55 protein-coding genes, 1 tRNA gene and 1 riboswitch (2 of these 57 cut by a window edge) are annotated in these 55,067 nt (G+C 66.9%); of the genes, 27 read left to right on the forward strand and 29 right to left on the reverse strand.

Annotation, left to right across the window (positions count from 1 at the left end; translation table 11 throughout):
* On the reverse strand, nt 1-103 hold the 5' end (the start) of the coding sequence (locus tag AC6HZP_RS03645) for a hypothetical protein (RefSeq protein WP_497525436.1). It extends 1,589 nt beyond the left edge of the window; 103 of the gene's 1,692 nt are visible here — the first part of the coding sequence; its start codon is at nt 101-103; the stop codon falls past the left edge of the window.
* A 156-nt stretch (nt 104-259) separates the two neighbouring features.
* On the reverse strand, nt 260-1,150 hold the full coding sequence (gene ppk2, locus AC6HZP_RS03650) for a polyphosphate kinase 2 (protein ID WP_497526726.1): 891 nt from the start codon (nt 1,148-1,150) through the stop codon (nt 260-262).
* A gap of 436 nt (nt 1,151-1,586) precedes the next feature.
* Here ppk2 and AC6HZP_RS03655 point away from each other — a divergent pair, with 436 nt between their 5' ends.
* From AC6HZP_RS03655 to phoB, 7 genes are all read left to right on the forward strand, one after another.
* Nucleotides 1,587-2,921, forward strand: coding sequence for an ATP-binding protein (locus AC6HZP_RS03655; protein ID WP_497525437.1), 1,335 nt, complete (start codon nt 1,587-1,589; stop codon nt 2,919-2,921).
* Nucleotides 2,922-3,065: 144 nt separating this feature from the next.
* Nucleotides 3,066-4,115: a phosphate ABC transporter substrate-binding protein PstS gene (pstS, locus tag AC6HZP_RS03660; RefSeq protein WP_497525438.1), complete on the forward strand. Its 1,050-nt coding sequence runs from the start codon at nt 3,066-3,068 to the stop codon at nt 4,113-4,115.
* A 125-nt stretch (nt 4,116-4,240) separates the two neighbouring features.
* Entirely contained in the window at nt 4,241-5,194 is a 954-nt protein-coding gene (pstC, locus tag AC6HZP_RS03665) for a phosphate ABC transporter permease subunit PstC (protein WP_497526727.1), read from the forward strand.
* A gap of 11 nt (nt 5,195-5,205) precedes the next feature.
* Nucleotides 5,206-6,099, forward strand: a complete 894-nt coding sequence (gene pstA / locus AC6HZP_RS03670) for a phosphate ABC transporter permease PstA (protein ID WP_497525439.1) — start codon at nt 5,206-5,208, stop codon at nt 6,097-6,099.
* Nucleotides 6,096-6,881, forward strand: coding sequence for a phosphate ABC transporter ATP-binding protein PstB (pstB, locus tag AC6HZP_RS03675; RefSeq protein WP_497525440.1), 786 nt, complete (start codon nt 6,096-6,098; stop codon nt 6,879-6,881). Before pstA ends, pstB begins: the two co-directional genes overlap by 4 nt.
* 25 nt (nt 6,882-6,906) lie before the next feature.
* Nucleotides 6,907-7,623 carry a phosphate signaling complex protein PhoU gene (gene phoU / locus AC6HZP_RS03680; protein WP_497525441.1) on the forward strand — a complete coding sequence of 239 codons (717 nt, stop codon included), beginning with the start codon at nt 6,907-6,909 and terminating at the stop codon, nt 7,621-7,623.
* 33 nt (nt 7,624-7,656) lie between these two features.
* Nucleotides 7,657-8,355 (forward strand): phosphate regulon transcriptional regulator PhoB, encoded by a 699-nt coding sequence (gene phoB / locus AC6HZP_RS03685; protein WP_201402288.1) that lies wholly within the window; start codon nt 7,657-7,659, stop codon nt 8,353-8,355.
* Nucleotides 8,356-8,800: 445 nt separating this feature from the next.
* Here phoB and AC6HZP_RS03690 read toward each other — a convergent pair whose 3' ends face one another.
* On the reverse strand, nt 8,801-9,334 hold the full coding sequence (locus AC6HZP_RS03690) for a GcrA family cell cycle regulator (RefSeq protein ID WP_497525442.1): 534 nt from the start codon (nt 9,332-9,334) through the stop codon (nt 8,801-8,803).
* Nucleotides 9,335-9,742: 408 nt separating this feature from the next.
* On the opposite strand from AC6HZP_RS03690, the gene AC6HZP_RS03695 reads away from it, so the two are divergent.
* The 3 genes from AC6HZP_RS03695 to AC6HZP_RS03705 are packed head-to-tail and all read left to right on the forward strand — an operon-like array spanning nt 9,743 to nt 12,897.
* A complete protein-coding gene (locus AC6HZP_RS03695) occupies nt 9,743-10,975 on the forward strand; it encodes an aspartate aminotransferase family protein (protein WP_497525443.1) in 1,233 nt (410 codons plus the stop codon).
* A 15-nt stretch (nt 10,976-10,990) separates the two neighbouring features.
* On the forward strand, nt 10,991-11,914 hold the full coding sequence (gene argF / locus AC6HZP_RS03700) for an ornithine carbamoyltransferase (protein ID WP_201402291.1): 924 nt from the start codon (nt 10,991-10,993) through the stop codon (nt 11,912-11,914).
* On the forward strand, nt 11,914-12,897 hold the full coding sequence (locus tag AC6HZP_RS03705) for an Hsp33 family molecular chaperone (protein ID WP_201402292.1): 984 nt from the start codon (nt 11,914-11,916) through the stop codon (nt 12,895-12,897). Before argF ends, AC6HZP_RS03705 begins: the two co-directional genes overlap by 1 nt.
* Nucleotides 12,898-13,102: 205 nt before the next feature.
* Here AC6HZP_RS03705 and apaG read toward each other — a convergent pair whose 3' ends face one another.
* The gene (gene apaG / locus AC6HZP_RS03710; RefSeq protein ID WP_201402293.1) at nt 13,103-13,495 is read right to left on the reverse strand and encodes a Co2+/Mg2+ efflux facilitator ApaG/CorD; all 393 of its coding nucleotides are present in this window, start codon (nt 13,493-13,495) and stop codon (nt 13,103-13,105) included.
* 222 nt (nt 13,496-13,717) lie between these two features.
* Here apaG and mscL point away from each other — a divergent pair, with 222 nt between their 5' ends.
* Together mscL and AC6HZP_RS03720 are read left to right on the forward strand one after the other, a co-directional pair.
* On the forward strand, nt 13,718-14,128 hold the full coding sequence (mscL, locus tag AC6HZP_RS03715) for a large conductance mechanosensitive channel protein MscL (RefSeq protein WP_201402294.1): 411 nt from the start codon (nt 13,718-13,720) through the stop codon (nt 14,126-14,128).
* A 155-nt stretch (nt 14,129-14,283) separates the two neighbouring features.
* A complete protein-coding gene (locus tag AC6HZP_RS03720) occupies nt 14,284-15,450 on the forward strand; it encodes a pyridoxal phosphate-dependent aminotransferase (RefSeq protein WP_497526728.1) in 1,167 nt (388 codons plus the stop codon).
* A 133-nt stretch (nt 15,451-15,583) separates the two neighbouring features.
* Here AC6HZP_RS03720 and hemA read toward each other — a convergent pair whose 3' ends face one another.
* The 3 genes from hemA to AC6HZP_RS03735 all read right to left on the reverse strand — a co-directional run bounded on the left by hemA (nt 15,584) and on the right by AC6HZP_RS03735 (nt 19,217).
* Nucleotides 15,584-16,873, reverse strand: coding sequence for a 5-aminolevulinate synthase (gene hemA / locus AC6HZP_RS03725; RefSeq protein WP_497525444.1), 1,290 nt, complete (start codon nt 16,871-16,873; stop codon nt 15,584-15,586).
* 264 nt (nt 16,874-17,137) lie between these two features.
* Nucleotides 17,138-17,827: a hypothetical protein gene (locus tag AC6HZP_RS03730; protein ID WP_497525445.1), complete on the reverse strand. Its 690-nt coding sequence runs from the start codon at nt 17,825-17,827 to the stop codon at nt 17,138-17,140.
* Nucleotides 17,828-18,020: 193 nt separating this feature from the next.
* Nucleotides 18,021-19,217 (reverse strand): O-succinylhomoserine sulfhydrylase, encoded by a 1,197-nt coding sequence (locus tag AC6HZP_RS03735; RefSeq protein ID WP_497525446.1) that lies wholly within the window; start codon nt 19,215-19,217, stop codon nt 18,021-18,023.
* Between the two features lie 59 nt (nt 19,218-19,276).
* Nucleotides 19,277-19,357, reverse strand: a riboswitch (SAM riboswitch).
* A gap of 109 nt (nt 19,358-19,466) precedes the next feature.
* On the opposite strand from AC6HZP_RS03735, the gene AC6HZP_RS03740 reads away from it, so the two are divergent.
* Nucleotides 19,467-20,552, forward strand: coding sequence for a 2'-deoxycytidine 5'-triphosphate deaminase (locus AC6HZP_RS03740; protein ID WP_497525447.1), 1,086 nt, complete (start codon nt 19,467-19,469; stop codon nt 20,550-20,552).
* 328 nt (nt 20,553-20,880) lie between these two features.
* Here AC6HZP_RS03740 and AC6HZP_RS03745 read toward each other — a convergent pair whose 3' ends face one another.
* Nucleotides 20,881-21,669 carry a 2-keto-4-pentenoate hydratase gene (locus tag AC6HZP_RS03745; RefSeq protein ID WP_497525448.1) on the reverse strand — a complete coding sequence of 263 codons (789 nt, stop codon included), beginning with the start codon at nt 21,667-21,669 and terminating at the stop codon, nt 20,881-20,883.
* Nucleotides 21,670-21,867: 198 nt separating this feature from the next.
* On the opposite strand from AC6HZP_RS03745, the gene AC6HZP_RS03750 reads away from it, so the two are divergent.
* The 4 genes from AC6HZP_RS03750 to AC6HZP_RS03765 all read left to right on the forward strand — a co-directional run bounded on the left by AC6HZP_RS03750 (nt 21,868) and on the right by AC6HZP_RS03765 (nt 25,526).
* A complete protein-coding gene (locus tag AC6HZP_RS03750; RefSeq protein WP_497525449.1) occupies nt 21,868-22,653 on the forward strand; it encodes an SDR family oxidoreductase in 786 nt (261 codons plus the stop codon).
* 21 nt (nt 22,654-22,674) lie between these two features.
* Nucleotides 22,675-23,283 carry a hypothetical protein gene (locus tag AC6HZP_RS03755; RefSeq protein WP_497525450.1) on the forward strand — a complete coding sequence of 203 codons (609 nt, stop codon included), beginning with the start codon at nt 22,675-22,677 and terminating at the stop codon, nt 23,281-23,283.
* Between the two features lie 33 nt (nt 23,284-23,316).
* On the forward strand, nt 23,317-24,582 hold the full coding sequence (locus AC6HZP_RS03760) for a glycerate kinase type-2 family protein (protein ID WP_497525451.1): 1,266 nt from the start codon (nt 23,317-23,319) through the stop codon (nt 24,580-24,582).
* Nucleotides 24,583-24,890: 308 nt separating this feature from the next.
* The gene (locus tag AC6HZP_RS03765) at nt 24,891-25,526 is read left to right on the forward strand and encodes an outer membrane protein (RefSeq protein WP_497525452.1); all 636 of its coding nucleotides are present in this window, start codon (nt 24,891-24,893) and stop codon (nt 25,524-25,526) included.
* 46 nt (nt 25,527-25,572) lie between these two features.
* On the opposite strand, the gene AC6HZP_RS03770 is transcribed toward AC6HZP_RS03765, so the two are convergent.
* From AC6HZP_RS03770 to AC6HZP_RS03780, 3 genes are all read right to left on the reverse strand, one after another.
* A complete protein-coding gene (locus tag AC6HZP_RS03770) occupies nt 25,573-25,965 on the reverse strand; it encodes a glyoxalase superfamily protein (protein ID WP_497525453.1) in 393 nt (130 codons plus the stop codon).
* 233 nt (nt 25,966-26,198) lie between these two features.
* Nucleotides 26,199-27,260 carry an aldo/keto reductase gene (locus AC6HZP_RS03775; RefSeq protein ID WP_497525454.1) on the reverse strand — a complete coding sequence of 354 codons (1,062 nt, stop codon included), beginning with the start codon at nt 27,258-27,260 and terminating at the stop codon, nt 26,199-26,201.
* A 113-nt stretch (nt 27,261-27,373) separates the two neighbouring features.
* On the reverse strand, nt 27,374-28,384 hold the full coding sequence (locus AC6HZP_RS03780; protein WP_497525455.1) for a zinc-binding alcohol dehydrogenase family protein: 1,011 nt from the start codon (nt 28,382-28,384) through the stop codon (nt 27,374-27,376).
* Between the two features lie 235 nt (nt 28,385-28,619).
* Here AC6HZP_RS03780 and dps point away from each other — a divergent pair, with 235 nt between their 5' ends.
* The gene (gene dps / locus AC6HZP_RS03785) at nt 28,620-29,099 is read left to right on the forward strand and encodes a DNA starvation/stationary phase protection protein Dps (protein ID WP_201402308.1); all 480 of its coding nucleotides are present in this window, start codon (nt 28,620-28,622) and stop codon (nt 29,097-29,099) included.
* A gap of 73 nt (nt 29,100-29,172) precedes the next feature.
* Here dps and AC6HZP_RS03790 read toward each other — a convergent pair whose 3' ends face one another.
* A complete protein-coding gene (locus tag AC6HZP_RS03790) occupies nt 29,173-29,688 on the reverse strand; it encodes a BA14K family protein (RefSeq protein ID WP_497525456.1) in 516 nt (171 codons plus the stop codon).
* Between the two features lie 244 nt (nt 29,689-29,932).
* On the opposite strand from AC6HZP_RS03790, the gene AC6HZP_RS03795 reads away from it, so the two are divergent.
* From AC6HZP_RS03795 to AC6HZP_RS03805, 3 genes are read left to right on the forward strand one after another with little or no spacing between them, the layout of a single operon-like run.
* Nucleotides 29,933-31,801: a methylmalonyl-CoA mutase family protein gene (locus tag AC6HZP_RS03795; protein ID WP_497525457.1), complete on the forward strand. Its 1,869-nt coding sequence runs from the start codon at nt 29,933-29,935 to the stop codon at nt 31,799-31,801.
* On the forward strand, nt 31,798-33,963 hold the full coding sequence (gene scpA / locus AC6HZP_RS03800; protein ID WP_497525458.1) for a methylmalonyl-CoA mutase: 2,166 nt from the start codon (nt 31,798-31,800) through the stop codon (nt 33,961-33,963). The genes AC6HZP_RS03795 and scpA overlap by 4 nt, the downstream gene beginning before the upstream one ends.
* A gap of 21 nt (nt 33,964-33,984) precedes the next feature.
* Nucleotides 33,985-34,938, forward strand: coding sequence for a lytic transglycosylase domain-containing protein (locus AC6HZP_RS03805; RefSeq protein WP_497525459.1), 954 nt, complete (start codon nt 33,985-33,987; stop codon nt 34,936-34,938).
* 68 nt (nt 34,939-35,006) lie between these two features.
* Here the strand turns inward: AC6HZP_RS03805 and AC6HZP_RS03810 are convergent, their stop codons facing one another.
* The 8 genes from AC6HZP_RS03810 to AC6HZP_RS03845 all read right to left on the reverse strand — a co-directional run bounded on the left by AC6HZP_RS03810 (nt 35,007) and on the right by AC6HZP_RS03845 (nt 41,448).
* The gene (locus AC6HZP_RS03810; RefSeq protein WP_497526729.1) at nt 35,007-35,630 is read right to left on the reverse strand and encodes a BA14K family protein; all 624 of its coding nucleotides are present in this window, start codon (nt 35,628-35,630) and stop codon (nt 35,007-35,009) included.
* A 428-nt stretch (nt 35,631-36,058) separates the two neighbouring features.
* A tRNA-Gly gene (locus AC6HZP_RS03815) sits at nt 36,059-36,133 on the reverse strand.
* Nucleotides 36,134-36,339: 206 nt separating this feature from the next.
* Entirely contained in the window at nt 36,340-37,545 is a 1,206-nt protein-coding gene (locus tag AC6HZP_RS03820) for a glycosyltransferase family 9 protein (protein WP_497525460.1), read from the reverse strand.
* A 214-nt stretch (nt 37,546-37,759) separates the two neighbouring features.
* Nucleotides 37,760-38,872 (reverse strand): calcium:cation antiporter, encoded by a 1,113-nt coding sequence (locus AC6HZP_RS03825; RefSeq protein WP_497525461.1) that lies wholly within the window; start codon nt 38,870-38,872, stop codon nt 37,760-37,762.
* A gap of 402 nt (nt 38,873-39,274) precedes the next feature.
* Nucleotides 39,275-39,721: a hypothetical protein gene (locus tag AC6HZP_RS03830; RefSeq protein WP_497525462.1), complete on the reverse strand. Its 447-nt coding sequence runs from the start codon at nt 39,719-39,721 to the stop codon at nt 39,275-39,277.
* A gap of 148 nt (nt 39,722-39,869) precedes the next feature.
* Nucleotides 39,870-40,172, reverse strand: coding sequence for a hypothetical protein (locus AC6HZP_RS03835; RefSeq protein ID WP_497525463.1), 303 nt, complete (start codon nt 40,170-40,172; stop codon nt 39,870-39,872).
* A 154-nt stretch (nt 40,173-40,326) separates the two neighbouring features.
* Nucleotides 40,327-40,545, reverse strand: a complete 219-nt coding sequence (locus AC6HZP_RS03840) for a hypothetical protein (RefSeq protein ID WP_201402316.1) — start codon at nt 40,543-40,545, stop codon at nt 40,327-40,329.
* A 234-nt stretch (nt 40,546-40,779) separates the two neighbouring features.
* The gene (locus tag AC6HZP_RS03845; protein WP_497525464.1) at nt 40,780-41,448 is read right to left on the reverse strand and encodes a transaldolase family protein; all 669 of its coding nucleotides are present in this window, start codon (nt 41,446-41,448) and stop codon (nt 40,780-40,782) included.
* A gap of 188 nt (nt 41,449-41,636) precedes the next feature.
* On the opposite strand from AC6HZP_RS03845, the gene AC6HZP_RS03850 reads away from it, so the two are divergent.
* A complete protein-coding gene (locus AC6HZP_RS03850; protein WP_497525465.1) occupies nt 41,637-41,897 on the forward strand; it encodes a hypothetical protein in 261 nt (86 codons plus the stop codon).
* 21 nt (nt 41,898-41,918) lie between these two features.
* On the opposite strand, the gene AC6HZP_RS03855 is transcribed toward AC6HZP_RS03850, so the two are convergent.
* On the reverse strand, nt 41,919-42,821 hold the full coding sequence (locus tag AC6HZP_RS03855; RefSeq protein WP_497525466.1) for a histone deacetylase family protein: 903 nt from the start codon (nt 42,819-42,821) through the stop codon (nt 41,919-41,921).
* An 89-nt stretch (nt 42,822-42,910) separates the two neighbouring features.
* On the opposite strand from AC6HZP_RS03855, the gene AC6HZP_RS03860 reads away from it, so the two are divergent.
* Nucleotides 42,911-44,236: an MATE family efflux transporter gene (locus AC6HZP_RS03860; protein WP_497525467.1), complete on the forward strand. Its 1,326-nt coding sequence runs from the start codon at nt 42,911-42,913 to the stop codon at nt 44,234-44,236.
* Between the two features lie 22 nt (nt 44,237-44,258).
* Here AC6HZP_RS03860 and AC6HZP_RS03865 read toward each other — a convergent pair whose 3' ends face one another.
* Nucleotides 44,259-45,335 (reverse strand): quinone-dependent dihydroorotate dehydrogenase, encoded by a 1,077-nt coding sequence (locus tag AC6HZP_RS03865; protein ID WP_497525468.1) that lies wholly within the window; start codon nt 45,333-45,335, stop codon nt 44,259-44,261.
* Nucleotides 45,332-45,676 (reverse strand): DUF952 domain-containing protein, encoded by a 345-nt coding sequence (locus AC6HZP_RS03870; RefSeq protein WP_201402322.1) that lies wholly within the window; start codon nt 45,674-45,676, stop codon nt 45,332-45,334. The genes AC6HZP_RS03865 and AC6HZP_RS03870 overlap by 4 nt, the downstream gene beginning before the upstream one ends.
* A 207-nt stretch (nt 45,677-45,883) precedes the next feature.
* On the opposite strand from AC6HZP_RS03870, the gene AC6HZP_RS03875 reads away from it, so the two are divergent.
* Nucleotides 45,884-46,534: a S24 family peptidase gene (locus tag AC6HZP_RS03875; protein WP_497525469.1), complete on the forward strand. Its 651-nt coding sequence runs from the start codon at nt 45,884-45,886 to the stop codon at nt 46,532-46,534.
* A 35-nt stretch (nt 46,535-46,569) separates the two neighbouring features.
* Nucleotides 46,570-47,331, forward strand: a complete 762-nt coding sequence (locus AC6HZP_RS03880) for a thermonuclease family protein (protein WP_497525470.1) — start codon at nt 46,570-46,572, stop codon at nt 47,329-47,331.
* Here AC6HZP_RS03880 and AC6HZP_RS03885 read toward each other — a convergent pair.
* The 3 genes from AC6HZP_RS03885 to AC6HZP_RS03895 all read right to left on the reverse strand — a co-directional run bounded on the left by AC6HZP_RS03885 (nt 47,328) and on the right by AC6HZP_RS03895 (nt 50,364).
* Nucleotides 47,328-47,954, reverse strand: a complete 627-nt coding sequence (locus AC6HZP_RS03885; RefSeq protein WP_497525471.1) for a LysE family translocator — start codon at nt 47,952-47,954, stop codon at nt 47,328-47,330. The two genes, AC6HZP_RS03880 and AC6HZP_RS03885, sit on opposite strands and share 4 nt — an antisense overlap.
* Before the next feature lie 88 nt (nt 47,955-48,042).
* The gene (locus tag AC6HZP_RS03890; protein WP_497525472.1) at nt 48,043-48,570 is read right to left on the reverse strand and encodes a hypothetical protein; all 528 of its coding nucleotides are present in this window, start codon (nt 48,568-48,570) and stop codon (nt 48,043-48,045) included.
* A gap of 126 nt (nt 48,571-48,696) precedes the next feature.
* Nucleotides 48,697-50,364, reverse strand: coding sequence for a lysine--tRNA ligase (locus AC6HZP_RS03895; protein ID WP_497525473.1), 1,668 nt, complete (start codon nt 50,362-50,364; stop codon nt 48,697-48,699).
* Between the two features lie 217 nt (nt 50,365-50,581).
* On the opposite strand from AC6HZP_RS03895, the gene AC6HZP_RS03900 reads away from it, so the two are divergent.
* Nucleotides 50,582-51,007 (forward strand): tellurite resistance TerB family protein, encoded by a 426-nt coding sequence (locus tag AC6HZP_RS03900; RefSeq protein WP_201402328.1) that lies wholly within the window; start codon nt 50,582-50,584, stop codon nt 51,005-51,007.
* A gap of 3 nt (nt 51,008-51,010) precedes the next feature.
* Here the strand turns inward: AC6HZP_RS03900 and AC6HZP_RS03905 are convergent, their stop codons facing one another.
* The gene (locus AC6HZP_RS03905) at nt 51,011-51,934 is read right to left on the reverse strand and encodes a transporter substrate-binding domain-containing protein (RefSeq protein ID WP_497525474.1); all 924 of its coding nucleotides are present in this window, start codon (nt 51,932-51,934) and stop codon (nt 51,011-51,013) included.
* A gap of 130 nt (nt 51,935-52,064) precedes the next feature.
* Between AC6HZP_RS03905 and AC6HZP_RS03910 the strand changes: the two genes are divergently transcribed.
* Complete coding sequence (locus AC6HZP_RS03910; protein ID WP_497525475.1) at nt 52,065-53,876, forward strand: glycosyltransferase family 2 protein; 1,812 nt, start codon at nt 52,065-52,067, stop codon at nt 53,874-53,876.
* Here AC6HZP_RS03910 and AC6HZP_RS03915 read toward each other — a convergent pair whose 3' ends face one another.
* Both AC6HZP_RS03915 and pdeM read right to left on the reverse strand, forming a co-directional pair.
* Nucleotides 53,877-54,557 (reverse strand): spermidine synthase, encoded by a 681-nt coding sequence (locus AC6HZP_RS03915; protein ID WP_497525476.1) that lies wholly within the window; start codon nt 54,555-54,557, stop codon nt 53,877-53,879.
* A gap of 102 nt (nt 54,558-54,659) precedes the next feature.
* Nucleotides 54,660-55,067, reverse strand: partial view of a ligase-associated DNA damage response endonuclease PdeM gene (gene pdeM, locus AC6HZP_RS03920; protein ID WP_497525477.1) — the 3' portion only. Its footprint extends 309 nt past the window's final position; the window shows 408 of its 717 coding nt (coding positions 310-717); its start codon lies off the right edge, out of view; the stop codon is at nt 54,660-54,662.

Here is a 55,067-nt window from a genome sequence, read left to right on the forward strand (position 1 = left end):
TATCGTCGAACTCGTCGATCTTGCTGTCGATCTCGCTGGGCGAGAGGGGCGGGTCATAGGACCACAGCAGGCGGATCATCGCTTCGCGCGCATTCGCGAACATGCGTTCCCGACCGTCCTGATCGGACGGGTCGAGATGCGCTACGGAGCGACGCAGGACCGATTGGAGCTGACTCATATTCCCCGGGATGACCGAAAAAGGGTGAACGAACGGTTGATAAAGCGAACCGAAGGCAAAACTTCGGCAGCCTTCCCTCCGTCAGGAGCCCTTTTTCAGGAACTTCAGACCCTGTCCGAGGATGAGCGGATCGGGCTCGCGCACCACCGATTTGTCGCGGCCGGGATAGTCGATCTGGCCCAGCACGTGGCGGATGATGTTGAGCCGGGCGCGCCGCTTGTCGTTGGCAAGCACCACGGTCCAGGGCGTCGCCTCGTTGTGGCAGGCCTCGAGCATCGTGTCGCGCGCCTTGGAATAGTCCTTCCACTTGCCGAGTGCTGCATAGTCCATCGGCGACAGCTTCCAGATCTTGAGCGGATTGTGCCGCCGCTCGTGGAACCGCTTCAGCTGCATCTCCTGGCCGATATCGAGCCAGAACTTGAACAGGATCGTGCCGGACTGGACGAGCGCCTGCTCGAAATAGGGAACCTGCTTCAGGAAGATCTTGTGCTCTTCCGGCGTGCAGAAGCCCATGACGATCTCGACGCCGGCGCGGTTGTACCAGGAGCGGTCGAAGGTGACGATCTCGCCCGCCGTCGGCAGCTCCGCGACATAGCGCTGGAAATACCACTGGCCGCGCTCGGTCTCGGTCGGCTTCGGCAGGGCGACGTCGCGCGCGGTGCGCGGGTTGAGATATTGCCGCAGCGCGAAGATGGCGCCGCCCTTGCCGGCGGCGTCGCGGCCCTCGAACACCATGACGACCTTGAGGCCCTTCTCGATGACGTGGTGCTGTAGCTTGACCAGCTCGATCTGCAGCGCCGTCAGGTCCTCGTCGTATTTCTCCGACTTCAGCGTCTTGTCATAGGGATAGCCGCCCGACTTGAGGGCGGTGTCGGCGACCCATTCGGGCAGGACGGGATTGTCGAGATCGAAGGAGCCGAGCTTGGTCTCGATCGGCGCGGCGTCGAAGGTCGGCTCGAGCTGCTTGGGCAGCGGCGGAGCGGCCTCCGGCTTGCCGTTGTTGTCGCTCTTCTCGCCCTTGTCGTCCTTGGTTCCCTTGTCTTTCTTATCGTTCTTGTCGTCCTTCTTGCTCTCCTTGGCGTCTTTGGCGTCCTTGCCATTCTTGCCGTTCTTGCGCTTGTCGCCCTTGTCCGGCTTGTCCTGCTTGCCGGACGCCTCGTCGGCGGAGACGATGACTTCCGCCGTCGTGCCGTTTTCGGTCTTCGGATCCTCGGAAGTGCTGTCGCCGGCCCCGGACGCCGCGGATCTGGACTTTGTCTTCCCTGCATTGGCCATGTCGGCTCCGATCTCCTAAGTATGCCCTGCGCGGGACACTGCCACGATGTCATCTGCTTGTCCTGTTCGACATGCGATGATGAGCCGGCATTGCTGTCGCGGGACGGCGGATTGGGATGAAACGGAATTGTTGATGGCCGATAACGAAGGGTTGGCGGAAGAGCGGGAGATTGACGGCGACAGGGGAGGGCTCGCGGCTCGCCTGCTCGACGCGCGCGCCTTTTTCATGATGCTGGCGGCGCTCCTGCTGCTGCTCGTGCTGATCGGCCAGATCCGCGCCGTCGTCGCCGGCATCCTGCTCGCCTGCACCCTCGGCTTCTTCGCCGTCTTCGTGCGCGGCCGCGAGGCGCGCCCCGTTCGGCTGAAGAGCCGCCAGCCGCCCTCGATCTGGCCCGAGACCGGCGTCAAGCGCATGGCGGACGCGTTGCCGGAACCCTGCATCATCCTCGATCGGCGCGGCGTCGTGCGCTATGCCAACAGCCGCGCCGAGGGCGCGTTTCCGATCCGGCCGGGCGATCCGCTGACTTTCCGGCTGCGCGCGCCCGATTTCGTCGGCGCCTTCGACCGCGTCGCCGCCGGCGGCCCGGCCGAGAAGGTCGAGTTCCTCGAGCGCGGCCCGACCGAGCGCTGGTACGAGGCCTGGTTCTCGCCGCTCGAGCCGGCAGCCCATGCCGACAACGACCGCAGCGGCTTCATCGTGCTGATCTTCTCCGACCTGACCGAGCAGCGCGTCAGCGAGAAGATCCGCGTCGATTTCGTCGCCAATGCCAGCCACGAGCTGCGCACGCCGCTGGCCTCGCTCTCCGGCTTCATCGAGACGATGCAGGGCCCGGCCCGCGACGACGCCGTGGCGCGCGAGCGCTTCCTCGGCATCATGCACGACCAGGCGACCCGGATGAGCCGGCTCATCGACGACCTGCTGTCGCTGTCGCGCATCGAGATGAAGGCGCATATGCGGCCGGAGACGCCCGTCGACGTTTCCCGCGTCATTCGCGGTGTCGTCGACGCGCTGGAGCCGCTGGCGCGCGATCTCGGCGTGACGATCGAAACCAACCTGCCGGAAACGCCGCTGGTGGTGCCGGCCGATCGCGACGAGCTGGTGCAGGTCTTCCAGAACCTGATCGAGAACGGCTGCAAATACGGCCGCTCCGGCAAGCGCGTGCTGGTGACGGCGATCCCGGCGGTCGGCGGGCGCGGCGGCCCGGTCGTCTCGGTGCGCGATTTCGGCGCCGGAATCCCGGCCGAACACCTGCCGCGGCTGACCGAGCGCTTCTATCGCGCCGACATCCAGGCGAGCCACGCCCAGCGCGGCACCGGGCTCGGCCTCGCCATCGCCAAGCATATCCTCAACCGGCACCGCGCCAGGCTTCTGATCGAAAGCCGGGCAGGAGAGGGGTCGACCTTCACTGTCGCATTCACCACGCAACTTGCGGTGCCGGATTCGATGGCTCTTGAGAAAGTGAAGTGATTACAGGGGCTTGCACTGTCACAAAACAGTAATGGGACTGTCATAGAACCATAACGTGTGACCTCTACGGTCCCCTCGCGTCCCGGTCGTCTGCGGCGGGGACAAGCAACCGCAAGTCCCGAACCTTCGTCAGGGAGACGTCAGGTGAAACTCAAGAACTTCGCTCTCGCCGCCGGCCTTTTCGCCGCCGCCATCGGCCTCGGTTCGGCCCAGGCCGCCGACATCTCCGGCGCCGGCGCGACCTTCCCGTATCCGGTCTACGCCAAGTGGGCGGATGCCTATAAGAAGGAAACCGGCATCGGCATGAACTACCAGTCGATCGGTTCCGGCGGCGGCATCAAGCAGATCAAGGCCAAGACGGTCACCTTCGGCGCCTCCGACGCTCCGCTGAAGCCGGAAGAGCTCGAGAAGGCCGGCCTGGTCCAGTTCCCGACCGTCATCGGCGGCGTGGTTCCGATCATCAACGTCCCCGGCCTGAAGCCCGGCGAGCTCGTCCTCGACGGCCAGACGCTGGCCGACATCTTCCAGGGCAAGATCGCCAAGTGGAACGACGAGGCGATCAAGAAGCTCAACCCGTCGCTGACGCTGCCGGACATCGCGATCGCCGTCGTGCGCCGCTCGGACGGTTCGGGCACCAGCTTCGTCTTCACGACCTACCTGTCGCAGGTCTCGAAGGCCTGGGCTGACGAGATCGGCGCTGCTTCGGCCGTCGAATGGCCGGTCGGCCTCGGCGCCAAGGGCAATGAGGGCGTCGCCGCCAATGTCGGCCAGACCCAGGGTTCGATCGGCTACGTCGAGTATGCCTTCGCCGCCCAGAACGGCATGTCCTACGCCAAGCTCGTCAACAAGGACGGCCAGACGGTTGCTCCGGACGCGGCCAACTTCGCCGCCGCCGCCGCCAACGTCGATTGGGCCAATGCTCCCGGCTACTACGTCCTGCTGACGAACGAGCCCGGCGCGACCTCCTGGCCGATCACCGCCGCCACCTTCATCCTCGTCTACGCCAAGCCGGACAACGCGGCCGACGTCGCCGAAGCCCTCAAGTTCTTCAACTGGGCCTACGACAAGGGCGACAAGATGGCTGAAGAGCTGCACTACATCCCGCTGCCGGACGCGGTCGTCGCCAACATCAAGGCGACCTGGGCCAAGGACATCCTTGGCGCCGACGGCAAGCCGGTCTTCGCGGCCAACTAAGCCGAGCTGATCAGGAAGAGGGGCGCGCTGCCCCTCTTCTTCCTCGTGACAAATATTGGCTCCGTATGCGGAACCGGGAAAACAACATGGTCGATGCAGCGATGACGGGCGTGACCAGCGCCGGCATGGATGATGCCAAGCTGAAACGCATGCGCCGGTTCAGGGCCGGAGACGCCACCTTCAGGGGACTGACCTTCGGCGCCGCGACGCTGGTCCTGCTGCTTCTCGGCGGCGTGATCCTGTCGCTGATCCACGGCTCGATCCCGGCGCTCTCGACCTTCGGCCTGGGCTTCCTCACCTCCCAGTCCTGGAACCCGGTCACCGAGAAATTCGGCGCGCTCGCGCCCATCTACGGCACGGTGGTGACGTCCATCATCGCGCTTCTGGTCGCCGTGCCGGTCGGCATCGGCATCGCCATCTTCCTGACCGAGCTGTGCCCGCCCTGGCTGAAGCGTCCGATCGGCGTCGCCATCGAACTGCTCGCCGGCATCCCCTCGATCATCTACGGCATCTGGGGCCTGTTCGTCTTCGCCCCGTTCTTCCAGACCAACATCCAGCCCTTCCTGATCGACGTGTTCGCGCCGATCCCGGTGCTGAACGGCCTGTTCGCCGGCCCGCCCTACGGCATCGGCGTGCTGACCGCCGGCTTCATCCTGGCGATCATGGTGCTGCCCTTCATCACCTCGATCACCCGCGACGTGTTCGACACGGTTCCGCCGGTGCTGAAGGAGGCGACCTACGGCCTCGGCTGCACGACGTCGGAAGTCGTCACCAAGGTGGTGCTGCCCTATACCCGCGTCGGCGTCATCGGCGGCATCATGCTCGGCCTCGGCCGCGCGCTCGGCGAGACGATGGCCGTCACCTTCGTCATCGGCAACGCCCACAAGATCTCCGCCTCGATCATGGCGCCCGGCACGACCATCTCGGCCTCGATCGCCAACGAATTCACCGAAGCCGTCGGCGACCTCTACACCTCGTCGCTGATCGCGCTCGGCCTGATCCTCTTCGTCATCACCTTCATCGTTCTCGCCGCGGCGCGCCTGCTGCTGCTGCGCATGAACGTCAAAGCCGGCAATTGAGGCGCGCGACCATGGCAAGCACTCTCAGCACAACCGGATATTCAGCCGCCTCGACGCCCGCCGCCCAGGCGATCTATCGCCGCCGCCGGCGCGGCAACGCCGTCCTGCTGACGCTCTCCGTCGGCGCCACCGCCTTCGGCCTGGCCTGGCTGGTGCTCATCCTGGGCGCGCTGCTCTACCAGGGCCTCAGCGGCCTCTCGCTGGCGGTGTTCACGGAAATGACGCCGCCGCCCGGCTCGGCCGGCGGCCTGCTGAACGCCATCTGGGGTAGCCTCCTGATGACCTTCGGCGGCGTCATCATCGGCACGCCGATCGGCATCCTCGCCGGCACCTACATGTCGGAATACGGCCGCAACAACAAGCTGACGACGATCGTCCGCTTCATCAACGACATCCTGCTGGCGGCGCCCTCGATCGTCATCGGCCTGTTCGTCTACGAGGTCATGGTCGTCCAGATGGGCCACTTCTCGGCGCTCGCCGGCATGGTCGCCCTCGCCATCCTGGTGATCCCGGTCGTCGTCCGCACCACGGAAGACATGCTCAACCTGGTGCCGAACCAGCTGCGTGAAGCGGCCGCGGCGCTCGGCCTGCCGCGCTCGGTCATGATCCGCCACGTCGCCTACAAGGCCGCGATGTCCGGCATCGTCACCGGCGTGCTGCTGGCGATCGCCCGCGTCTCCGGCGAGACCGCCCCGCTGCTCTTCACGGCGCTGAACAACCAGTTCTGGAGCACCAACCTCAACGCGCCGATGTCGTCGCTGCCGGTGACCATCTTCCAGTTCGCGCTGTCGCCCTATCCGGATTGGCAGAAGCTCGCCTGGACCGGCGCCCTCCTCATCACCTTTACCGTGCTGGCACTCAACATCGTCGCCCGCGCCTTCCTCAGCCCCAAGGCTTCCAAATGACCCAGACCGCGATGAACACGGCCGGCATGGCCGAGAAGATCTCGATCCGTAATCTGAAGTTCTTCTACGGCGACAACCTGGCGCTGAAGACGATCAACCTGCCGCTCTACGAGAAGAAGGTCACGGCGTTCATCGGCCCGTCGGGCTGCGGAAAGTCGACGCTGCTGCGGGTCCTCAACCGCATGTACGACCTCTACCCGCGCCAGCGCGCCGAGGGCGAGGTGATCTTCGACGGCCAGAACGTGCTGAACCCCGACCAGGACCGCAACATGCTGCGCGCCCGCGTCGGCATGGTGTTCCAGAAGCCGACGCCGTTCCCGATGTCGATCTACGAGAACATCGCCTTCGGCATCCGCCTCTACGAGAACATCTCGCGCTCCGAGATGGACGGCCGGGTCGAGGCGGCGCTGACGCGCGGCGCGCTCTGGAACGAGGTCAAGGACAAGCTGCATTCGAGCGGCCTCAGCCTCTCGGGCGGCCAGCAGCAGCGCCTCTGCATCGCCCGCACCATCGCGGTGCGGCCGGAAGTCGTGCTGTTCGACGAGCCCTGCTCGGCGCTCGATCCGATCTCGACCGCGAAGATCGAGGAACTGATCGACGAGCTGACGACCGACTACACGATCGCCATCGTCACGCACAACATGCAGCAGGCGGCGCGCGTCTCCGACTACACCGCCTTCATGTATCTCGGCGAGCTGATCGAGTTCGACGAGACGACGAAGATCTTCACGTCGCCGAGCGACAAGCGCACCCAGGACTACATCACCGGACGCTTCGGCTGAGGCCGGGCGGACGTAGGAGCACGAGATGTCCGAACATATTGTTTCCCGCTACGACGAAGAGCTCAATGACGTCGCCCGCCGCATCGCCGAGATGGGCGGCATGGCGGAGCGCCTGGTCGACGTTGCCGTCGGTGCTCTGATCCGGGTCGACACGGCCACCGCCAAGCAGGTGATCGCCGACGACAAGAAGCTCGACGCACTGCAGCGCGAATGCGAAGAGCGCGCCATCATGATCATCGCCCGGCGCCAGCCGATGGCGATGGACCTGCGCGAAGTCATCGCGGCGCAGCGCATCGCCAGCGATCTCGAGCGCATCGGCGATCTGGCCAAGAACATCGCCAAGCGCGTCATGGCGCTCGATGGCCAGCTCCAGTCGAAGCGCTTCAACACCGGCGTCGAGCACATGGCGGAGCTGTCGCTGACCCAGCTCAAGGACGTGCTGGACGCCTATGCGAGCCGCGACGTCGACCAGGCCTATGAAGTCTGGAAGCGCGACGAAGAAATCGACGCCATGTACACGTCGCTCTTCCGCGAGCTTCTGACCTACATGATGGAAGATCCGCGCAACATCACCTTCTGCACGCATCTCCTGTTCTGCGCCAAGAACATCGAGCGCATCGGCGATCACGCCACCAACATCGCCGAGACGGTCTACTATGTCGTCACCGGCCAGGTGCTCGCCGAAGACCGCCCGAAGCAGGACGAGTCGAGCACGACTGCCGTCAACTATGAGAAGAACTGACGGTATCGTCAGCCACACCCCAGGAATTCGTGAATGACGCCACGCGTTATGATCGTCGAGGATGAGGAGGCGCTGAGCCTCCTCCTCCGTTACAATCTGGAAGCGGAAGGGTACACGGTCGAGGTCGTGCCGCGCGGCGATGACGCCGAGATGCGCCTCCTCGAAACCGTGCCCGACCTGCTGCTGCTCGACTGGATGCTGCCGGGGATCTCCGGCATCGAGCTCTGCCGCCGGCTCCGTGCCCGCGACGCCACGCGCACGCTGCCGGTGATCATGCTCACCGCCCGCGGCGAGGAGCAGGAGCGCATCCGCGGTCTCGCCACCGGCGCCGACGACTATGTCGTCAAGCCGTTCTCCGTGCCGGAGCTGATGGCGCGCGTGCGGGCGATCCTGCGCCGCTCGCGGCCCGAGGTGATCGCCACGCTGCTGCGCGCCGGCGACATCGAGCTCGATCGCGAGACGCACCGCGTCCGCCGCTCGGGGCGCGAGCTGCATCTCGGCCCGACCGAGTTCCGCCTGCTCGAATATCTGATGAAGAGCCCCGGCCGCGTGTTTTCACGCGAACAGTTGCTGGATGGGGTCTGGGGTCGTGACGTCTATGTCGACGAGCGCACCGTCGACGTCCATATCGGCCGCCTGCGCAAGGCGGTGAACCGCGGCCGCGTCAAGGATCCGATCCGCACCGTGCGCGGCTCCGGCTATTCCTTCGACGACCAGTTCGCGATGGCCTGAGGCAACCACTCCGCGTGAACCCTCCCCTTGAGGGAGGGTCGCCAGATGCGAGATAGTCCGGGGGGCTGCCGTGGCTGCCTCCGGCACGGCTTCTTCCGGGGAGGACCACCTCCTGCCTTCGCCTCCCCCTGAGGGGGAGGTCGGACCGCAGGTCCGGGAGAGGGTTTAGGGAACCCTCCGGATAGACCGTAAACCCTCACCCGCCGCACTTCGTGCGTCGACCTCTCCCTCAGGGAGAGGTGAGGGGCGAGCTTCGGATCCGCCTTCAAGAGCTAAAGAACAAGAAGCCGCGTGCGGGACAGAATCCCGGCGCGGCTTTCTGTTGTTGGCAAGGGGAGGCCGGAAAACAAATCGGCCGTGCGCCTCGATGGAGGACGGCACGGCCGGGATTGCGGCTGGTCTCGTCGGCGCGCCAGGCGCCGGAGCCAGCGTCAGGCCGGCGCGATCAGGCGCCGACGGCCTTCTTCTGGCGGCGGTCATGCACCGGCTGGTAGGCGACGCGCGAATGATATTCGCAGTAGGGAATGCCGGAGTTCGACCGCTGGCCGCAGAAATGGAAATCCTCGGTGCTCGGGTCGCCGATCGGCCATTTGCAGGTCTGTTCGGTGAGCGTGAGGATCGTGGCATGCAGGCTGATCGGCACGACGACGTCGTCCGAGCCGGCCGGGCGGGGCATGCGCCGCGGTTCCGGCACGATCTGGCCGAGCGGCTTCAGCGCGGTATTGCCCGCCACCAGCGGCCTGACAGGATTGGGGCGGCCCGTCGTTGCGGATCGGCCATTGCTGGTCGTCGCAGGCTTGCGGGCGCGAGCCACCGGCGTCGAAGCCGGCTTGGCGCGACCCGACAGGCTCAGCCGATGTACCTTGCCGATGACCGCATTGCGCGTTACGCCGCCAAGCTCCGAGGCGATCTGGCTCGCGCTCAAACCGTCGGTCCAGAGCTTCTTCAGCAACTCAACCCGTTCGTCCGTCCAAGTCATAGCGTGTCCTTGTCGGTCGGAGCGATACCCGGAATCCTGTCGCGGTCGTCGGCCAGGGGGCATGACGACTTTGAACGCGATACTTGGGTCAGGGGGAGGTACCGGCTCGATATTTCGTATCTTAACGGTTATTAAGATACTATATGGCCTGACTCGGTGACAAGAGTCGGCAGGAATCCTAGATGTGGATCCTTGCGTTTTCCCCAACTTGCGGTCTCGGCCCCGAACCGTGAGTCGGGTCAATCGCTTAGCCGCCGCCGAGGCCCCTCCGCCGCCGTTTTCATTGACACAAAACGTCACGACCGTGATATAAGGGCAACGCAAAAAGGTGCTGCCCGGCGCGTCGGCCTCGGGTGGCACTTTTGATTTTTGGCACCCATTTCCGTGGTTTCATCCGAAGGAGGGGATATGAACGCCCCCGATAGCAGCGTAAAAAAGACCTCGTCCAGCCTCTTTGACACCTTTGCGCGTGCACCGCTCGAGTTCGAGCGAGGCGAGGGGGCCTGGGTCTTTACGCGAGACGGGGACGCTTATCTCGATTTCTCCGCCGGCATCGCGGTGAACACGCTCGGCCATGCCAACCCGGTCCTTGTGCAGGCGCTGACCGAACAGGCCGGCAAGCTCTGGCACACGTCGAACCTGTTCCGGATCCCCGGCCAGGAGAAGCTCGCCGACACGCTGGTCGCCAACTCCTTCGCCGACCGCGTCTTCTTCGCCAATTCGGGCGCCGAGGCCAACGAGGCCGCGATCAAGACGGCGCGGCGCTACCACTATGTCAACGGCCAGCCCGAGCGGTTCCGCATCCTCACCATCGAGGGCGCGTTCCACGGCCGGACGCTGGCGACGCTCGCCGCCGGCGGTCAGCAGAAATATCTCGACGGCTTCGGCCCGAAGGCGGACGGTTTCGACCAGGTGCCGTTCGGCGACATGGCGGCGATCAAGGCGGCGGTGACGCCGGCGACGGCGGCGATCATGATCGAGCCGATCCAGGGCGAAGGCGGCGTGCGCTCCTTCCCGACCGATTTCCTGCGCGAGCTCCGGGCGCTTTGCGACGCCGAGGGCATGCTGCTGATCATGGACGAGGTCCAGACCGGCATTGGCCGCACCGGCAAGCTGTTCGCCTATGAGTGGACTGGCATCGCCCCGGACATCCTGACGGCGGCCAAGGGCATCGGCGGCGGCTTCCCGCTCGGCGCGTGCTTGGCCACCAACGAGGCGGCCAAGGGCATGACGCCCGGCACGCACGGCACCACCTTCGGCGGCAATCCGCTGGCGATGGCGGTCGGCAATGCCGTGCTCGACGCGGTGCTCGCCGACGGCTTCCTCGAGCATGTGCGCGAGACCGCGCGCTATCTGAGCCAGCGCCTCGGCGGGCTGATCGACAGCCATCCCGGCGTCGCCGACGGCATTCGCGGCGAGGGCCTCTTGATTGGCATTCACGCGCTGAAGCCGATCCCCGAGGTCGTCGCGGCGCTGCGCGACCAGCACATGCTGGCGGCCGGCGCCGGCGACAACGTGCTCCGCCTGCTGCCGCCGCTCAACATCGGCAAGGCCGAAGTCGATGCGGCGATCGACAGGATGGACGCCGCCTTCACCGCAATCGAAGCCGCCGCCGCCGATGCGGCGCGGCAATCCGCATAAGCGGGACGGGGCATCATGGTTCGGCATTTTCTCGACCTGACAGAGTTCGATTCCGCGACGCTTCGGCAGATCATGGAAGGCGCGAAGCGCATCAAGGCGTCCCGCAACGGGGCGCTCGACGGCGTCGGCCCGCTCGCCGGCAAGGTGCTGGCGCTGATCTTCGAGCAGCCCTCGACCCGGACGCGCGTCTCCTTCGACGTCGGCATGCGCGAGCTCGGCGGCCAGACGCTGATGCTCACCGGCGCCGAGATGCAGCTCGGCCGCGGCGAGACCATCGCCGATACGGCGAAGGTGATGTCGCGCTACGTCAACGGCATCATGATCCGTATCCTCGATCACGATGCGCTGGCGGAGCTCGCGCGCAACGCCACGGTTCCGGTCATCAACGGGCTGACGCGCCGCTCGCATCCCTGCCAGGTCATGGCCGACATCCTCACCTATGAGGAGCATCGCGGCCCGATCACCGGCAAGACGGTGGCCTGGCTCGGCGACAGCAACAATGTGCTCGCCTCCTGGGTGCACGCCTCGGCGCGCTTCGATTTCCGCCTGAAGATCGCGACGCCGGAGGAGCTGGCGCCGGCGCACAGCCTGCTCGACTGGGCGCGCTCGCATGGCGGCGAGGTCATCGCCGGCGAGGATCCGCATGACGCGGCGGCCGATGCCGATTGCATCGTCACCGACACCTGGGTCTCGATGGGCGACAACGAGGCCGAACGGCGGCACAATCTCCTGAAGCCGTACCAGGTTAACGCCCGCCTGATGGCGCGCGCCAAGCAGGACGCGCTGTTCATGCATTGCCTGCCCGCCCATCGCGGCGAGGAGGTGACGGCCGAGGTGATGGACGGACCGCAATCGGTCGTCTTCGACGAGGCTGAAAACCGGCTGCACGCGCAGAAGGGCATTCTTGCCTGGTGCCTGGGTGGCCCGGAGGCACTCTGATGGAAAAACTTGAACCCGTAGATACCGGCGCGATCGACGCGGCCGGCGACGATGCCGTGCTGCCCTTCGCGGTCGAGGGGCTGGACGTGCGCGGCCGCGCCATCCAGATGGGGCCGGCGCTGTCGGCGCTTCTGGCGCGGCACGACTATCCGCTGCCGGTGTCGAAGCTGCTCGGCGAGGCGGTCGTCCTTGCCGTGCTGCTCGGCTCGTCGCTGAAGTTCCAGGGCCAGTTCCTGCTGCAGACGCAGACCGACGGCCCCGTCGACATGCTGGTCGTCGACTACCGCACGCCCGGCAACATCCGCGCCTATGCCCGCTTCGACAAGGAGCGGGTCGCGGCAATGGAGGCGGAGGGCACGCTGAAGCCGGAGCTGCTACTCGGCAACGGCATCCTCGCCATGACCATCGACCAGGGCGAGTTCACCAGCCGCTACCAGGGCATCGTCAAGCTCGACGGCGCCAGCCTGGAAGAGGTGGCGCACGCCTATTTCGCCCAGTCCGAGCAGATCCCGACGATCGTCCGCCTGGCGGTCGCCGAGATGATGACGCGCGAGGACGGCGGCGCCGCGCATAGCTGGCGCGCCGGCGGCATGATGGTGCAGTTCCTGCCGCAGTCCGGCGCCGGTCATCGCGACCTGCCGGGCGGCGATGTCCCGGACGGCCACGAGGTCGAGGGCGAGGAGAGCGACGCCTGGGCCGAGGCCACCTCGCTGGTCTCGACCGTCGAAGATCACGAGCTGATCGATCCCGAGGTCCCGGTCGAGCGGCTGCTCTACCGGCTGTTCCACGAGCGCGGCGTCCGCGTGTTCGAGGCTTCGGCGGTGCGGGACCAGTGCTCCTGCTCGCGCGACCGGATCGAGGGCGTGCTGCGCGGCTTCTCGGCCGAGGAAATCACCGACAGCATCGAGAACGACGAGATCGCCGTCACCTGCGAGTTCTGCGGCGCCAAGTACAGCTTTGAGCCGCAGGAATTTCTGGGCTGAGGAGCTGCCCTCGGACGGGGCGACTGGCTTGCTTCACCTCTCCCTGAGGGAGAGGTCGACGGCCGAAGGCCGGCGGGTGAGGGTTTACGGCCTCACCGGATGGTTTCCTAAACCCTCTCCCGGACCTGCGGTCCGACCTCCCCCTCAGGGGGAGGTGAAGAGAGGCTTGCACCCCGGGATGGATTTCAGGCCTCTCGCGTGCCGCTCAGTGCAGCACGCGGGCGGCGTTCGGCATGTCGAGCGAGAAGGCGGGGATGTCGACGGAGAACATCTCGCCGTCCTCGGTCTGCATCTGGTACGTGCCGACCATGATGCCCGACGGGGTCGAGAGCGGGCAGCCGCTGGTGTATTCGAAGCTCTCGCCGGGCTTCAGCGACGGCTCCTTGCCGACGACGCCGACGCCGCGCACTTCCTCGGTATGGCCGCGCCCGTCTGTGATGCGCCAGCAGCGCGAGCGCAGCTTCACGTTCTCCAGGCCGAGATTGACGATCTCGATCGTATACGCCCAGACATAGCGACCTTCGCCCGGCGAGGAATCGTCCTCGACGAAGCTGGGCTGCACGGTGACCTGGATCGATCGCGTGACGGTTCGATACATCGGTTGTTCTCGACAATGGTGCGAGGCTCTTAGCCCCTGCCGAGCCGGCCCGTCAATCGTGCTCGACGCCGCAGGCGAGCCGGGCATCCACACGGCTTTCCATCCCGCAAAACAGCATTGCGTAGGTAAAGCGCACACGTTTCGCGCGCCATATGGCTGCGCTATAGTCTGGATGGTCGTGAATCGAGCTTGCCGCGCGAGCCGGGCAAAAGGAACATTTGCATGCTGAAGGAATTCAAAGAGTTTGCCCTCAAGGGCAACGTGGTCGACCTGGCCATCGGTATCATTATCGGCGCCGCCTTCAGCGGGCTGGTCAACTCGATAGTCAACGACATCATCATGCCGATCATCGGTGTGATCACGGGCGGTATCGACTACACCAACAAGTACATCCAACTGGCCGGTGAGCCGCAGGCGACCCTCGACGCCGCCCGCAAGGCCGGCGCCACCGTCGCCTATGGCAACTTCCTGACGCTGCTGATCAACTTCATCATCGTCGCCTGGATCCTGTTCCTGATCGTCAAGGGCATGAACCGCATGAAGCGCGAGAAGGCCGCAGCCCCGGCCCCGGTCGCGACGCCCGAGGACGTGGCGCTGCTGCGCGAGATCCGCGACCTGCTTGCCAAGAAGTAGGACCCGCGAAGGATAAATTTGCGTCTTCGCAGCAAACGGCGGCCCTTGGCCGCCGTTTTGTCTTGGTTGTCGGCTAAGTTCCCGCCTGTCACCGAACAAAGACGCCGAGGGTCCGGGGGGATCCGGCGCCTCAGCCATTGGAAACGTGCGTGTCCATTCACACCGCATTGAATACGCTGCGCCCGGAAGCGAGCCAGGCTCCGGAAAGCGGCATCGTCGAGGTCTTCAACTATGGCCGCGATCGCGCCGGCCTGATCCCGCTCTGGGTCGGCGAGGGCGATCTGCCGACGCCGGCCTTCATCAGCGAGGCGGCGCAGGCCGGGCTCAACGCGGGCGAGACCTTCTACACGCACCAGCGCGGCATTCCCGAACTGCGGCAGGCGCTGGCCGGCTATCACGAGCGCCTCTACGGCCGCCCGTTCGATCCCGAGCGCTTCTTCGTCACCTCGGGTGGCATGCCGGCGATCCAGATCGCGTTGCGCATGGTGGCGGGCCATGGCGACGAGGTCGTCGTGCCGACGCCGGCCTGGCCGAACTTCGCCGCTGCCGCCGAAGTCGGCGCCGCCAAGGTTGTCGAGGTGCCGCTCACCTATGGCAATGCCGGCTGGACGCTCGATCTCGATCGCTATTTCGAGGCGGTGACGCCGCGCACCAAGGCGCTCTTCCTCAACTCGCCCTGCAACCCGACCGGCTGGACGGCGACGCGTGACGAGCTGCAGGCGATCCTCGATTTCGCGCGGGCGCGCGGGCTCTGGATCGTCTCCGACGAGGTCTATACGCGCTTCTTCTACGAGGGCGACCGCTCGCCGTCCTTCTACGACATCGCCGAGCCGGATGACCGCATCCTCTACGTCAACACCCTGTCGAAGAACTGGGCGATGACCGGCTGGCGCGTCGGCTGGCTGTCGGCGCCGCCGGTCTTCGGCCAGGTGATCGAGAACCTCGTGCAATATTCAAGCTCCGGCACGCCGAAGTTCCTGCAGCGCGGCGCGGTCGCGGCGCTCGACCAGGGCGACGCCTTCATCGATTTCCAGCGCCAGCGGGCGACGGAAGCGCGCGAGATCGTCTGTTCGGGGCTGGAGAAGACGGGCCGGGTGCGGCTGGTCCGCCCGGCCGGCGCGTTCTACGCGTTCTTCGCCGTCGACGGCGAGCCGGATACGCGGGCGCTGGCGCTGCGCCTGGTTGACGAGGCCGGCGTCGGCCTGGCGCCGGGCGGTGCCTTCGGCGCCGGCGGCGACGGCTTCATGCGCCTCTGCTACCTGCGCGATCTCGACCAGATCCGCGAAGCGACGCGCCGCCTGGCGGATTGGCTGGCGAAGTAGTCGAGGACGCGCCGCACCGTCTTTCTGAACCCTCCCCTTGAGGGAGGGTTTCAAGGAGAGAGCCTCCCAACCGCGAACACAAAAAAAGGCCCGCCGATCGCTCGGCGGGCCTTTTTTATGGGCAACGAGGCGCTCAGCCACCGGCGGGCGGGAACACGTCGAAATGCGAGCTGCCGCCATTGGCGACCATGCGGCCGGCATTGGCGGGCGCGGTGCGGCCGAGCGGCAGCCAGAGGCGGTGCCAGACATCGATTAGCGCGTCGCGCAGGCCTTCGATCAGCTTCTCGTCATGCGCCGGCGTCGGCGTGATGCGCAGGCGCTCGGTGCCGCGCGGCACGGTCGGGTAGTTGATCGGCTGGATATAGATGCCGTGCTCTTCGAGCAGCATGTCGGAGGCGCGCTTGCAGAGATCGGGATTGCCGACGAAGAGCGGCACGATATGCGTCTCGGACGGCATCACCGGCAGGCCGGCATGGATCAGGATCGACTTGGTCAGCTGCGCGTGCTTCTGCTGCAGGTCGCGCTCGAGCTGCGAGGTCTTCAGATGGCGGATCGAGGCGGTGGTCGCAGCGGCGATCGCCGGCGGCAGCGCCGTCGTGAAGATGAAGCCCGGCGCATAGGAGCGCACGGCGTCGACGACGGCGCGGCTCGCCGTGATGTAGCCGCCGAACGTGCCGAACGCCTTGGCCAGCGTGCCCTCGATGACGTCGATGCGGTGCATGACGCCCTCACGCTCCGAAATGCCGCCGCCGCGCGGGCCGTACATGCCGACCGCGTGGACTTCGTCGATATAGGTCATGGCGCCGTACTTCTCGGCGAGGTCGCAGATGCCTGCGATCGGCGCGACGTCGCCGTCCATCGAATAGACGCTCTCGAAGACGATCAACTTGGCGCGGCCCGGGGCCGCTTCCTTGAGCAGCTGCTCGAGATGCTCGAGGTCGTTGTGGCGGAAGATGCGCTTCTGCGCGCCGGAACGGCGGATGCCTTCGATCATCGAGGCATGGTTCAGCTCGTCCGACAGGATCAGGCAGTCGGGCAGCAGCTTGGCGATGGTCGAGATCGCGGCGTCGTTCGAGACGAAGCCGGACGAGAAGACGAGGCCGGCTTCCTTGCCGTGCAGGTCGGCGAGCTCGGCCTCGAGTTCGACGATGGGATGGCTGTTGCCGGAGATGTTGCGCGTGCCGCCGGCGCCGGTGCCGAGGCCCTGCGCCGTTTCCGCCATCGTGCGGACGACGTCGGGGTGGTGGCCCATGCCGAGATAGTCGTTCGAGCACCAGATGGTGATTTCGCGCGCGCCACGCTCCGAACGCCAGATCGCGTGCGGAAACCGCCCGACAATGCGTTCGAGATCGGCGAAGACGCGATAGCGCTTCTCGGAGTGGAGAGCGTCGATCGCATCCACGAAAAACGATTGATAGTCCATCAGCAGCGCCCGCTTTTTGGATGGGTTCCAAACTAGAGCAGGACGACGAATCTGTCCAACATTCGTTTGGCATGGCGGCAGCCATCTGGCGCCAGTAATCACGGACGAAGCGGCCCCGCCACTGCGCAATTCAGCGCATGGACAATATGACCAACCAACATCGACACGACCAAGTGTCGACAAGCCTATCCTTGGAAGCGTGCGTGCCGCTTGACGCAGATCAAGCGGCACGAGGCAGTTGTTGCGGCAGCGTGCCGGAGCGGCTCAGAACGACCGCTTGTAACCGAAGGCGACGTTGATCTTGTCGCCCTTCAGCCCGTTCCCGGTATCCTTCCAGCTGTAGCCGGCATTGGTGTAGACCGAATTATAGGCATCGAACGAATAGGTGATGCCGGTGGCGGCCTTCGGCGTGATCCACTGATAGTCGAACGCGTCGCGATAGCGCAGGTTGAACACGTTCCAGGTCCATTGCGAGTTCAGCTTCAAATCGCCCGCGAGGTAGAACGCGTAGTAGAGCGCATTCGAATCCTTGTGGTCGCCGAGGCCGGTCGCGTCCCAGGTGTCGCCAAGGCCGACCGAGGGGGTCAGCGTGAACTTGTCGAATTTGAACTTATAGCCGCCAGTCACTTCGGCATAATATTGCTGCGTGTCGTCTTCCTTGAGCGTCGCCTGGAGCGAACCGCCGAGCACCCAGACGCCGCCGAACGTGTGCGACAGGCTGGCCTTCACCGCCGTATCGGCATAATTGCCGAGCGCGTTTGAACCGCTCGAGCGGCCGTAGAATTCCGGGCTCGCCTCGATGCCGAAGGTGGTTGTCGGCGCGGTCGGCGCCTCGATCGCGCCGTCCGGAACCTTGACGGCGCCAAGATCGGCAGCCGAAGCGGCAAAGGTCCCAAGGACCAGCGCACTGGCCGACAAAATGCCGGCCGACAGGATGTGACGTGGTGTCGTCATGGATATGGTTCCCAAAAAGGCATCAAAAAATCAGCCTCCGGCCGGTCTGGGGATACCCCAGCGGGTGGTCGGTTCCATCGCCCCGTGACGGAATTATAGGACCGGCGCGAACCATATGTGACAGCTTGGTGACTCGCGGCCGCCGGCCGCGAATCCCCGGAGTTGTGTGGTTTTTGCTACGCCTGCTGGCTTGCTAAGCTTGGTCGAGCGCGAGGCTGATGTCCTCGATGAGGTCGTCCGGATCTTCGAGGCCGATCGACAGGCGCAGCATGCCGGGCGTGATGCCGAAGCCGAGGCGCGCTTCCTCGGTCAGGCGCTGGTGCGTTGTCGTCGAAGGGTGGGTGATCAGGCTCTTGGCGTCGCCGAGATTGTTGGAGATCGTCACGACCTCCATGGCGCTGGCGACGCGGAACGCCGCGTCCTTGCCGCCATCGACCTCGAAGGCAATCAGCGTCGAGCCGGCGCCCATCTGCTTCTTGACGATGTCGGCCTGCGGATGGTCGGCGCGGCCGGGATAGATCAGCCTGGCGATCTTCGGATGGCCGGCGATGGCGTCGGCGATCTTCGCGGCGCTCTCGGTCTGCCGGCGGACGCGGATATCGAGCGTCTCCAGGCCCTTGAGCAGCACCCAGGCGTTGAAGGCCGAGAGGGTCGGCCCGGTCTGGCGCAGGAAATTGTGCAGATGGTCGTTCACATAGGCCTCATCCGCCGACAGGATGATGCCGCCGAGCACACGGCCCTGGCCGTCGATGTGCTTGGTGCCGGAATAGACGACGACGTCGGCGCCGAGCTTGATCGGCTGCTGCCAGATCGGCGTCGCGAACACGTTGTCGACGATGAGCAGCGCGCCGGCCTCATGCGCGATGTCAGCCACCGCGGCGATGTCGATCACTTCCAGCGTCGGATTGGTCGGGCTTTCGAGGAAGAAGGCCTTGGTGTTCGGCCGGACAGCGTCGCGCCACTGGTTCAGATCTGTGCCGTCGACCAGCGTCGACTGAACGCCGAAGCGCGGCAGCAGGTCCTCGACCACGTAGAGACAGGACGAGAACAGCGCCTTGGCGGCGACGACATGATCGCCGGCCTTCAGCATCGACATCAGCGCGGCGGTGACTGCCGCCATGCCGCTCGCCGTCGCGCGCGCCGCGGCGGCACCTTCCAGCAGGCGGATGCGCTCCTCGAACATGAAGACGGTCGGATTGGAGAAGCGCGAATAGATGAAGCCCGGATCCTCGCCCTTGAAGCGCGCTTCCGCCGCCTCGGCGGTGTCGTAGGCGAAGCCCTGCGTCAGGAACATCGCTTCCGAGATTTCGCCGAATTGCGAACGGAGGGTGCCGCCATGCACGAGCTCCGTGGCGGGGCGGCGGGGGCGCTTTGGCTTGTCTTCGGACATTCTGTTCTGATCCCGATCAAGAAAAACCCGACGCGAGGTCGGGCAAAAATCGGATGTCGGATTTCCGGCAACCGACCTTTTAGCGACATTGTTTAACGTGGCGGCAAGCCGGTCGGCTCAAATAGACCACGATCCATCCGTTTTTTGATATGCCTCCGGCGGCTTGGCGTCAACGGCGACTTCTGCTAACGCGCGACTTGCTGCATTCCCGCCGCTCGCCTATGCAGTGGCATGTGTTACGGAGCGGGCATGTCAAGCGAAGCAGCAATCGGAATTCTCTCGGCCGAGCAGATCGGCGCGAGCCTCGCTGCCGGCGAGATCCGGATCGAACGGCCGCTCGATGCCGACCAGATCCAGCCGGCGAGCCTCGACCTGCGCCTCGGCGCCGTCGCCTATCGCGTCCGCGCCAGCTTCCTGCCCGGCCCGAACGTTCTGGTGAAGGATCGGCTCGCCGAACTCACCCTGCACGCGATCGACCTTGCCAGCGGCTCCGTGCTGGAGACGGGCTGCGTCTATATCGTGCCGCTGCTCGAAAGCCTGGCGCTGCCGGCCGACGTGCAGGCTTCCGCCAATCCGAAATCCTCGACCGGCCGGCTCGATATCTTCACCCGCGTCATCACCGACCGGGCGCAGTCCTTCGACACGATCCCGGCCGGCTATACCGGCCCGCTCTATCTGGAAGTTTCCCCGCGCACGTTCCCGATCGTCGCCCGCACCGGCTCGCGCCTGTCGCAGATCCGTTTTCGTCGCGGCGACACACACCTCGGTGACGTCGAGCTCGCGGCGCTCAACGCCCGCGAACCGCTGGTCAACGGCGATTTCCGCGCATCGGGCGGGCTGCTGCTCTCGATCGACCTCGAAGGCTCGAACGGCATCATCGGCTACCGCGCCAAGCGCCATACCGGCGTCATCGACGTCGACAAGCGCGCCGCCTGCGACGTGCTCGACTACTGGGAGCCGATCCCGGTGCGCGGCAAGGCCGAGCTGATCCTCGATCCCGACCAGTTCTACATCCTCGTGTCGCGCGAGGCGGTGCATGTGCCGCCCGACTATGCCGCCGAGATGGTCGCCTTCGATCCGCTGGTCGGCGAATTCCGCGTCCACTATGCCGGCTTCTTCGATCCCGGCTTCGGCCACCAGGCCGCCGGCGGCGCCGGCAGCCGCGCCGTGCTCGAGGTGCGCAGCCACGAGGTGCCGTTCATCCTCGAACATGGCCAGACGGTCGGCCGCCTCGTCTACGAGAAGATGTCGCAACGGCCTGCCAAGCTCTACGGCAGCGACCTCGGGTCCAACTACCAGGCCCAGGGCCTGAAGCTCTCGAAGCATTTTCGGTAGGGTTGGGCGCAACGGGCATTGGCTTCCGAGCGGGCCGCGTCTTCGCAGGCGGCTGGCGGCGGATGAGGGTGATGTGCTCCGCCGTCATCCCCGCGATGGCGGGGATCCATGCAGCCGAAGCCTCGCAGCGCGAAGCTCCCCGCAACCCGGATGAATGGATCCCGGGTCTCCGCCCGGGATGACGGCGAGCTTTGTCGCAAGCCGTCGCATCATCAAGCCTTCAACGTCAAATCGCCATCAGCGGGACAGCCGGTACCGAGGCAGCTCGGTGCGAAGGGCGGATCCGCTTGTCTGCCGAAGCCGAGCTCCTGTTGCCGGTACAGCCAGACTACTCCGACACCGCCAGCGTTACCCCGCCAAGCCCCGAGATCTCGATCTCGACCTGGTCGCCGGCGTTGAGCCAGCGCGTTTCGACGAGGCTGCCGGTGAGGACGATCTCGCCGGCCCGCAGCATCGTGCCGCGTGCAGAAAGGCTATTGGCGAGCCAGGCCAGAGCCGCCAACGGATGGCCGAGCACGTCAGCGCCGCGCCCGCGCCCGACTTCCTCGTCGTTGATCCGCGTCACGCCGACGACCTCGGCGAGTTCAGGCGCGCCCGCAAACGGGATCGGTTCGCCCAGCACCGATCCGGCGGCGAAGAAATCGTCGGCGATCAGCGTCGGCGTGTCGGTCTTGCGCCAGTCGGCATAGCGGTCGTCGACCAGCTCGATCGCCGCCATGACGCAGTCGACGGCGCCGGCGACATCCTCGACGTGGAAGGGCGCCGGGCCTGGCGCCAGGTCGCGGCCGAGTTTTACGGCGATCTCGCATTCGATGCCGACATGGCAGAAATCCCCGGCCGAGACTTCGACGTCGGAACGATGCGCCGTGCCCTCGAACAGGCCTGCGCCGCAGGGATTGGGGATGCCGAGATAGGTCTGCATCACCGGCGTGGTGCAGCCGATCTTCCAGCCGATCCGCCGGCCATAACGCGTGTGCCTCAGGCGGTCATGCACGGCCGCCTGCACGGCATAGGCCGCCGCCTCGTCGGCGGGGCGGATCGTTTCCGGCACCAGCGCGAGCGGGCGGCGGGCGAGGCGGGCCTCGGCGATCAACGCGGCAGCTTGCTGGTATGGCATGGATCTCTCGAAACGGGCTCTGGGCGGCGGCGGGTTCGAAGCGGGTGGCCGAGTTGCGCTGCCGAGACGAGCCCGGCTAGGATCGCGCCCGGATTGTATCCGTCCGGGCCGGCCAGCGTGCCGTGCCGGGGCGGCGGGGACAAGACCACATAACGAATTCAGCTCGCGAACAGCGGGAACGGGCAGGGAAGTTCGATCATGGAAGCGCGCGTAGACGGCAAGATACTTCTGGTGACGGGCGGCACGCAGGGCGTCGGCCGGGCCGTGGCGCTGGAGGCGGCGCGCTCGGGCGCGGAAGGCGTCATGCTGGTCGGGCGCAACCCGCAGCGCGGCGCGGCGGTCGTGGCCGAGCTGGAGGCACTCGGCGTCGGCGGCGGCTTCGTCTCGGTCGATCTCGCGGCCGCCGATGCCGCCGCGATCGTCCTCGACGCGGCGCTCGACCGCTTCGACCACATCGATGCGCTCGTCAACGCCGCCGCCAGCACCGATCGCGGCTCGATCGTCGACGCCGACATCGATTTCTTCGACACCGTCTACGCCACCAATGTGCGGACGCCGATGTTCCTGATGCAGGGCCTGATCCAGCATTTGCAGGGACGCGGCGCGCCCGGCGCGATCGTCAACATCCTCTCCGTCAACGCCTATGGCGGCACGCCGGAGCTCGGCGTCTATGCCTCGTCCAAGGCGGCGCTGCTGACGCTCACCAAGAACGCCGCCCATTCGCACCGCTTCGACCGCATCAGCGTCAACGGCATCAATCTCGGCTGGGCCGATACGCCGGGCGAGCGCGAGATGCAGGCGGTCAAGCTCGGCAAGGGCGAGGGCTGGCTGGAAGAGGCCGAGGCGATGATGCCCTGGGGCCGGCTGATCAAGCCCGACGACGTCGCCCGCCTGACCCTGTTCCTGATGAGCGACGCCTCGCTGCCGATGACCGGCGCCATCGTCGACCAGATCCAGGACTTTGTCCTCGGCGTGCGCGATTGAGACTTCGGCAGGTCCTCTGACATGCGATTTTCGGGATTGTCGTGCCGGGTCGTCCTCCTCGCGGCGGTCGCGGTCGTTGTCGGCACCGACGCGATGGCGGCCGAAACACCCGCGCCGCCCGTCCGGCGCGATTTTCTCGATGCCGATACCGGGCTCGCCTTCACGGTTCCGCCGGCGCTTGTTCTCGGCGAGCGGCGGGGCCATCCGGGGCATGATTTCGTCGTCGATGTCGACAGCCCCGACCTGCCGCGCGCCGGCACGTCGAAGAGCCTCTGCGGCGTCGGGGTGAAGACGCAGCCGGAGGAGGTACAGGCCTTCGATCAGGCGACGCTGACCTCGCCGGAGATGATCGAGGAGACGATGGAATCGATGCGGACGACGCTCGGCTTCATGGGCCGCATCGAGGCGATCGATCCCGTCGATTTCGGCGCAGGCGTGCGCGGCGTCGCCACCATCGTCGTTCCGCATCTCGGGCCCGACCACGCCAATGTCCGCCAGTACATTGCGATCGCCGAGACGCCCGCCTATCGAATCAGCCTCTCCTGTGCGACCACCGCGGCGGCGATCGACAAGGCGCGCCCGCTTTTCGACGCGCTGGTCGGAACGCTGCGCATTGATACCGCCCGGTGAGCGGGCGTGGCCCTTCCTTGGACAGCATGTGACATGACGCTCGACAAGAATTCTCCCGACCAGGCCATCCTTCGCGCGCTGTTCGACGCCGCGCTTGCCGCCTCGCTGCCGGACGGCCGCTTCGAGGGAAGGCTCCCGGTGGCGCCAAAAGGACGGACGATCGTGCTCGGCGCCGGCAAGGGCGCGGCGCGCATGGTGCGGGCGTTCGAGGATGCCTGGGAGCAGGCCGGCAATCCGGCGCCGGAGGGCCTCGCCGTCACCCGCTATGGGCACGGCACGCCGACCCGCTTCGTCGAGGTGGTGGAAGCCTCGCACCCCGTTCCGGACGCGGCCGGCATGGCGGCGGCGCAGCGCATTCTCGACATCGCCGCTTCGGCCGGCGCCGACGATCTCGTCATCTTCCTGATGTCGGGCGGTGCGTCGTCGCTGCTCGCCCTGCCGGCGCCTGGCCTGACGCTTGAGGACAAGCAGGCGCTGAACCGCGCGCTCTTGAAGAGCGGCGCGCCGATCGGCGCCATGAACCGCGTCCGCAAGGCGCTCTCGGCGATCAAGGGCGGCCGCCTCGCCGCCGCGGCGGCGCCGGCCCGCATGGTGACGTTTCTGATCTCCGACGTGCCGGGCGACGATCCCGGCGCAATCGGCTCGGGCCCGACGATCCCCGAGGCGTCGGATCCCGAAGGCGCGCTGGCGATCCTCGCCGAATACGGCATCGCCGTCGAGCCGCGCATCGAGCAGGCGATCCGCGCCAATGCGGTTTCCGCCGGCGAGGGCGGCGCGGTCGAGATGCTGGCGACGCCGAAGATGGCGCTTGACGCGGCGGCCGATGCGGCGCGGGCGATCGGCCTGACGCCGCTGGTGCTCGGCGACGCGCTCGAGGGCGAGGCGCGCGACGTGGCGCGCGTGCTGGCGGCGATCGGCACCTATGCGGCGGCGCATGACCAGCCGGTGGCAAAACCCTGCGTGATCCTTTCGGGCGGCGAGACCACCGTCACCGTGCGCGGCAAGGGGCGGGGCGGCCGCAACGCCGAGTTTCTGCTGGCGCTCGCCGTAGCGCTCGGCGGCCATGCGGGCATCGCGGCGATCGCCTGCGATACCGACGGCATCGACGGCTCCGAAGACAATGCCGGCGCCTGGATCGACGCCGGCATTCTCGCCGAGGCGAGGGCCAGGGGCATCGACCCGGCGGCGCGCCTCGCCGACAATGACGGCTACGGCTTCTTCCAGGCGCTCGACCGGCTGGTCGTTACCGGTCCGACGCTCACCAACGTCAACGATTTCCGCGCCATCCTGGTGCGATAGGGGACCTGGACCCTCCTTCGAGGCCCGGCTTCGCCGGGCACCTCAGGATGATGGTGGAGTTTCGGGAATACGGTCCGGGAGAGGGTCTCGGGGGCATCGCCCCCCCTCCGCTCGCATCGCGCCTCGATCACCCCTACGATTCTGTTGCAGCGATGCCGCAGCGGCGGCCTGCTTTTCCCCCGCGTCTTGACGGCGGTCGCTCGCATACCGATTTCAGGCTTTCATGGGTCGTGATGCGGACATGTTTCCGCCCCATGGTAGGCATCGGCGGTGGGTATCGACGGAGTTGGGGTTCGAGAGGGTACGAGATGAGGCATCTGTTACTTGCAAGCGCGGCCTTTCTGGCGCTGGCGAACGTGGCTTCGGCCGCGGACATCTCGATCAATGAACCCGTTCCGGTCGCTCCCGCCGCACCGGCCACTTTCGACTGGAATGGCTTCTATGCCGGCGTGCATGGCGGCTTCGGCTGGGGACGCGGCACCAAGGACGCGGATTTCCTCGACAGCGTCAGCGGCGGATTGTTCGGCGTGCAGGCCGGCTACAACTACCAGGTCAATCCCTGGCTGGTCGGCTTCGAGACGGACATCGCCTATAGCGGCCTGAGCGACAACGCCGGCGACGTCGCGCTCGACCTGAACTGGCTCGGCTCGACCACCGCCCGCATCGGCTTCACCTATGACAAGTGGCTGTTCTACGGCAAGGGCGGCATTGCGTATGGCGATGTCGAGGCCAAGGTCGCGGGCGTCGGCTCGGACAGCAAGTGGGCCGTCGGCTGGACGGCCGGCGCCGGCGTCGAATACGGCTTCACGCCGAACCTGACCGGCCGGCTTGAATACGACTATGTCGATCTCGGCAGCAAGACCGTCCTCGACGGCACTCCCGCCCAGGCCGATGTCGGCATCACCTCCAACGCCGTCAAGGCGGGCCTGAACTACAAGTTCTGAACCCATTGCGGGATGCGCGGAAGTCCACCGTCCCCGCAGAGGCGCGCTAGATGCTGTCGTAAGCGACAAAGGAAATCACGTTTCCGTCGGGATCGCGGACGTGAAGGTCCGTTCCGCCCCAAGGTTGTCTGGTCGGCGTCTGGGCGAACTCCACGTCGCGCGCCCGGAACTCCTCGAAAAGCCGCTGGATATCGGAGACCTCGACGGTGGCGAGGATCAAGGACAATTCCCGCGCCGCAAGTTCCGCGAAGTTCGGCTGATGTACGTGGCGAAGGTGTAGGCAGGCAGCCGCCCCGCGCGATACCGAGCCGTAGAATGGCGGTTCGCCATAGAGGAAGTCGATCTCGAAACCGAGCTTCCCTCGGTAGAATTCCGCGCTTTTGGATACGTCGCGAACAAACAGGATCGGGACGAAGGACTTCAGGACCGGGTCGCTCATCAAGGGCCAACCTGCAAATTGCCGCCTGGTGCAGGGTAGCTGCCCATGCGGCGGCTGCAAAGATCGCTTGTGGACCGCAGCGGAACCGTCCCGATGCTCGACACCTCCAGTGTTCCCACCTGTCAGCAGGCTGCGACGGTTGCGAATGGCGATGGCGAAGGGAACACCGCCGGCCGGTTCGATGAAAAAAAGGCCCGGTCATGCCGGGCCTTTCCGTTTCACACCGGACGTGCCTACTCGGCCAGATAGGGCTTAAGGAAGGCGAGGTCGGCCGGGCCGAGGCGGTCGCTGGCGGTCGCCGCCTGGTGCCAGTAGGGGTAGTTCAGCGGTTGCTGGCTGACCTTGTCGAGGCGGGCGCGTTCCTCGTCGGAAAGCTTCAGATCGGCGGCAGCGAGGTTGTCGTGGAACTGCGCATCCGTGCGGCCGCCGATGATGGCGGAGGTCACGCCCGGGCGGCCGAGCAGCCAGGCGAGCGCCACCTGCGCGCCGGAGACGCCGCGCGCCTCGGCGATCGAGACCAGTTCGTCGACGATGTTCCAGAGCCGGTCCCAGTCATGGATCGGCGGCTCCGTCCAGCCCTTGGCGAGGCGGCTGTCCTGCGGCGTCTCCTTGTCGCGGCGATGCTTGCCGGAGAGCAGGCCGCCGGCGATCGGGCTCCAGACCAGGATGCCGAGCTTCTGGTCGATCGTGATCGGCACCAGCTCCTGCTCGGCCTCGCGCGCCTGCAGCGTGTAGTGGATCTGCTGCGAGACGAAGGGGACGCGGTGGTCGCGGCGGGCGATCTCCATCGCCTTCATCAGGTGCCAGCCGGAGAAGTTGGAGCAGCCGACATAGCGGACCTTGCCCTGGCGGACGAGCGTGTCGAGCGCTTCCAGCGTCTCTTCGAGCGGCGTGACGCCGTCCCACTCATGCACCTGGTAGAGGTCGATGACGTCGGTCTGCAGGCGCTTCAGGCTCGCCTCGCATTCGCGGATCAGGTGGTAGCGCGACAGGCCGCGATCATTGGGGCCGTCGCCCATGGGAAAACGCGCCTTGGTGGCGAGGAGCACGCCGCCCTTGCGCTTGCCGCCGAGCGCCTCGCCGATGATCTCCTCGCAGGCGCCGCCCGAATAGGCGTTGGCGGTATCGAGCAAGTTGACGCCGGCGTCGATCACCATGTCGATCTGGCGCTGCGCGTCCTTGACCTCGGTGATGTCGCCGACCTTCGAGAAGCCGCCCTTCCTGCCAAAGGTCATGGTGCCCATGGTGAGCACCGAAACCTTCAGTCCCGAATTGCCGAGTTGCCGATATTCCATCGTCCGCTCCATTGCCGTTGCGGTGATTCCGCTGAAGTTGGACAGCACCGTCCTGCATTCGGACAGCGCTGTCAAAGCGGCAATTGGCGGCAATTGGCGGCGGAAGCCGACGATCAGACGGTGATGATCGCCTTGATCAGGCCGCGCTTGTCATGGCTCCAGACCGGCATGTCGGCGGTGAGTTTGTCGAGCGTCGTCTCGTGCGTCGCCAGCGCGTCGAGCGGCACGAGGCCGGCCTGGATCGATGCGACGACGTGCTCGAAATCGACCTTCGTGGCGTTGCGGCTGCCGATCAGCATCATCTCGCGCTTGTGGAACTCGGGGTCCGAGAACGAGATCGTGTCCTTGACGATCGAGACCAGCACATAGGCGCCGCCATGCGCGACCAGCGCGAAGCCGGCCTCGATCGCTTGCGCGTTGCCGGTGGCGTCGAACACGACGTCGAAGCCGTCGCCGCCGGTCCCGGCCATCAGCGTCTTCTGCGCGTCGGGGCCGGTCAGTGCCGATTTTTCGAAGCCGAGCGTGTCGCGGGCGAAGGCGAGGCGCTCCTCGCTGGCGTCGAGCAGCGTCACCTCGAGGCCGGCGATGCGGGCGAAGATGGCGACGCCGAGGCCGATCGGGCCGATGCCAACGACGAGCGCGCGGCCGCCTTCCGGCTGGGCGCGACGGACGGCGTGGGCGCCGATCGCCAGGAACTCGACCATGGCCGCGTCGCGCAGCGACAGGCCCTCGGCGGGATAGAGATTGCCCTCCGGCAGGACGATCTTCTCGGCCATGCCGCCATCGGTATGGACACCGAGCACCTGGATCGAGGTGCAGCAGTTCGGCTTGCCCTTCCGGCAGGCGACGCAGTGGCCGCAGGAAAGATAGGGGTTGATGACGACGGGCGTGCCGACCGCAAGCGACACGCCGTCGCCGACCGCCGAGACGACGCCCGAGAGCTCGTGGCCCATGACGCGCGGATATTCGAGGAAGGGGTGCTTGCCTTCGAATATGTGATAGTCGGTGCCGCAGATGCCGACATGCTTGACGTCGACGGTCGCCCAGCCGGCGGCCGGCGCACCCGGATCGGGCCGCTCGACGAGTTCCAGCTTGCCCGGCTCCACGCAGATCACAGTTTTCATGAGGTCCTCTTCGACACCGCCCAGTCCGATGGTCCTAGCGCAGGCGCCGCGCCTCTGCCAGCCGCCGAGAGCATGGCGTGGCGCAGAGGCGCGATGATGAGGATGATTTTCCGCGCCGCCGCTGCGGAACCGGTTGTGCCGTGCTGCGACAACACGTCCGGCGCGGTGGGCGGATCCTTGCCGCGCCCGGCGCATTGTCCGAGAATGTGCCGATCATCCCATGAAGGAGATAGCGATGCCGCCCCGGAAGTCCTCGATTGATCTGAAGTCCAACACCAAGACAGCGTCGATCGAACTGCTGAACGCCGTGCTCGCCGACAGCATCGATCTGGCGCTGGTGACCAAGCAGGCCCACTGGAACCTGAAGGGCCTGCAGTTCATCGCCATTCACGAGATGCTGGACGGCTTCCGGACCGAGATCGACGGCCATGCCGACACGGTGGCGGAACGCGCCGTGCAGCTCGGCGGTTTTGCCCTCGGCACCACGCAGGCCGTCGCTTCCGCTACCAAGCTCGCGCCGTATCCGACCGAGATTTCCAAGATCAAGGACCATCTGGCGGAGCTGATCGAGCGCTACGCCCACGTCGCCAACGAGGTCCGCAAGGGCATCGACAAGGCCAACGATCTCGGCGACGCCGACACGGCTGATATCCTGACCGGCTATTCGCGCGCGCTCGATAAGGCGCTGTGGTTCCTCGAGTCGCATCTCGAGTAGGCGCGTCCAACGCCCGTTCGCCAAAAGAAAAGGCCCGCCGGTTGGCGGGCCTTTTCTTGTTTGGGATCCTGCCTCAATAGGGCGAAACGCACTGCCGCCGCGGGCCGTTGTTGGGCTGGAAGGTGTTGTCCGAAGCCCGGTAGGAGCGGTAGCGGTTCTCGCACCACTGGTAGTGCGCCGACGCATAGCTTCCGCCGCCGTAATAGGCCGGCGGCTGGGCGATCGCGGAGCCGACCGCCGCGCCGACGCCGAAGGCGGCGAGCGGATACCACCAGCCATTGTAGTAGCGGTAGCCGGGCCGCTCGTAGCGATAGCCGGAATAGCCGTTCCAGTAGCCCGGGCGATATCCGGGACCGTAGCCGGGACGATAGCCCGGTCGATAACCTGGACCGTAGCCCGGCCGGTGGTGCCGATAATAGTAGTCGTTGCGACCACGATACTGCACGTCGATGATATTCGACGTCGTATCCGCCACGCTCGGGGCGACGGCCGGAGCCACGAGCGGCGCGGCGATCGCCGGCAGCGGCGTCGACGTCAGGAACGTCGCGGCGAGCACACCGCCGCAGAGCTTGGTGAGGTTGCTGATCAAGGCCTTATCCCTTCGTACGGTTTCTCAGCCGAACTGAGGTTCACTGAGCCATCAATTCATGAGTCGGGGCTTCGTTCCAAGGGTATCCGGCAATGCCACACCCATGACGGGCGTTCCCTGGGTCGCATTCCCTTGGGGCGCTTCCCGATGCCATGCCCGTTGAACCGGCGCGCCGCCGAGCCTATCCATGGTTGGGTCGCGCCGCCTCTCGCCGGCCGATCGCGAACGGAGGACCGACGAGCCGATGACAAGGACGCATGCGGAAGCGGCGTTTCGCGCCGCGAGCGACGCCGAATGGCACCAGCTGGCCGTGAAGGCGCTGAAGGGCGCGGATTTCGAGGCGAAGCTCGTGTCCCGCACGCTCGACGACATCCGCATCGAACCGCTCTATGCCAAGGCCGATGGCGACCATGCCCGGCCGGCGCGATCCGGCCCCGGCGCCTGGCGCGTCGTGCAGCGCATCGACCATCCTAATCCGGACATGGCGCGGACCCAGGCGCTCGACGATCTCGACCATGGCGCCTCCGGCCTGGCGCTGGTCTTCGCCGACGCGCCTTCCGCGCGCGGCTTTGGCCTTGCCGATGCGTCGGCTCTCGCCCGCGCGCTCGACGGCGTGATGATCGACCTGATTGCGCTGCGCCTCGAAGCCGGGGCCGACGCGGTCGGGGTGGCGCGCGGCCTGCTCGACCTCGTCCGGGGCCAGGGTCTCGATCTCGATAGCCTCGATCTCGATTTCGGCCTCGATCCGTTTTCCGCGCTCGCCAGAGAGGGCGACGCCGGCCTGGTGGAGCCGATGCTCGACGGCGCGGCGGAACTGGCGGGCCGGTTCGGGCTAGATGCCGCAAGCCGCGTGCTTCGCGCCGATGGCCGCGTCTGGCACGAGGCCGGCGCCTCGGAGGCGCAGGAGCTGGCGCTGACACTCGCGGCGGGCGTCGCCTCGCTGCGCGGGCTGGAGCGGCGCGGCCTGCCGCTCGATCTGGCCAGGCGGAGGCTCGGCTTCCTGCTCGCCGTCGACGCCGACGAGTTTCTCGGCATCGCCAAATTCCGCGCCCTGCGCCGGCTCTGGGCGCGGGTCGAAGCGGCCTGCGGCCTCGACGTCCGACCGATCCGGCTCGATGGCGAGACCAGCTTCCGGATGACGACGCGGCGCGATCCGCACGTCAATTTGCTGCGCAGCACGGTTGCAGCATTTTCGGCCGGCCTCGGCGGCGCCGACAGCGTTACCGTACTGCCTTTCACGATCGCGCTCGGCCTGCCGGATGCCGATGCGCGCCGCATCGCCCGCAACACGCAGACGATTCTGCTGGAGGAATCCGGTCTCGGCCACGTCGTCGATCCGGCCGGCGGCGCCGGCGGGTTCGAGGCGCTGACGGATGCGCTCTGCGAGAAGGCCTGGGTCCTCTTTCAGAAGATCGAGGCGGAGGGCGGTCTCGCTCGCGTGCTTTCGAGCGGATGGGTGGCGCGCGAGATCGCCGCCGTCGCCGACAAGCGCGAGCGCGAGGTTCGCCGCCGCAAGCTACCGATCACCGGCACCAGCGCCTATCCGGATCTGGCCGAGACGCCGCCGTCCGTGCTGGCGCCGCGCCGCGAGGAACCGAACGCCACGCCGGGGCTCGCCGCGCGCCGCACGGCGGAGCCGTTCGAGCGCCTGCGCGATCGCGCCGAGGCGATCGAGGCGCTGCGCGGCCGTCGGCCGGCCGTTTTCCTCGCCAATCTCGGCACGCCTGCCGCCTTCGGCGCCCGCGCCGGCTTTGCCAAGGATCTGTTCGAGGCGTCCGGCATCGCCGCGCCGATGAATGACGGCTTTGCCACCGTCGACGCGCTGGTCGAGGCGGCGCTCGCGGCGAAGGCCGATGCCGTCTGCCTCTGTTCGTCCGACGAAGTCTATGAGCGCGAGACGGGGCACGCGGTCTATGAGGGCGAGACGCTGGTGGAAGAAGTCGCGCGCCGCCTGGTCGCCGCCGGCATCACTCACGTCGTCCTCGCCGGAAGGCCGGGCGAGCGGGAAACGGCCTATCGCCATGCCGGCGTCGAAGCCTTTATCTTCGTTGGATGCGACGCGCTGGACTATCCGGGCCGGATCCTCGACCGGCTCGACGAGGCTTTGAAATGACCCGCATCCCCGATTTCTCGACGGTTCCCTTCGCCGATGCGCCGGTTTCCCCGCCGGCCGGCGGCACGGACTGGCTGACGCCGGAGGCGATCGCGGTCAAGCCGCTCTACACCGCCGCCGACCGCGATCCCCTGGAGGCCATCGACAGCTATCCCGGCATCGCGCCGTTCCTGCGCGGTCCCTATCCGACCATGTATGTGAACCAGCCCTGGACGATCCGCCAATATGCCGGGTTCTCCACGGCCGAGGACTCGAACGCCTTCTACCGCCGCAATCTCGCCGCCGGACAGAAGGGCCTCTCCGTCGCCTTCGACCTCGCCACCCATCGCGGCTATGACAGCGACCATCCGCGCGTCGCCGGCGATGTCGGCATGGCGGGCGTGGCGATCGATTCCATCTACGACATGCGCACGCTCTTCTCCGGCATCCCGCTCGACAGGATGAGCGTGTCGATGACGATGAACGGCGCCGTGCTGCCGATCCTGGCGCTCTATATCGTCGCCGCGGAAGAGCAGGGCGTGCCGCCAGAGAAGCTTTCCGGGACCATCCAGAACGACATCCTCAAGGAGTTCATGGTCCGCAACACCTATATCTACCCGCCGGAACCGTCGATGCGGATCATCTCCGACATCTTCGCCTATACATCCGAGCACATGCCGAAGTTCAACTCGATCTCGATCTCCGGCTATCACATGCAGGAAGCGGGCGCGACGCAGGATCTTGAGCTCGCCTATACGCTCGCCGACGGCGTCGAATATATCCGCGCCGGGCTGAAGGCCGGCCTCGACATCGACCAGTTCGCGCCGCGACTTTCCTTCTTCTGGGCGATCGGCATGAACTTCTTCATGGAAGTCGCCAAGATGCGGGCCGCGCGCCTGATCTGGGCGAAGCTGGTGAGCCAGTTCCAGCCGAAGAACGAGAAGTCGCTGGCGCTGCGCACCCATTGCCAGACCTCCGGCTGGTCGCTCGCGGCGCAGGACGTCTACAACAACGTCATCCGCACCACGGTCGAGGCGATGGCGGCGACGCAGGGGCATACCCAGTCGCTGCACACCAATGCGCTCGACGAGGCGCTGGCGCTGCCGACCGACTTCTCCGCCCGCATCGCCCGAAACACGCAGATCTTCCTGCAGCAGGAGAGCGGCACGACGCGGATCATCGATCCCTGGGGCGGCTCCTATTATGTCGAGGCGCTGACGGCCGAGCTTGCAGCGCGCGCGATGGCGCATATTGACGAGGTCGAAAAGCTCGGCGGCATGGCCAAGGCGATCGAGGCGGGCATCCCGAAGCTCCGCATCGAGGAGGCAGCGGCGAAGACGCAGGCGCGTATTGATTCCGGCCAGCAGACGGTCGTCGGCGTCAACAAATACCGTCTCGACGACGAGCCTGATATTGACGTGCTGAAGGTCGACAATTCTGCGGTCCGCGCCCAGCAGATCGAGAAATTGGCGAGGCTGCGCGCCGAGCGCGACCCGGCCGCCGTCGCGGCGAGCCTCGAGGCGCTCGCCGCTTCGGCGCGTTCCGGCGAGGGCAATCTGCTGGCGCTCGCCGTCGACGCCGCCCGCGCCAAGGCGACGGTCGGCGAGATCTCGACCGCGCTGGAAAAGGCGTGGAAGCGCCACAAGGCGGTGATCAAGGTCAATTCCGGCGTCTATCGGGAAGGTTTCGGCGAGCAGGGCGCGCCGATCGAGCGGCTTTCGACCCTCGTCTCGGAATTCACCCATGACGAAGGCCGGCCCCCACGCATCCTCGTCGCCAAGATGGGGCAGGACGGTCATGACCGCGGCCAGAAGGTGATCGCCAGCGCCTTCGCCGATATCGGCTTCGATGTCGTCATCGGGCCGCTCTTCGCGACGCCGGAAGAGGTCGCGACCCACGCGATTTCGGAGAAGGTGCATGTCGTCGGCGTTTCGTCGCTCGCCGCCGGACATCTGACGCTGGTGCCGGAACTGAAGGCCGAGCTGGCGCGGCAGGGCCGGCCGGACATCATGATCGTCGTCGGCGGCGTGATCCCGCCGCAGGATTTCGAGGCGCTGATGCAAGCCGGCGCTGCCGCGATCTTTCCGCCGGGCACGCCCGTCACCGAGGCTGCCGCCGATCTCCTGGAAAAGCTGCGCGGGCATCTTGGCTTCGCGCAGAAGCACCCTTCCGCCTATGTCTGACGGCGCGGGGAGGGCGGTCCGATGATATCGCGCCTTTCCCGTCGCCTCTGCGCCGTGGCCGTGCTGGCGCTCGCCATCGCGCTGCCCACGCTTCCCGCCCGCGCGGCGGAAGAAACGACGGTGCAGACGCTCTGCCGCCTGATCGAGACGGCGGCGGACGCGCATGGGCTGCCGCGCGATTATTTCACCCGCCTGATCTGGCGGGAATCGAGCTTCCGTCCCCATGTGACGAGTCCCGCCGGCGCGCAGGGCATCGCGCAGTTCATGCCGGGCACGGCGGACGAACAGGGGCTCGATGATCCGTTCGATCCCGAGCTGGCGATTCCCGCCTCCGCCAAGTATCTAAAATCGCTCAGGAATCGGTTTGGGAATCTCGGTCTCGCAGCTGCAGCATACAATGCCGGCCCGACGCGGTTGGCGAGATGGCTCGACAGCGGCGGCTATCTGCCGATCGAGACCGAGGACTACGTGCTCTTCATCACCGGCCGCAGCGTCTCCGACTGGAACGCCGGCTCGGTCGAGGTGCTGGCGCCGCCGTCACCAAAGCCGGATCCGAAGGATGTCGAGCCGAGGCCGTCGGACCCGCGATCGGCCGAGGAGCGGTCCACCGATCTGAAGCCGGCTAATAAGAGGGTAGAGGCGGCGGCGCTGGAGGCGAAGGACTGCGTGACGCTGGTGGCGGCGATCCGGGCCTTCTCGCCGTCCCTGATCGAGGGCGCCTATGCGCCGTTCGGCGTTCAGCTCTCCGGCAATTTCTCGAAGAGCCGGGCGATCGCTTCCTATCACCGGCAGGTGTCGCGCTATCCCGCGCTGCTCGAGGGCAAGCCGACGCTGGTTCTCGGCTCGCGCGCCGCCGGACGCGGCCGGCGGGCCTTCTATCGCGTGCGGCTGCCGGCGGAGACGCTGCGGGAAGCGGCAAGGCTCTGTCAGGCCCTGCAGAACAAGGGCGGCGCCTGCGTCGTGCTGCGCAACTAGAGCACTTTCGTGCGAAAGGGTTCTGACGAAGAAGCCCGCCGGATGGCGGGCTTCCTGGGCGTTTCAGCTCAATTATAGGGCGACAGGCACTGCTGGCGCGGGCCCTCATAGGGCTGGAAGCTGTTGTCGGAAGCGCGATAGGAGCGGTAGCGATCCTCGCACCAGCGCAGATGGCTGGTGGAGAGACGCGGCGGCGCGACTTCTCGCGGCTGGTTGGCGATGGCGCCGCCGATCAGGGCGCCGACGCCGAAGGCCGCCATCGGATACCACCAGCCGTCGCTGTGGCGACGATAGCCGGGGCGGGAATGGTTGTAGCCCTGGTGGCCGTTCCAGTAGCCGGGACGGCTCGGGCCAGGGCGGTAGTGACCGCCATGGCTGGGACCGGGACCGCCCCAACCCGGGCCGCCATGGCCGGGTCGGCCGGGGCCACCGTGATTCGGGCCGCCGTGGTTCGGACCGTTCCAGTTGCCGCCGCCATGTCCGCCGCCATGTCCGCCGCCGTGCCCCGGCCGGCCCTGGTTGGGACGATTGCCCTGCCGGCAGCCTTCCGGCGGGCAGCGGACGTCGATGACATTCGAGGATACGCTGCCGGGATCGACGCGCAGCAGCGGCGCGGCCTGGACCGGCATGGCAGCGACCGCGAAGGTGAACGTCATGGCGGTAGCGCAGATCTTCTTCAGATCCATGGAAATTCCTTCTCGATATGGCGATCAGCAGGCTGATCGGAGGGGCCGTCCGTCCCGCGCAAGCGGTCCGAACGTCGGCATCGTTCCGACCCTGCGTTGCGCGCTTTCGCGCATGCACGCCGGACCATGAATGCCAACTTACTGTCAGTCTAACTGACGAAATAGACCAAAAGTATGATCTGCATCACGAGGAAGATCAGGGATTGCAGGATCCAGACGGAAATTTGGCGCGGGCACCATTCTCCGGCTCTGTCTTCGGACCTGGCTGGGCTGTTTGTTTGCGCGAGCGGCTGCGAACGGACGGAGAACCTAGCTCGGGAATATCTCGGGACTTTTTGCGCAGAACTACCAGAATCTGGCAAAATCAGGCCCGTTTTGTTCCCGTACGCGTCAGGGTAACCAGCATATAAGCTACTGAAAACGTAGGGAGTTTTTGGAGCGGGCGATGGGAATTGAACCCACGACATTCAGCTTGGGAAGCTGACGTTCTACCTCTGAACTACACCCGCTTTTTAAGTGATTGAAATCACTTAGCTTTTCGCGATTTTGTCCAACTGGAACGACATACTCGCGGAAAGTGGGACAATGTGTACCCGTTTTATCCCATGTTGATCAAGGCCATTGCCTTGCCGGCCTGCTTCTTCCGGTTGGCCTTTTTGCTGCAGATCACAGCTTGCTTCATCGACTGCCCGGGCGACTGCGGCGCCGCTGCGGCCTACGCCGCCGTTGCTATCAAAGGTTGCGTCACGTTGCTCGTCAGCGCTTCAATCTCGGCCAGGACGTGCTCCGCCGTGATGTCGTTCTTGCAGCGAACCTTCTCCGGGCATCGGCGCACGACGTCGAGGCCACAGCCTCGGCATTCGATCGCGCTCATCAGAATGCTGACGCGGGGACCCTGGAACCCCCAGAGCTCCGGAAGGTGCGAGGCCGTAAAGATGCCGAGCGTCGGACGACCGAGCTGGGCGGCGACGTGACCGGCCCCGGAATTGTTCGATATGACGAGGGAGGCGGAGCTCAGGAGCTCGTTGAACTGCTGTTCGGAGAGGTTCGATGCGACGTCGATGCTTCCCCCGCCACGCTCTCGTGCGGCGCGGGCGGTCTGGTGCAGAACCGTCGCGTCCTCGTTTCGCCCGACTAGGATCACGGTTCGGGTCCTGGAGAGTGTGGCGACGAGCTCCTCGAAATTCTGGATCGGCCAATCCCGCAAGTGGGAATTGGAAAACGGCGCCACCACGACCGGGCCATGGTCATCGACAGGCGGCTGGGAGACGGGTGGGGCCCAATCGGCTTTGCCAAATCGGGCCGCCGTCTTGGAGACCAGCAGGGTCAGCGTCTCGGCGATGTGCTGAATCCGCATTTGATCGCGATCGGCCTGCTTATCGACCCAGCGTCGTGGCAAGAGGGTTGTCATCGCCGTCTTTTGCAGCAGTTTGTAAATAAAGTTTCGGCGCAGTTTCACCTTTCCAGGTAAAATCGTAATATCGATCTGAGGAAGTAGGTATGGATCTGCTATGGCGGCTCGATATCGTGATTCAATCGCCAGCAAAACAGATCTGGTGTCGTCGGGTACACGCATGTCGATGGCGAGGTCGAACGAGTCTGCCAATAGTCTCCGTATTTCGATTGGCGTTACGGGCTCTCCGGCCAACTTCGAATTTTTTCGGAAGAAGTCAAAGGATATGTATTCGTCCGCGAGCGTGAACTGCTTGGCTGTGTTGATGTTCCAGCTGCCGACGACGAGCGTGATGTGTGCGTCCGCGAAAGCCTTTCTCAGCTCCTGCAGCGGTCCCAGTGACATCCAGAAGTCTCCGACGTGGTCGAGCTTCAGGGCAACGATTCGGAGTTTGCCCACTTCCGGCGGCCTCGCGTCCCAGCTTCGGTAGATCACCCTGTCGCTGTCACGATGGACAAAATATCTCATAGCTCGCCGGTACCCGTTGGACCGATATGCAATTTATAGTTTTTTATGAAGTCATATAAAATCTAAGGGTGCAAGGCGTATCCGAGGTGCGCACCTCGCCGCTACGAAAAGCTATCGGGAAGGGTCGGCCAAGACGGAGAGCCGTGTCGCCATTTGCGAGGCGATTATACCGGACGGCGGTTGGGCTGTGCCTCCAGTTGGCCGCCGGCCTTCGTCACGGCGCCGCGGCGAAGAGGAGGAAGGCGAGGAAGATCACCAGGTGGACGCCGCCCTGCAGGATCGTCGTGCGGCCGAGCATCAGGGTGAGGATGCTGGCCAGCAGCGTCAGCACGATCTGCACGATGTGATCGGGCTCGAGCCCGAGCGTGATCGGACGGTCGAGCAGGAGCGAAATCACCGCGATGATGGGGATGCTCAGCCCGATGCTCGCCAGCGCCGATCCGAGCGCCAGGTTGACGCTGGTCTGCACCCGGTTGGAGCGGGCGGCGCGGAAGGCGGTGCTGCCTTCGGGAAGCAGCACGACGGCGGCGATCACGACGCCGACGAATTCCGCGTTGAAGCCGATATCGGCGACGACCTGCGTGATCGTCGACGTCAGCCCCTCGGCCAGCAGGATGACCAGCAGCAGCGAGACGACCAGCATTCCGGCGCTGGTGATCGCCTGCTGCCGCGTCGGAACGGCGTGGTGGGGCAGGGGCTCGACGACGTCATCCAGAAAGTCCGTGCGGTGGCGCACGGTCTGGACGAAGAGAAACAGCGCGTAGAGCGCGAGCGAGACGACCGCGACGAAGGCAAGCTGCATCGGCGCGTAGAACGGTCCCGGCACGGACATGGTGAAGTTCGGCAGGATCAGCGTCAGCGTGGTCAGCGTTGCCATGACGCTCAACGCGCCGATGGCGCCCTTGGTCTGGAACTGCTGTTCGCGATGCAGGATGCCGCCGGTCAAAAGGCAGAGGCCGACGACGCCGTTCAGCACGATCATGACGGTGGCGAAGACCGTGTCGCGGGCGATCTGGCTGCTCTCGGTCGCGGACGCGGAGAGCATGGTCGAGACGATCAGCGAAACCTCGATCACCGTGACCGCGAGCGCCAGGATGATGGCGCCGAACGGCTCGCCGATCCGGTGCGAGACGATTTCGGCATGATGCACGGACGAGAAGACCGATCCGATCAGGAAGACGCCGGAGAGCCACAGGAACAGGTTCGAATGCGGGCCGGTAAGGTGTAGATGCTCGGCTGCGATCAGCAGGATCGCCCCGACGAGCGAGGCCGGAAGCAGCCAGCCGAACCGGGATTTCGGATGGGTTTGTTCGTTCGACGGGTGCATGAGCGATCTGCCGGTCCCACAGGAGCGATGTTCTGCGGCGTGTATAAGCTCCAATTCGAAAGGAAGGGTTGAGAGCGGGGGTCCCGGATCGTTAGCGTGGGGGCAGTTCACAGGCTGGAACGACGGATGCCGGCAGGCGATCCGATGGGACCGCATCCATTGCAGCTTTGGCCGTCTCCCGGGCTGCATTCCGGCGCCGGTGCATCGTCGAGGTTGGATGGGCGACCAGACGCCGAACCCTCAGGGCGACGTGGTTATCGCCGGGTTTCTCACGGGATCGAGCCGTTCCGGGTTCGATCCCGTTCGCCATCGGTTTCATGCAAGGGAGATACGCCGCCGATAGGCCCGGCAGCTGTTGGACGGATCCAGAAACTCGGATCGGCCGGCGCCTCGCAGCGGGGATCAGTGTTCCGTTGAGCCCGGCGGCTTGCCGCCGCCCTGGAGTTGGTCCGGATTGGGGGAGATGTCGACCTGGGCGGAGGGCGCGCGCTCCGGCGCGGTGGCGGGCGTGGGCCGTGCCTCGGCGGTCGGCTTCGCTGCTGCCGGCCGTTCCTCGGCAGGTGGCTTCGCCGCTGCCGTCGCGGCCCGGCGGGCTGGCTTGGCGGCTGTCTTCGGCGCGGTGCGGCGTGCGGAATCGGTCCGGGCCTTGACGGGCCGCGGGCGGTTCTCGGCGGAAAGGCGGGGTCCCACCTGCTCGAGCCGATCGGCGATCCATCCGAGATGCGTGAGAACCTGTCCGCGCTTCGCGCCGGCCGGTGCCTCGATGAAATCCTGAAGGTCGGATCGCAGCAGCCGCATGAGAACGGAGATTTCCTGCAGGCTGTTCTTCAATCCCGTGGCTGCGGCCATGTCGGCGCTCCCTCTCTGAAAGGCATGGCAGTCAACGCCGGGGGGCTGGCCTCGTTCCCTGAGATGGGAATGCGGATGGCGCTTCGTGCTCATGGCGACGCCCCGCCGGGGAGAGCGGGGCGTCATGCGGCGCGGGGCAAGCCCTCGACTACTGGATTTGGGTGCAGAAGGTCTTCACGGCCGCCGAATAGCGCAGCGGCTCCGCCGTGACGTTCTGGTTGCAGGTGTTCTTGGCGGCGGTGAGCTGCTCGGGCGTCAGGCCGACGGCGCCCTGCGTGATGTCGAAGCCGAAGACGTCCTCGTCCTTGATCTGCGCCTTCACCGGATCCATTCCGCTCGTGGCGCCGTTCTGGCCGCCCGTCCCGGTATTGTCGCTCGTCTGGGCGATGACCGGTGAAGCAAAGAGCGCCACGAATGCGGCCGCGGCAATCGTATATTTGAGACTGTTCATTGCGTTCCTCCTGTCGTGATTTGCCGGACAGGCATGGACCTTCAATCCTGCCAGCTATTCGATCAGGCCGTTGAACCTAATCACTGGAGAACGAACGACAGACTTGGCGGATGGTTCCGAATTTCTTCCGAGGATTGCGGTGGCTCGTTGCCAACTATTCCCGGCACGCGTCTCCGGCAAGGCCGACACGCGGCAGCCGCCCGCGGACGAAACCGAACGAAATGCGCTCGGCGCGTGCGTCGATGGCCATCAGGAGGGTCTCGATGACGGCGCGGGCGTCGCCCTGATGCGCCGTGATCAAATTGTCGACGCGCTGGTCGAGCTCGCTCTCGGCGCTTCGGTCGGGATCGATCTTTTCGGCGGGCTCGGCCATCACGCTTTCACTCCATAGGTCTATGTTCCTATTTTGTTCTCCTTTGACGGAGAGTCAATCCGGGAGTTGGACTCTGTCCAACGCGAAAACGTGATCGCCGGACGGAGACTCTTTTTTCTCGGGCCATCCCGTGCGGTGGACGCAAAAAAAGGGGCTCGCCGGTCGTCCGGCGAGCCCCTTGCTGCGATCGTCTCGCCATCTGGCGAATGCGTCGGCGGATAGCCGGTCGACGGCTCAGCCCTCGGCGGCGAGCTCGAAGGCTTCGGCGGCGGCGTCCGTCAGCGCCTCGGCGAAAAGCGCGGTGGCGACGGCCGGCGAGAAGGTGAAGGTGTCGACGCCGAGGCGGCCGAGGCGGACGAGATCGTCGCTGGAGCGCACGCTCGCCACCAGAACCCGCATCGGGCTGCCGGCGCCGCGCGCGATCTCCTGCATCGCGGCGATCTCGGCGAAGCCGTCGCGGCCGGCGTCGTTCATGCGGCCGAGATAGGGCGCGACATAGTCGGCGCCGAGCGCGGCCGCCGTCACGGCCTGGTGCGCGGCATAGACCGCCGTCATCGTGATGCGCGCGCCTTCCGCCTTCAGCACGGCGGCGGCGATGGCGCCTTCGCGGGTGATCGGCACCTTGACCACGATGCGCGTGTCGAGCTCGGCGATCCGCCGGCCGTTGGCGGTCAGCGCCTCGCTGGTCCGGCCCCAGGTCTGGGCCTGGAATTCCGCGACGCCCGAGGCGAAGGCGAAGGTCGAGAGGCCCTTGAGTTCGGCCAGCGAATTGGGAACGCCGGCGGCGGCGAGCAGGGTCGGGTTGGTGGTGATGCCGTGGAAGAGGCCGGTCGGCAGCCACTGGTCCCAGGCGGCCCGGTCGGCGGTGTCGAGGAAGAGGCGGGGACGTTTCAGCTCGGTCATGCGGATCTGCCAATCGTTTGAAGACGGCGCCACCTTAGCGCGGCGAAACGGAAATGGCAGGGCTTCGATGCCCGTGCGCCGTTTGTGATGACCTTCACTGACGGCAACGCGGCGACATGGTGGAACGAGGCCGCGCCGGGCGACGTTGAGCCGGTTGGGTAACAGGGGGCGCTGCGGCGCGGATCGAAATGGCATCCTTCAGCATTCGCACCATGGCCAGCGTCATCGGTTCCGCCGCGCTGGTCGCCTTCGCCGTCACCGCCTATAGCGGCCAGGCCGTCAGCCGCACCAGCGGTGCCAAGGACCCAACCGCGCGGACCCTGTTCGACAAGGTATCCGTCGGCGGCCGGGTCGGCTGCGAGGTGCAGTCCTGGCCCTATATCGCGCCGGAGTGCCTGCAGTCTTCGAACAGCAAACTGAGCCTGGCGCGGCCGGTGCGCCGGCTCTGACCGCGAGCGTGCCGAACGGTCCTAGGCCGAGAACGCCGCTGCCGCGTGGTGCAGCAGGGCATGGCGGCGGGCGATCGGATCGACATCCGCGCCATAGCCGCCGCCGATGACGCCGGCGAGCGGAATGCCTCGTCCCCGCACCGCGCTGATGACGAGCCGGTCGCGCGCCCGCAATCCCTCGTCCGAGAGCGCCAGCCGGCCGAGCCGGTCGTCCACATGCGGGTCGACGCCGGCATTGTAGAAGACGATATCCGGATGCGTGCGATCGAGCAGCGGCGCCAGGATCTCGTCGAGCGCGGCGAGATAGGCGTCGTCGCCGGTCTGGTCGGGGAGGCCGATATCGAGCGTCGATTGGCGCTTGCGGACCGGATAGTTCTTCTCGGCATGCAGCGACAGCGTCGTGACGTTGGCGTCGCCAGCGAAGATCTCCGCCGTGCCGTCGCCCTGGTGCACGTCGCAATCGACCACCAGCGCCGTGCCGATCAGGCCCTCGCGCATCAGCACGCGGATCGCGACGGCCACATCGTTGAAGGTGCAGAAGCCGGCGCCCTGGTCGGATCGCGCATGATGGCTGCCGCCGGCCGTGTTGCAGGCGAGGCCTTCGTCGAGCGCCAGCCGCGCGGCGAGGATGGTGCCGCCCGTGGCGGCGCGGGCACGGCGCACCACCGTCTCGTTCATCGGCAGGCCGATCTCGCGCTCGATTGCCGGCGGTACGGAAAGCGACAGCACCGCGTCGACGTAAGCCCGGTCATGCGCGAGCGCCAGCTCCGCCGCCGTCGCCGGCTCCGGCACGACAAAGCCCGCCGGCGCCAGCCCGTCGGCGACGACGATCTCGGCAAGCCGCCGGTATTTCTGCATCGGGAAGCGATGCTCGGCCGGAATGTCGGCGGTGTAGGCGGGGTGATGGACGATCGGCGGCGGCATGGCGCGACCATAGACCCCTCCAAGGATCGCGTCGACGCCGGGCCGCGAAGCGGCTATCGCTCTTCCGCTCCTTTCCGTCGCGCGAGATCATGACGCCCGTCATCCGCCCCTTCGAAGTCACCCATCGCGGCATTCTCGCCATCGCCGTGCCGATGACGCTCGCCTACCTGACGACGCCGCTGCTCGGCCTGGTCGGCATGGGCGTGATCGGCCGCCTCGGCGACGCGGCGCTGCTCGGGGCGGTGGCGCTGGGCGCCGTAATCTTCGATTTCGTCTTCGCGACGTTCAATTTCCTGAGGAGCGGCACCACCGGCCTGGTGGCGCAGGCACTTGGCGCCGACGACCGCACCGAGATCCAGGCGACCTTCTACCGCGCGCTCATCGTCGCCTTCGCCGTCGGGCTCGGCGTCGTCCTGCTGGCGCATCCTATCCTCGCGATCGCCCTCGCGGCGCTCGGCGGCAGTCCGGCCGTGCAGGCGGCGACGACGGAATACTACTCGATCCGGGTGTTCTCGACGCCGTTCGCGCTGGCGAACTACGTCATGCTCGGCTGGCTGATTGGTCTCGGCCGCTCGACGCTCGGCCTGTTCCTGCAGACCTTCCTGAACGGCCTCAACATCCTCCTGAACATCCTGTTCGTGCTCGGCCTCGGCTGGGGCATCGCCGGCTCGGCCTGGGGAACGACGATCGGCGAGGCGGTCACCGCCATTCTCGGCCTCACCCTGGTGGTCTCTCGGCTTGATCGCGCCCATCGCCCGTCGATGGCGCAGATCCTCGACCGGGCGCAGGTGCTGCGCATGATCGCGGTCAATCGCGATATCATGATCCGCTCGTTCACGCTGCTCTTCGCCTTCGGCTTCTTCGCCTCGCGCGGCGCCAAGATGGGCGATGTGGTGCTGGCGGCGAACGCCGTCCTGATGAACTTTTTCCTGGTCGGCGGCTATTTCCTCGACGGCTTCGCGGCGGCGGCCGAGCAATATGCCGGCCGCGCCATCGGCGCGCGCTATCGCCCGGCCTTCATCCGCTCGCTCAAGCTGACGCTCGGCTGGGGCTATGTGCTGGCGCTGATCGCGGCCGCCTGCTTCTGGTTCGGCGGCCCCTATCTGATCGACTGGATGACGGTGAACCAGGCCGTGCGCGACACGGCGCGGCACTATCTCGCCTGGACGGCGCTGACGCCGATCGCCGGCGTGCTCGCCTTCGAGATGGACGGCGTCTTCATCGGCGCCACCTGGTCCGAGGACATGCGCAACATGATGCTCTTGTCGCTCGTGCTCTATCTCGCCGTCTGGGCGGTGGCCGAGCCGCTCTGGGGCGTGCACGGCCTCTGGCTCGCCCTACTGGTTTTCCTGTCGGCCCGCGGCTTCACGCTCGCCTGGCGCTGCCGCGCGCGGACGCGGGCAGCGTTCGCCTGATCCGGATCGGCAGGGCGGGCGCCTAGGGCGCCTCGCTCGCCCATTTCTCCGTCTCGATGCCGACGGCGTCGGCGATCGACGGGATGCCGCGGCGGTCGAGGATGCGCGACAGGCCGGCGAGGATCGACGCCGGCAGGCCCGGGCCGCCATAGACGAAGCCGGAATAGAGCTGCACCAGGTCGGCGCCCGCCGCGATCTTGGCGAAGGCGGTCTCGGCGGATTCGATGCCGCCGACGCCGATCAGCGGCAGGTCCGGCCCGACCAGCTTGCGGAAGCGGGCGAGCTGGATGGTCGAGAGGCGGAACAGCGGCCGGCCCGAGAGGCCGCCGGTCTCCTTCGCCGTCGCCGCGTCGACAAGCTTCGGCCGGCTGATCGTCGTATTCGAGACGATGACGCCGTCGATCTTCCGCGCCAGCGCCACCTCGGCGACGTCGGCGAGGCCCGCCTCGTCCATGTCCGGCGCGATTTTCAGCAGCACCGGCACGCGCCGCGCCTGGGCGTCGCGCGCCTCGAGCACGCGGGAAAGCAGTTCGTCGAGCGCGCCCTTCGCCTGCAGGTCGCGCAGGCCCGGCGTGTTGGGCGAGGAGACGTTGACGGTGAAATAGGAGGCGATGTCGGCGAAGGTCTCGATACCGGCGACGTAGTCGGCGATCCGGTCCGTCGCGTCCTTGTTGGCGCCGATGTTGACGCCGACGAGCCCGCGCTTGCCGCGCCGCGCCTCGAGCCGCTGCCGCGCCGCCGCGTGGCCTTCATTGTTGAAGCCGAGGCGGTTGATCACGCCATGGTCTTCGACCAGGCGAAACAGGCGGGGCTTCGGATTGCCGGGCTGGGGGCGCGGCGTGATCGTGCCGATCTCGACGAAGCCGAAGCCGAGGCGCAGCATCGCATCGGGCACCTCGGCGTTCTTGTCGAGGCCGGCGGCGATGCCGAGCGGATTGGCGAAGTCGAGCCCGAACAGTTTTCGCGCCAGGCGCGGATCGCGATCGGGCCGGACCGAGGGGTGCAGTCCCGACGACAGGACCTTGATCGACAGGCCGTGGGCGACTTCCGGGTCGATCCGGAACAGGATCGGCCGGAGGAGGCTGCCGAAGGCGCTCATGCGGCGAGTTCCGGGAAGACGTGGTGGCCGTCATTGCCGAGCGGCAGCGCCTTGGTCCAGATCACGGACGAGAACTCGAGCGGGCCGTAGAGATGGGGGAACAGCGCCCCGCCGCGCGAGGCTTCCCATTTGAGCCGGTCGCCGAGCTTGTCGCCGTCGACCGCGACGAGCACGAGGTGGGGCTGGCCGCCGAAGTATCTCTCGGCCGTCTCGCGCACCTGCTCCGCCGAGGAGAAGTGGATGTAGCCGTCGGCGACATCGATCGGGGCGCCCGTGAAGACGCCCGCGTCCTTGGCCTCGCGCCACAGCGTCTCCGGGGCGATCTTGAAAATGATGGTCATGAGGGTTCCTAGCGGTTGCGCGGACCCTAGCTACGGCGCGGGCGCCGGACAAGGGCTGGCTTGGCCTGGAGCCGCAAAATCCGGCGACGCCGCTGGACATCGCCGGGGGGCGGGGATAAAGCTGGTGGAGAGGGATTTATTCCTTTGTGCCCAGGCTCCGGCGCCGGAGCCATGCGGGCGAAGGCCCGCATATGCGGAGGTTCCGCCATGTTGTCGCACGAGCGGATCTGGGCGGCGATCGACCGCCTCGCCGCCCGCAACGAGCTGACGGCGTCCGGGCTGGCCCGGAAGGCGGGGCTCGACCCGACGACGTTCAATCGCTCCAAGCGCATCGCCGGCGACGGCCGGCCGCGCTGGCCTTCGACCGAGAGCATCGCCAAGATCCTCGAGGCGACCGGCGAGCAGCTCGACGCCTTCCTGGACCTGATGCTGGCGAAGCGCATGGCGCCTCCCGTCTCGGCCGCCTTGTTGCGGCATGTGCCGCTGCTCGGCTTCGCCCAGGCGGGCGCGGGCGGCTTCTTCGACGATGGCGGTTTCCCAGCCGGACAGGGCTGGGACGAGGTCGCCATACCGGAGGCGCGGGCGGAGGAGGGCAACTACGCCCTGAAGATCTCGGGCGATTCCATGATGCCGCTCTATCGCGACGGCGACGTCATCATCGTTTCGCCGACCGCGCGCTGCCGGCGCGGCGATCGGGTCGTCGTCCGCACCCGCGAGGGCGAGGTGATGGCCAAGGTGCTGGAGCGCAAGACGACGCGCACCGTCGAGCTCCTGTCCCTCAATCCCGAGCATCCGAACCGCCAGATCGCCACCCGCGAGATCGACTGGATGGCGCGGATCATCTGGGCGAGCCAGTGAGGACGGCGCTCGCAGCGCTTTGTCTCGCGGGCGGGATGGCGCTCGCCATCATCATCATCTCGCAGTTCGGCGGCCTCGACCGTCGCGAACTCTCCGGCCTGATGGGCGCGCCGGCGCCCGAGCAGGTCGTGCTGCCGGAATTGACGGATCCAGCGCCCCGCGAGGTCCGGATCGTCGGCGGGCAGAACCCGGGAGCGGAGCCGCCGGTCGCCGCGAATGGGCCCGCCGCCACCGATGACCCGGCGAGCGCCGATTCCGAGCCGGCATGGATCAATCCCGCCCACCGCAATGTGACCGCGCCCGGCATGACGCCGGCGCCGGCGGGCAACGGTCCGCTGGAGCGCGAGGCGACGACGAAGCGGCCGGCGGGGCCTGCGCGCTGGAAGACCTTTTCGCCCGTCACCGTGCGCGAAGCGGGGCTGCTGGATCTTGGGCCTCGCAACGTCCGGCTCGCCGGCATCGTCCCTCCCGATCCGGACCGGCTTTGCCATCCGGCGGCGACCGGCGATCCGGCAATCGACGTGCCCTGCGCCCGGCTCGCCATGGTGGCGCTGCGCAGCCGCATCCGCGCCTTCGGCGTCGAGTGCCGGGTCTCGGCCAATGATCCGGCCGATCCGGCTGTCGCGCCCTGCCGGATTGGCAAGACGGACCTTTCGCTCTGGATGATCGAGCAAGGCTGGGCCAAGGCGGCGGCGCGGGCGCCGAAGCCCTACGCGGCGGCCGAAAAGGAAGCGCGCTGCGGCCGGCGCGGCATCTGGCAGGCCGGCGATCCGTCGGCCGACTGTCTGCAGAACTAGGCAGCGGCTCTCCGCAAGCCAGCGGCGAGGAGGCCGGCGCCGACCAGAAGGCCGCCGCCGGTGCGGTTGACGATGCGCTGTACGCTGGGCTTGCGGATCGTCCGGCGGGCGCCGGCCGCGATCAGCGCGTAGCTCGCGGCATTGATCGTCGCCAGCACCAGGAACGTCGCCTCGAACAGGATCATCTGCGGCAGCAGCGGCTGGCCGGCGACGAGGAACTGCGGCAGGAACGCCACGAAGAAGACGATGCTCTTCGGATTGAGCGCCGTCACCGCATAGGCGTGCAGGAAGATGCGGATCGGCCGTGCCTCGCGCGTATCGACGGCGCCCGGCTCGCTGACCGGCGCACGCCAGAGCTTGATGCCGAGATAGACGAGATAGGCGCCGCCCACCCATTTCAGCACGGTGAACAGCGCCGCCGAGGTGGCGAGCAAGGCGCCGAGGCCGAGCATCGAGGCGGTCATGGCGGTGAAATCGCCGAGCGCGACGCCGGCGACCGTGGCGCCGGCCGAGCGGCGGCCATGGCCGAGCGCGTAGGAGATCACGAGGATCACGGTCGGGCCGGGAATGGCGAGCAGCACGGCGGAGGCGGCGGCGAAGGCGAGCCAGTGTTCGAAGGTCATGGCGGATTCCCTTGGGAGACGTCGCCATCCATCCACCGAAAGCGGGGCGTTGCAAGCCCCCTCGACGGCGGCATTCGCTGGCGCCCCGTCAGCTCCTGTTGAAGACGAGGTCGGACAGCGTCGTCGTCGGACCGTCCGGCGTGGGGCGGCTGATCACCAGGATGCGCAGCGTGCCGCGTCCGTCATTGACGATGGTCATCTGCGCCTTGGTGCTGCCGTTGACGGGCTTTGGCCAGTTGATGGTGAAATTGACCCGGTCGCCGTTGCGCCGGCCGTAGATCGCGGCGGGGCCGACGCGGGCGCCGACATAGGTGCCGCTATAGGTGCCGGTCGCCGCGTCGTAGCGCACGCTGGCGCCGATCTCGCGCGTCACGATGACGGCGCCGCGACAATTGCCGTCGATCGCCATGCGGATGGCGGCGCGATCGCCGGCCACCGTGCAGGTCACGTTGAAGACCGGGGACTGCGCGTTACGGCGGACCTGCCCGCTCCCGGACCAGTTGCCGTCAAAGCGGTCGAGGAAGGCCTGTTCGTCGGCTCGGGCAGCCGGGTTGAACCCAACGCCGCCGGCGAGGCTGAGAAGGACGGCTAGTCCGGCTGTCCCGGTTCTGGACATGGCTCTTCGCTCCCGGGGCAGGAACGACCGGCGGTTGCCGGAGTTCCCGCCGCGCGGGTGCGATGTGATCACATTCGCTTCAATTAAAGCGGATCGCCGAAAGCGGAGCGCGCTTTCGGCGCGGGATCAGGCCTGGGCGGCGAGCTCGCCCTTGAGCGCCTTGGCGATGCGCTCGCGGGTCTCGGGAATGCCGTAGATCGCCACGAACGAGCCGAAGCGCGGTCCCTGGTCCTGGCCGAGCAGCACCTGGTAGAGGCCGCGGAACCAGTCGAGCGAGACGCCGGGCGGGTTGCCGTCCGGACCCTTTTTGTTGGGATCCGGGAAGTACTTCCGGCCGATGTCGAACACGACGGTCTGGATCTCGTCGGCATCCGCGGTTGCCGGCATTTCCGCCAGCGCCGCGTCGAGCGCGACGAGCGCATCGCGGATCGCGCCCTCCGGCAGGACATAGTGCTTGCCGGCCTTCAGCACGTCGTTGAAATAGCGGATCGCGTAGCCGGCGAGGCGGTCGAGCTTCTCGTGCGTGGCGGCCGTCAGATGCGGCATGTAGCGCGAGATATAGGCCCAGAGCACGCCCTTGTCGGTGGCGTCGGAGACGCTGACCAGGTTGAGCAGCATGGCGAACGGGATCGGCGAGCCCTCGGCCGGCGGGCGGCCGGAATGGATGTGCCAGGCGGGGTTGCCGAGCTGCTGCTCGACCGGCTGGCGGCCATAGGCGTCGACGAAGCCGAAATACTCGTCGACCGTGCGCGGGATCACCTCGAAGGAGAGGCGCTTCGCCGTCTTCGGCTTCTGGTACATGTAGAGCGCCAGGCTGTCATTGTCGGCATAGGTCAGCCACTGCTCGATCGTCAGGCCGTTGCCCTTCGACTTCGAGATCTTCTCGCCGTTTTCGGCCAGGAAGTGCTCGTAGGTGAAGCTCTCCGGCGGCTCGGAGCCGAGCGCGCGGCAGATCCGGGTCGAGAGCTTGACGCTGTCGATCAGATCCTTGCCGCTCATCTCGTAGTCGACGCCGAGCGCGAACCAGCGCATCGCCCAGTCGGCCTTCCACTGGCACTTGACGGCGCCGCCGGTGACCGGGACCTCGACGCGCTCGTTAGTGTCCGGGTCGACATAGGTGACGGTGCCCTTCTCGACATTGCGGTCGACCATCGGCACCTGCAGCACGACGCCGGTGGTCGGCGAGATCGGCAGGAAGGGCGAATAGGTGGCGCGACGATCCGGACCGAGCGTCGGCAGGATGATTTCCATAACCTCGTCATAGACTTCGAGCATGCGCAGCAGCGCCTTATCGAAGCGGCCGGAGGTGTAATAGTCGGTCGCGCTGGCGAATTCGTATTCGAAGCCGAAGCCGTCCAGGAAGGCGCGCAGGCGTGCGTTGTTGGCGGCGCCGAACGAGGGATACTCGTTCGAGAACGGATCCGGCACGCGGGTCAGCGGCTTGCCGATGAAGGCCTGCATCATCTCCTGGTTCGGCACGTTGGTCGGCACCTTGCGGAGGCCGTCCAGATCGTCCGAGAAGGAGAGCAGGCGTGTCGGGATCTTGTCTTCGGTCAGGAGGCGGAAGGCGTTGCGCACCATGGTGGTGCGGGCGACCTCGCCGAACGTGCCGATATGCGGCAGGCCCGACGGACCGTAACCGGTCTCGAACAGGACCGGACCCGCCGGGCGGTTCTGGCGCTTCAGGCGCTCGACGATCCGGCGCGCTTCCTCGAACGGCCACGCTTTCGACACCTGCGCAGCCTGAACGAGTTCGGGCGCAAGATCGAGAACAGGGAGCGTACCGGTCGACATCGAAAACCTCTTCTGGGGAAACGCGCGAAGGGATGTTTGGAGAGCGCGCGTGGGCGCGGACCCTAGGGAGCGCCCGGCTTCGCGTCAATGGCTGCAATCGTCCGGCCGGTATCGTTCTGACCGCGACAAGGCGGTGGTTGAACGGTGCACCAAGAGATCCTAATTTGGGCGGACCCATCCAGACGGGAATTTGGCCCGCGTGCAGGAGCGTATCGACATGGACAAGCCGACCGGCAGCACGGTCTCCCCGCAGGAGGCTCTGATCTATGCGATGGTGACGCTGTCCGCGGTGGACCGCCAGATGACGGATCGCGAGCTGCGCAAGATCGGCGATGTCGTCAACACGCTGCCGATCTTTGGCGGCTTCGACACGGACCGGCTGATCGCGGTCGCCGAAGCCTGCGCCGCCATCACCCGCGAGGACGATGGCCTGCACGCCGTGCTCGCAACAATCGCGACCTCGCTGCCGAAGAAGCTGCACGAGACGGCCTATGCGCTCGCCGTCGAAGTCGCGGCGGCGGATTTGCATGTCGAGCAGGAGGAGCTGCGCTTCCTCGAACTGCTGCGCGACGTGCTCGACGTCGATGCGCTGACGGCGGCGGCGATCGAACGCGGCGCCCGCGCCCGCTACCGGACGCTCTGATACCTAAAAATACCCGACCGGGAAGTAGCGGAGATAGAGCTCCGCGAACGCGCCCTTGTCATAGAGGCTGTCGAGCGCCCAGTTGAGCGCGAGCCGCAGGTCCTTGCGATCGGGCGGCAGCGCGATGGCCAACCCGGGGCCGAAAAAACGCGGCTCGACATAGGGACCGCCGACGAAGGCGCAGCAATTCGCCGCCGGCTCCGACTGCAGCCAGAACGCCAGCTGCACGCCGTCGCCGAAGACGAGATCGGCCGTTCCCGCCTTGAGCGCGTCATGCGCCGCCTCCGGCGTCTCGACCGCGACGGCGACGGCTTCCGGGAAGAAGTCGGCGAGATAGGCCTCGTGCGCACTCCCCTTGGCGACTGCCACCTTGCGGCCGGCGAGGCCTCCTGCGTCGAGACGGGGCGCGGCGCTCGCCTTGCGCGCGGCGAAGCGGGCGGCGGGGCGCAGATAGACATCGGAAAAATCGAGCTTGGCGCGGCTTTCCGGCGTGATCGCAATGCCGGCGAGCGCGGCGTCGACGCGGCCGGCGGCGACCGTGTCGATCAGCCCGTCCCAGGGCCGCGCCTGGATGGTGCAGGGAACGCTCAGCTCGCGGCAGATCGCCCGCGCCAGATCGACATTGAAGCCGGTCAGCCGGCCGTCGGCGCCCTTGAAATTATAGGGTGGAAAGTCGTCCGTCGTCGTGAAGCGGATGCCGGTCAGCGAGGTCGTGGCCGGCCGGTCGAGCCGGCGGTTCGGATCCCAGAGGTTGGGAATGACGACCCCTGACGACGAAATCGCCGGCGTCGGCGCCGTGTCCTGGGCGAGCGCGCTTCCGGCCTGGCCAGCGCCGCCGGTCTGCATCCCGAGGCTCGCCAGCATCACGAGACCCGCCAGGGTCGCGATACCCGCCAAGGTCGCGATGCTTGCCAACTGACGCCGCATGCCTGTATCACTCTCGGCTTGGATTACGTTACGGAAGCGCCTGATGCGCGATGGACTATAGACCAATTGTCGTCCGGGCAAGAGCCCGAAGGAGCGGACAGCGGGGTCTGGTTTGGATCACGAGGCAGGATTGGAACCGCCACGGCGAGCGGAACCTGACGGCGAGCTGCACTATGCGCTGCTCGCCGCGCGCCTCGGGCTGGCGTTCGATCCCTTGCCCCGCAAGAGCTGGGAGCGCGGGATGCCCGTCGGCGATGCCGATCTCGCCGATCTCGCCACTTCTATCCGCGCCGGCAAGACCGCGCTGATCGAGGACGGAACGTCGCGCCGCCTGCTGGTCGCGCCGGAGCCGGCGCAGGCCGGGCGGCTCGCGACCGTGCTCGAGCGGCTGCCGGGGCTTGCGTCGCGGCTCGTCGTGACGACGCCCGCCGTGATCCGGCGCTGCCTGACCGAGGCAGCCAGCGGTCCGCTGCTGGAGGAGGCTGTGACGGGGCTCGACCGCGACCAGCCGGAGCTTTCGGCCCGCCGGCTGCTGACGCCGCGCCAGATCCTCGGCGGCTTCGTCCTCTTCATGCTGCTGGCGCTCGCCTTCTGGTATGACGGCCGCCTCGTTCTCCAGGGCTTCAATCTCGCCGCCGGGTTCCTTTTCCTCGCCCTCGTCATGCTGCGGCTTCTCGCGGTCAGCATCGTATTGGAGCGGACGATGCGGCCGCCGCCACCGCTGGTGGTCGATCGGGATCGGTTGCCGGTCTACAGCGTCCTCGTCCCGCTCTATGACGAGGCGCACATGGTCGCCGATCTCGTCGGCGCGCTCGGCCGCCTCGACTGGCCGAAGGACCGGCTCGACATCAAGTTCATCGTCGAGGCCCGCGACCGCAAGACCCGACATGCCGTCGAGCGGCTCGGCCTCGGTCCGCCTTTCGAGATGATCGTCGTGCCGGACCGGGCGCCACGCACCAAGCCGAAGGCGCTCAATTTCGCCCTGCCGCTGGCGCGCGGCAGCTTCGTCACCGTCTATGACGCGGAGGACCGACCCGATCCCGGTCAGTTGATCGAGGCCTATCTGGCCTTCGCCGAAGGCGACGCGCGCCTCGCCTGCATCCAGGCGCCGCTCCTGATCGACAATGACGAGACCAACGGGCTCACCGCCTTCTTCGCGATGGAATATTCGATGCAGTTCGACGGCGTGCTGCCCATGCTCGCCGCGCTCGACATGCCGCTGCCGCTCGGAGGCACGTCGAACCATTTCCGCATCGAGGCGCTGCGCGACGTCGGCGGCTGGGATCCCTACAACGTCACCGAGGACGCCGATCTCGGCATCCGCTTCGCCCGCTGCGGCTATCGCACCAGCACGATCACGCGGCCGACCTATGAGGAAGCGCCGCGCACGACCAAGCTCTGGCTGAAGCAGCGGACCCGCTGGCTGAAGGGCTGGATGCAGACCTTCCTCGTGCATTCGCGCCAGCCGATCCGGCTCTGGCGGGCGCTTGGCCCGCGCCGCATGCTCGGCTTCATCCTGACGGGCTTCGGCGCCATCGTGGCGGCGGCGATCTACCCGATCTACCTTGCGACCGCCGTCGCCCTGCTGATCGATCCCTCGGCGCTCTGGCGGGCGGAAACTCCGCTGGGATCGGCGATGATCTTCCTGAACGTCTTCAACTTCGTCGCCGCCTATGTCGCGTTCGCGCTTCTGTCGCGCGCCACGCTCCGGATGCGTCAAAGGAAGCGCCAGCCGGGCATCCTGCTCTTCCTGCCCGGCTACTGGCTGCTCCTGTCGCTCGCCTGCTACCGGGCCTTCTTCCAGTTGATCGTCGCGCCGCATCGCTGGGAGAAGACGAAGCATCACGGGCAGGAAGGCCGGCGCAGCCTCGTCGCGCCGCCGCTTCCGGCCCGCGCCCTGGCCCCGCCCGCGGAAATGCGCCGTCGTCTCGGTCCGGCCTGATCAGGCGCCCGGACGCGTCGCGAGCCAGATGACGTGCTTGGCGCCGCTGCGGCCGCGATTGGCCCGCACCCGGACCTCCTCGACGGCGAAGCCGGATTTGCGCAGGCGCTGCGTGAAGACGGCGCTGGGGCCCGAAGACCAGACGGCGAGCACGCCGCCGGGGCGGAGCGCGGCGTAGGCGGCGCCGAGCCCCTGCAGCGTATAGAGCCCGTCATTCGACTCGCGCGTCAGCCCGTCCGGACCGTTGTCGACGTCGAGCAGGATGGCGTCGAAGCTGCCGCCTCCGGCGCGGATCGGGTCGCCGACATCGCCGACATGGATTTTTACGCGGGGATCATCGAGGCAATCGCCGAAGACCGGCTGAATCGGCCCGCGCGCCCAGGCGACGACGGCCGGCACCAACTCGGCCACGGTGATCTCGGCGTCCGGCCCGAATTCGGCGAGCGCCGCGCGCAGCGTAAAACCCATGCCGAGGCCGCCGATCAGGATCCGCGGGCTGGCTCGCCCGGCGATGCGTTCGGCGCTCAGCGAGGCGAGCGCTTCCTCAGACCCGCTCAGGCGGCTGTTCATCAGCTCGTTCGAGCCGATCATGATGGAAAACTCGGCGCCGCGCTGCATCAGCCGCAGCGTTCCGCCGCCGCCGGGAATGTCTGCCGTGTCGAGCCGGACCCAGGGTATCAAGCGCTCACTCTTCCGTTCTGTCGTCGAAAACGCCGGCACCATATACGGAGGATCCGGCGCCGGGCAGGGGAGCCCCGCCTGATTTCGCTGGCGTGTCGACGGCTATTCGCCCTTGAGGCGGCGGCCGGCGACGGCGTGGACGGCGTCGCCCAGCATCCAGGCATGGAAGGCATGGCCGTCGAAGAGCGGCCGGAAGGCGGCGTCGAGCACGTTGAGCCCGCCGGCGAGCGCGCCGAAGGCCGGCATGACGAGCCGGTTGCCGTCGGCGGCGAAGCAGCGACGGCGGATCGAGCGGCCCCGGCCGACGAGCCGGGCGGCGGGGTGGAGATGGCCGGCGATCTCGCCCGGCCGGGCGCCGGCGAGCGGTTCGTGGCGGAAGACGAGCGGGCCGACGGAAAATTCGCCGGTCGCCCAGCCGCCGAGTTCGCGCGGCGGCTCGGGATCATGGTTGCCGGCGATCCAGATCCATTCGGCCGAGGCGGTCATCGCGCGCAGCGCCGCGCGGTCGCT

Source organism: Kaistia sp. SLG-1, assembly GCF_059699055.1.

Coding starts and splice junctions, on each gene's coding strand:
- AC6HZP_RS03655 (WP_497525437.1), top strand. CDS start 1,587: ATGGCCGATAACGAAGGGTTGGCGGAAGAGCGGGAGATTGACGGCGAC.
- pstC (WP_497526727.1), top strand. CDS start 4,241: ATGGATGATGCCAAGCTGAAACGCATGCGCCGGTTCAGGGCCGGAGAC.
- pstA (WP_497525439.1), top strand. CDS start 5,206: ATGGCAAGCACTCTCAGCACAACCGGATATTCAGCCGCCTCGACGCCC.
- pstB (WP_497525440.1), top strand. CDS start 6,096: ATGACCCAGACCGCGATGAACACGGCCGGCATGGCCGAGAAGATCTCG.
- phoU (WP_497525441.1), top strand. CDS start 6,907: ATGTCCGAACATATTGTTTCCCGCTACGACGAAGAGCTCAATGACGTC.
- phoB (WP_201402288.1), top strand. CDS start 7,657: ATGACGCCACGCGTTATGATCGTCGAGGATGAGGAGGCGCTGAGCCTC.
- AC6HZP_RS03690 (WP_497525442.1), bottom strand. CDS start 9,334: ATGACTTGGACGGACGAACGGGTTGAGTTGCTGAAGAAGCTCTGGACC.
- AC6HZP_RS03695 (WP_497525443.1), top strand. CDS start 9,743: ATGAACGCCCCCGATAGCAGCGTAAAAAAGACCTCGTCCAGCCTCTTT.
- argF (WP_201402291.1), top strand. CDS start 10,991: ATGGTTCGGCATTTTCTCGACCTGACAGAGTTCGATTCCGCGACGCTT.
- AC6HZP_RS03705 (WP_201402292.1), top strand. CDS start 11,914: ATGGAAAAACTTGAACCCGTAGATACCGGCGCGATCGACGCGGCCGGC.
- apaG (WP_201402293.1), bottom strand. CDS start 13,495: ATGTATCGAACCGTCACGCGATCGATCCAGGTCACCGTGCAGCCCAGC.
- mscL (WP_201402294.1), top strand. CDS start 13,718: ATGCTGAAGGAATTCAAAGAGTTTGCCCTCAAGGGCAACGTGGTCGAC.
- hemA (WP_497525444.1), bottom strand. CDS start 16,873: ATGGACTATCAATCGTTTTTCGTGGATGCGATCGACGCTCTCCACTCC.
- AC6HZP_RS03730 (WP_497525445.1), bottom strand. CDS start 17,827: ATGACGACACCACGTCACATCCTGTCGGCCGGCATTTTGTCGGCCAGT.
- AC6HZP_RS03735 (WP_497525446.1), bottom strand. CDS start 19,217: ATGTCCGAAGACAAGCCAAAGCGCCCCCGCCGCCCCGCCACGGAGCTC.
- AC6HZP_RS03740 (WP_497525447.1), top strand. CDS start 19,467: ATGTCAAGCGAAGCAGCAATCGGAATTCTCTCGGCCGAGCAGATCGGC.
- AC6HZP_RS03745 (WP_497525448.1), bottom strand. CDS start 21,669: ATGCCATACCAGCAAGCTGCCGCGTTGATCGCCGAGGCCCGCCTCGCC.
- AC6HZP_RS03750 (WP_497525449.1), top strand. CDS start 21,868: ATGGAAGCGCGCGTAGACGGCAAGATACTTCTGGTGACGGGCGGCACG.
- AC6HZP_RS03755 (WP_497525450.1), top strand. CDS start 22,675: ATGCGATTTTCGGGATTGTCGTGCCGGGTCGTCCTCCTCGCGGCGGTC.
- AC6HZP_RS03760 (WP_497525451.1), top strand. CDS start 23,317: ATGACGCTCGACAAGAATTCTCCCGACCAGGCCATCCTTCGCGCGCTG.
- AC6HZP_RS03765 (WP_497525452.1), top strand. CDS start 24,891: ATGAGGCATCTGTTACTTGCAAGCGCGGCCTTTCTGGCGCTGGCGAAC.
- AC6HZP_RS03770 (WP_497525453.1), bottom strand. CDS start 25,965: ATGAGCGACCCGGTCCTGAAGTCCTTCGTCCCGATCCTGTTTGTTCGC.
- AC6HZP_RS03775 (WP_497525454.1), bottom strand. CDS start 27,260: ATGGAATATCGGCAACTCGGCAATTCGGGACTGAAGGTTTCGGTGCTC.
- AC6HZP_RS03780 (WP_497525455.1), bottom strand. CDS start 28,384: ATGAAAACTGTGATCTGCGTGGAGCCGGGCAAGCTGGAACTCGTCGAG.
- dps (WP_201402308.1), top strand. CDS start 28,620: ATGCCGCCCCGGAAGTCCTCGATTGATCTGAAGTCCAACACCAAGACA.
- AC6HZP_RS03795 (WP_497525457.1), top strand. CDS start 29,933: ATGACAAGGACGCATGCGGAAGCGGCGTTTCGCGCCGCGAGCGACGCC.
- scpA (WP_497525458.1), top strand. CDS start 31,798: ATGACCCGCATCCCCGATTTCTCGACGGTTCCCTTCGCCGATGCGCCG.
- AC6HZP_RS03805 (WP_497525459.1), top strand. CDS start 33,985: ATGATATCGCGCCTTTCCCGTCGCCTCTGCGCCGTGGCCGTGCTGGCG.
- AC6HZP_RS03820 (WP_497525460.1), bottom strand. CDS start 37,545: ATGAGATATTTTGTCCATCGTGACAGCGACAGGGTGATCTACCGAAGC.
- AC6HZP_RS03825 (WP_497525461.1), bottom strand. CDS start 38,872: ATGCACCCGTCGAACGAACAAACCCATCCGAAATCCCGGTTCGGCTGG.
- AC6HZP_RS03830 (WP_497525462.1), bottom strand. CDS start 39,721: ATGGCCGCAGCCACGGGATTGAAGAACAGCCTGCAGGAAATCTCCGTT.
- AC6HZP_RS03835 (WP_497525463.1), bottom strand. CDS start 40,172: ATGAACAGTCTCAAATATACGATTGCCGCGGCCGCATTCGTGGCGCTC.
- AC6HZP_RS03840 (WP_201402316.1), bottom strand. CDS start 40,545: ATGGCCGAGCCCGCCGAAAAGATCGATCCCGACCGAAGCGCCGAGAGC.
- AC6HZP_RS03845 (WP_497525464.1), bottom strand. CDS start 41,448: ATGACCGAGCTGAAACGTCCCCGCCTCTTCCTCGACACCGCCGACCGG.
- AC6HZP_RS03850 (WP_497525465.1), top strand. CDS start 41,637: ATGGCATCCTTCAGCATTCGCACCATGGCCAGCGTCATCGGTTCCGCC.
- AC6HZP_RS03855 (WP_497525466.1), bottom strand. CDS start 42,821: ATGCCGCCGCCGATCGTCCATCACCCCGCCTACACCGCCGACATTCCG.
- AC6HZP_RS03860 (WP_497525467.1), top strand. CDS start 42,911: ATGACGCCCGTCATCCGCCCCTTCGAAGTCACCCATCGCGGCATTCTC.
- AC6HZP_RS03865 (WP_497525468.1), bottom strand. CDS start 45,335: ATGAGCGCCTTCGGCAGCCTCCTCCGGCCGATCCTGTTCCGGATCGAC.
- AC6HZP_RS03870 (WP_201402322.1), bottom strand. CDS start 45,676: ATGACCATCATTTTCAAGATCGCCCCGGAGACGCTGTGGCGCGAGGCC.
- AC6HZP_RS03875 (WP_497525469.1), top strand. CDS start 45,884: ATGTTGTCGCACGAGCGGATCTGGGCGGCGATCGACCGCCTCGCCGCC.
- AC6HZP_RS03880 (WP_497525470.1), top strand. CDS start 46,570: ATGGCGCTCGCCATCATCATCATCTCGCAGTTCGGCGGCCTCGACCGT.
- AC6HZP_RS03885 (WP_497525471.1), bottom strand. CDS start 47,954: ATGACCTTCGAACACTGGCTCGCCTTCGCCGCCGCCTCCGCCGTGCTG.
- AC6HZP_RS03890 (WP_497525472.1), bottom strand. CDS start 48,570: ATGTCCAGAACCGGGACAGCCGGACTAGCCGTCCTTCTCAGCCTCGCC.
- AC6HZP_RS03895 (WP_497525473.1), bottom strand. CDS start 50,364: ATGTCGACCGGTACGCTCCCTGTTCTCGATCTTGCGCCCGAACTCGTT.
- AC6HZP_RS03900 (WP_201402328.1), top strand. CDS start 50,582: ATGGACAAGCCGACCGGCAGCACGGTCTCCCCGCAGGAGGCTCTGATC.
- AC6HZP_RS03905 (WP_497525474.1), bottom strand. CDS start 51,934: ATGCGGCGTCAGTTGGCAAGCATCGCGACCTTGGCGGGTATCGCGACC.